At 70.9% G+C, this 55312-nt stretch carries 60 protein-coding genes and 1 pseudogene (2 of these 61 only partly in view); 29 read left to right on the top strand and 32 right to left on the bottom strand.

Features of this window, described 5'->3' with window-relative positions; all coding sequences use genetic code 11:
• The 3 genes in view from H6726_20610 to H6726_20600 are tightly spaced (each overlapping or abutting the next) and all read right to left on the bottom strand, a layout consistent with a single transcriptional unit that may run on beyond the window.
• Positions 1–290, bottom strand: partial view of a hypothetical protein gene (locus H6726_20610; protein MCB9660064.1) — the 5' portion only. Its footprint begins 1237 nt before the window's first position; 290 of the gene's 1527 nt are visible here — the first part of the coding sequence; it begins with the start codon at positions 288–290; the stop codon falls past the left edge of the window.
• The gene (locus H6726_20605) at positions 287–1495 is read right to left on the bottom strand and encodes a chloride channel protein (GenBank protein ID MCB9660063.1); all 1209 of its coding nucleotides are present in this window, start codon (positions 1493–1495) and stop codon (positions 287–289) included. Before H6726_20605 ends, H6726_20610 begins: the two co-directional genes overlap by 4 nt.
• Positions 1492–2394 (bottom strand): bile acid:sodium symporter family protein, encoded by a 903-nt coding sequence (locus H6726_20600; protein ID MCB9660062.1) that lies wholly within the window; start codon positions 2392–2394, stop codon positions 1492–1494. The genes H6726_20605 and H6726_20600 overlap by 4 nt, the downstream gene beginning before the upstream one ends.
• Positions 2395–2499: 105 nt before the next feature.
• On the opposite strand from H6726_20600, the gene H6726_20595 reads away from it, so the two are divergent.
• Positions 2500–3525: an FHA domain-containing protein gene (locus H6726_20595; GenBank protein MCB9660061.1), complete on the top strand. Its 1026-nt coding sequence runs from the start codon at positions 2500–2502 to the stop codon at positions 3523–3525.
• Between the two features lie 75 nt (positions 3526–3600).
• Here H6726_20595 and arsH read toward each other — a convergent pair whose 3' ends face one another.
• The 6 genes from arsH to H6726_20565 form a co-directional block, all read right to left on the bottom strand.
• On the bottom strand, positions 3601–4296 hold the full coding sequence (gene arsH / locus H6726_20590) for an arsenical resistance protein ArsH (protein ID MCB9660060.1): 696 nt from the start codon (positions 4294–4296) through the stop codon (positions 3601–3603).
• Entirely contained in the window at positions 4293–4847 is a 555-nt protein-coding gene (locus H6726_20585; GenBank protein MCB9660059.1) for an arsenate reductase ArsC, read from the bottom strand. The genes arsH and H6726_20585 overlap by 4 nt, the downstream gene beginning before the upstream one ends.
• On the bottom strand, positions 4844–5911 hold the full coding sequence (arsB, locus tag H6726_20580) for an ACR3 family arsenite efflux transporter (protein MCB9660058.1): 1068 nt from the start codon (positions 5909–5911) through the stop codon (positions 4844–4846). Before arsB ends, H6726_20585 begins: the two co-directional genes overlap by 4 nt.
• Before the next feature lie 38 nt (positions 5912–5949).
• A complete protein-coding gene (locus H6726_20575) occupies positions 5950–6309 on the bottom strand; it encodes a winged helix-turn-helix transcriptional regulator (protein MCB9660057.1) in 360 nt (119 codons plus the stop codon).
• A 147-nt stretch (positions 6310–6456) separates the two neighbouring features.
• The gene (locus H6726_20570; protein MCB9660056.1) at positions 6457–7542 is read right to left on the bottom strand and encodes an SDR family oxidoreductase; all 1086 of its coding nucleotides are present in this window, start codon (positions 7540–7542) and stop codon (positions 6457–6459) included.
• Positions 7543–7617: 75 nt separating this feature from the next.
• Positions 7618–8184, bottom strand: coding sequence for a TetR/AcrR family transcriptional regulator (locus tag H6726_20565; protein MCB9660055.1), 567 nt, complete (start codon positions 8182–8184; stop codon positions 7618–7620).
• A 161-nt stretch (positions 8185–8345) separates the two neighbouring features.
• Here H6726_20565 and H6726_20560 point away from each other — a divergent pair, with 161 nt between their 5' ends.
• From H6726_20560 to H6726_20540, 5 genes are read left to right on the top strand one after another with little or no spacing between them, the layout of a single operon-like run.
• Complete coding sequence (locus tag H6726_20560; protein MCB9660054.1) at positions 8346–9332, top strand: hypothetical protein; 987 nt, start codon at positions 8346–8348, stop codon at positions 9330–9332.
• Positions 9332–10588 carry a serine/threonine protein kinase gene (locus H6726_20555; GenBank protein MCB9660053.1) on the top strand — a complete coding sequence of 419 codons (1257 nt, stop codon included), beginning with the start codon at positions 9332–9334 and terminating at the stop codon, positions 10586–10588. Before H6726_20560 ends, H6726_20555 begins: the two co-directional genes overlap by 1 nt.
• Positions 10589–10628: 40 nt before the next feature.
• Positions 10629–11036, top strand: a complete 408-nt coding sequence (locus H6726_20550; protein ID MCB9660052.1) for a hypothetical protein — start codon at positions 10629–10631, stop codon at positions 11034–11036.
• Positions 11036–12064, top strand: a complete 1029-nt coding sequence (locus H6726_20545) for a hypothetical protein (GenBank protein ID MCB9660051.1) — start codon at positions 11036–11038, stop codon at positions 12062–12064. Before H6726_20550 ends, H6726_20545 begins: the two co-directional genes overlap by 1 nt.
• 35 nt (positions 12065–12099) lie before the next feature.
• Entirely contained in the window at positions 12100–12966 is an 867-nt protein-coding gene (locus tag H6726_20540; protein MCB9660050.1) for a tetratricopeptide repeat protein, read from the top strand.
• Positions 12967–13032: 66 nt separating this feature from the next.
• Here the strand turns inward: H6726_20540 and H6726_20535 are convergent, their stop codons facing one another.
• From H6726_20535 to H6726_20515, 5 genes are read right to left on the bottom strand one after another with little or no spacing between them, the layout of a single operon-like run.
• Complete coding sequence (locus H6726_20535; GenBank protein MCB9660049.1) at positions 13033–14451, bottom strand: PD40 domain-containing protein; 1419 nt, start codon at positions 14449–14451, stop codon at positions 13033–13035.
• A 47-nt stretch (positions 14452–14498) separates the two neighbouring features.
• Positions 14499–15380, bottom strand: a complete 882-nt coding sequence (locus H6726_20530) for a TonB family protein (GenBank protein ID MCB9660048.1) — start codon at positions 15378–15380, stop codon at positions 14499–14501.
• Positions 15377–15802 (bottom strand): biopolymer transporter ExbD, encoded by a 426-nt coding sequence (locus tag H6726_20525; GenBank protein MCB9660047.1) that lies wholly within the window; start codon positions 15800–15802, stop codon positions 15377–15379. Before H6726_20525 ends, H6726_20530 begins: the two co-directional genes overlap by 4 nt.
• A gap of 3 nt (positions 15803–15805) precedes the next feature.
• Positions 15806–16525 (bottom strand): protein TolQ, encoded by a 720-nt coding sequence (gene tolQ / locus H6726_20520; GenBank protein MCB9660046.1) that lies wholly within the window; start codon positions 16523–16525, stop codon positions 15806–15808.
• Positions 16526–16561: 36 nt separating this feature from the next.
• The gene (locus tag H6726_20515) at positions 16562–17011 is read right to left on the bottom strand and encodes an OmpA family protein (protein MCB9660045.1); all 450 of its coding nucleotides are present in this window, start codon (positions 17009–17011) and stop codon (positions 16562–16564) included.
• 277 nt (positions 17012–17288) lie between these two features.
• Here H6726_20515 and H6726_20510 point away from each other — a divergent pair, with 277 nt between their 5' ends.
• Both H6726_20510 and H6726_20505 read left to right on the top strand, forming a co-directional pair.
• Entirely contained in the window at positions 17289–19478 is a 2190-nt protein-coding gene (locus H6726_20510) for a beta-propeller domain-containing protein (protein ID MCB9660044.1), read from the top strand.
• Between the two features lie 122 nt (positions 19479–19600).
• Positions 19601–22783 carry a VWA domain-containing protein gene (locus H6726_20505; GenBank protein MCB9660043.1) on the top strand — a complete coding sequence of 1061 codons (3183 nt, stop codon included), beginning with the start codon at positions 19601–19603 and terminating at the stop codon, positions 22781–22783.
• Positions 22784–22913: 130 nt separating this feature from the next.
• Here the strand turns inward: H6726_20505 and H6726_20500 are convergent, their stop codons facing one another.
• Positions 22914–23771, bottom strand: coding sequence for a hypothetical protein (locus H6726_20500; GenBank protein ID MCB9660042.1), 858 nt, complete (start codon positions 23769–23771; stop codon positions 22914–22916).
• Between the two features lie 92 nt (positions 23772–23863).
• Complete coding sequence (locus tag H6726_20495) at positions 23864–24727, bottom strand: TIGR02147 family protein (protein ID MCB9660041.1); 864 nt, start codon at positions 24725–24727, stop codon at positions 23864–23866.
• Positions 24728–24866: 139 nt separating this feature from the next.
• Between H6726_20495 and H6726_20490 the strand changes: the two genes are divergently transcribed.
• Positions 24867–25343, top strand: coding sequence for a hypothetical protein (locus H6726_20490; GenBank protein MCB9660040.1), 477 nt, complete (start codon positions 24867–24869; stop codon positions 25341–25343).
• A 68-nt stretch (positions 25344–25411) separates the two neighbouring features.
• Here the strand turns inward: H6726_20490 and H6726_20485 are convergent, their stop codons facing one another.
• The 3 genes from H6726_20485 to H6726_20475 all read right to left on the bottom strand — a co-directional run bounded on the left by H6726_20485 (position 25412) and on the right by H6726_20475 (position 27659).
• Complete coding sequence (locus H6726_20485; GenBank protein ID MCB9660039.1) at positions 25412–25693, bottom strand: helix-turn-helix transcriptional regulator; 282 nt, start codon at positions 25691–25693, stop codon at positions 25412–25414.
• A 13-nt stretch (positions 25694–25706) separates the two neighbouring features.
• Positions 25707–26984 carry a HipA domain-containing protein gene (locus H6726_20480; GenBank protein ID MCB9660038.1) on the bottom strand — a complete coding sequence of 426 codons (1278 nt, stop codon included), beginning with the start codon at positions 26982–26984 and terminating at the stop codon, positions 25707–25709.
• A gap of 87 nt (positions 26985–27071) precedes the next feature.
• Positions 27072–27659: a hypothetical protein gene (locus tag H6726_20475; protein ID MCB9660037.1), complete on the bottom strand. Its 588-nt coding sequence runs from the start codon at positions 27657–27659 to the stop codon at positions 27072–27074.
• Between the two features lie 174 nt (positions 27660–27833).
• On the opposite strand from H6726_20475, the gene H6726_20470 reads away from it, so the two are divergent.
• Positions 27834–28658, top strand: coding sequence for a hypothetical protein (locus H6726_20470; protein ID MCB9660036.1), 825 nt, complete (start codon positions 27834–27836; stop codon positions 28656–28658).
• 181 nt (positions 28659–28839) lie between these two features.
• On the opposite strand, the gene H6726_20465 is transcribed toward H6726_20470, so the two are convergent.
• From H6726_20465 to H6726_20450, 4 genes are all read right to left on the bottom strand, one after another.
• The gene (locus H6726_20465) at positions 28840–30594 is read right to left on the bottom strand and encodes an asparagine synthase (protein MCB9660035.1); all 1755 of its coding nucleotides are present in this window, start codon (positions 30592–30594) and stop codon (positions 28840–28842) included.
• Positions 30595–30598: 4 nt separating this feature from the next.
• Complete coding sequence (locus H6726_20460; GenBank protein ID MCB9660034.1) at positions 30599–31576, bottom strand: hypothetical protein; 978 nt, start codon at positions 31574–31576, stop codon at positions 30599–30601.
• On the bottom strand, positions 31573–32235 hold the full coding sequence (locus H6726_20455; GenBank protein ID MCB9660033.1) for a cupin domain-containing protein: 663 nt from the start codon (positions 32233–32235) through the stop codon (positions 31573–31575). Before H6726_20455 ends, H6726_20460 begins: the two co-directional genes overlap by 4 nt.
• A gap of 64 nt (positions 32236–32299) precedes the next feature.
• Positions 32300–32584, bottom strand: coding sequence for a hypothetical protein (locus H6726_20450; protein MCB9660032.1), 285 nt, complete (start codon positions 32582–32584; stop codon positions 32300–32302).
• 116 nt (positions 32585–32700) lie between these two features.
• Between H6726_20450 and H6726_20445 the strand changes: the two genes are divergently transcribed.
• From H6726_20445 to H6726_20435, 3 genes are all read left to right on the top strand, one after another.
• A complete protein-coding gene (locus tag H6726_20445) occupies positions 32701–33186 on the top strand; it encodes an NUDIX hydrolase (GenBank protein MCB9660031.1) in 486 nt (161 codons plus the stop codon).
• Positions 33187–33372: 186 nt separating this feature from the next.
• Positions 33373–34161 (top strand): ATP-grasp domain-containing protein, encoded by a 789-nt coding sequence (locus tag H6726_20440; GenBank protein MCB9660030.1) that lies wholly within the window; start codon positions 33373–33375, stop codon positions 34159–34161.
• Positions 34158–34625: a hypothetical protein gene (locus H6726_20435; GenBank protein MCB9660029.1), complete on the top strand. Its 468-nt coding sequence runs from the start codon at positions 34158–34160 to the stop codon at positions 34623–34625. Before H6726_20440 ends, H6726_20435 begins: the two co-directional genes overlap by 4 nt.
• Positions 34626–34659: 34 nt before the next feature.
• Here the strand turns inward: H6726_20435 and H6726_20430 are convergent, their stop codons facing one another.
• Together H6726_20430 and H6726_20425 are read right to left on the bottom strand one after the other, a co-directional pair.
• Positions 34660–35136: an SRPBCC domain-containing protein gene (locus H6726_20430; GenBank protein MCB9660028.1), complete on the bottom strand. Its 477-nt coding sequence runs from the start codon at positions 35134–35136 to the stop codon at positions 34660–34662.
• Positions 35137–35138: 2 nt separating this feature from the next.
• Complete coding sequence (locus H6726_20425; GenBank protein MCB9660027.1) at positions 35139–35549, bottom strand: winged helix-turn-helix transcriptional regulator; 411 nt, start codon at positions 35547–35549, stop codon at positions 35139–35141.
• Between the two features lie 103 nt (positions 35550–35652).
• Between H6726_20425 and H6726_20420 the strand changes: the two genes are divergently transcribed.
• The 3 genes from H6726_20420 to H6726_20410 all read left to right on the top strand — a co-directional run bounded on the left by H6726_20420 (position 35653) and on the right by H6726_20410 (position 37442).
• The gene (locus tag H6726_20420; protein ID MCB9660026.1) at positions 35653–36048 is read left to right on the top strand and encodes a hypothetical protein; all 396 of its coding nucleotides are present in this window, start codon (positions 35653–35655) and stop codon (positions 36046–36048) included.
• A 72-nt stretch (positions 36049–36120) separates the two neighbouring features.
• Positions 36121–37050, top strand: coding sequence for a hypothetical protein (locus H6726_20415; protein MCB9660025.1), 930 nt, complete (start codon positions 36121–36123; stop codon positions 37048–37050).
• Positions 37047–37442, top strand: a complete 396-nt coding sequence (locus H6726_20410) for a TfoX/Sxy family protein (GenBank protein ID MCB9660024.1) — start codon at positions 37047–37049, stop codon at positions 37440–37442. The genes H6726_20415 and H6726_20410 overlap by 4 nt, the downstream gene beginning before the upstream one ends.
• A 36-nt stretch (positions 37443–37478) precedes the next feature.
• Here H6726_20410 and H6726_20405 read toward each other — a convergent pair whose 3' ends face one another.
• From H6726_20405 to H6726_20395, 3 genes are all read right to left on the bottom strand, one after another.
• A complete protein-coding gene (locus H6726_20405) occupies positions 37479–37673 on the bottom strand; it encodes a hypothetical protein (protein ID MCB9660023.1) in 195 nt (64 codons plus the stop codon).
• A 40-nt stretch (positions 37674–37713) separates the two neighbouring features.
• Positions 37714–38601 carry a pyridoxamine 5'-phosphate oxidase family protein gene (locus H6726_20400; protein ID MCB9660022.1) on the bottom strand — a complete coding sequence of 296 codons (888 nt, stop codon included), beginning with the start codon at positions 38599–38601 and terminating at the stop codon, positions 37714–37716.
• A 110-nt stretch (positions 38602–38711) separates the two neighbouring features.
• A complete protein-coding gene (locus H6726_20395) occupies positions 38712–39137 on the bottom strand; it encodes a VOC family protein (GenBank protein ID MCB9660021.1) in 426 nt (141 codons plus the stop codon).
• A gap of 80 nt (positions 39138–39217) precedes the next feature.
• Between H6726_20395 and H6726_20390 the strand changes: the two genes are divergently transcribed.
• The 6 genes from H6726_20390 (at position 39218) to H6726_20365 (ending at position 45416) form a co-directional block, all read left to right on the top strand.
• Positions 39218–40150: a LysR family transcriptional regulator gene (locus tag H6726_20390; GenBank protein MCB9660020.1), complete on the top strand. Its 933-nt coding sequence runs from the start codon at positions 39218–39220 to the stop codon at positions 40148–40150.
• A 199-nt stretch (positions 40151–40349) separates the two neighbouring features.
• Positions 40350–41087, top strand: coding sequence for a hypothetical protein (locus H6726_20385; GenBank protein MCB9660019.1), 738 nt, complete (start codon positions 40350–40352; stop codon positions 41085–41087).
• A gap of 235 nt (positions 41088–41322) precedes the next feature.
• On the top strand, positions 41323–42288 hold the full coding sequence (locus H6726_20380) for an aldo/keto reductase (protein MCB9660018.1): 966 nt from the start codon (positions 41323–41325) through the stop codon (positions 42286–42288).
• Positions 42289–42292: 4 nt separating this feature from the next.
• Positions 42293–43159, top strand: a complete 867-nt coding sequence (locus H6726_20375; GenBank protein MCB9660017.1) for an AraC family transcriptional regulator — start codon at positions 42293–42295, stop codon at positions 43157–43159.
• A gap of 91 nt (positions 43160–43250) precedes the next feature.
• Complete coding sequence (locus H6726_20370) at positions 43251–43973, top strand: glutathione S-transferase (protein MCB9660016.1); 723 nt, start codon at positions 43251–43253, stop codon at positions 43971–43973.
• Between the two features lie 111 nt (positions 43974–44084).
• Entirely contained in the window at positions 44085–45416 is a 1332-nt protein-coding gene (locus H6726_20365) for a PQQ-binding-like beta-propeller repeat protein (protein MCB9660015.1), read from the top strand.
• 3 nt (positions 45417–45419) lie between these two features.
• Here H6726_20365 and H6726_20360 read toward each other — a convergent pair whose 3' ends face one another.
• On the bottom strand, positions 45420–46016 hold the full coding sequence (locus H6726_20360) for a TetR/AcrR family transcriptional regulator (protein MCB9660014.1): 597 nt from the start codon (positions 46014–46016) through the stop codon (positions 45420–45422).
• A 133-nt stretch (positions 46017–46149) separates the two neighbouring features.
• Between H6726_20360 and H6726_20355 the strand changes: the two genes are divergently transcribed.
• The 5 genes and pseudogenes from H6726_20355 (at position 46150) to H6726_20335 (ending at position 51303) form a co-directional block, all read left to right on the top strand.
• A complete protein-coding gene (locus tag H6726_20355) occupies positions 46150–47763 on the top strand; it encodes an aldehyde dehydrogenase family protein (GenBank protein ID MCB9660013.1) in 1614 nt (537 codons plus the stop codon).
• Between the two features lie 39 nt (positions 47764–47802).
• Positions 47803–48843: an SDR family NAD(P)-dependent oxidoreductase gene (locus H6726_20350; GenBank protein MCB9660012.1), complete on the top strand. Its 1041-nt coding sequence runs from the start codon at positions 47803–47805 to the stop codon at positions 48841–48843.
• Between the two features lie 33 nt (positions 48844–48876).
• Complete coding sequence (locus H6726_20345; GenBank protein MCB9660011.1) at positions 48877–50103, top strand: ferredoxin--NADP reductase; 1227 nt, start codon at positions 48877–48879, stop codon at positions 50101–50103.
• Between the two features lie 16 nt (positions 50104–50119).
• Complete coding sequence (locus tag H6726_20340; GenBank protein MCB9660010.1) at positions 50120–50794, top strand: sterol desaturase family protein; 675 nt, start codon at positions 50120–50122, stop codon at positions 50792–50794.
• A 13-nt stretch (positions 50795–50807) separates the two neighbouring features.
• A pseudogene (locus H6726_20335) lies at positions 50808–51303 on the top strand (GNAT family N-acetyltransferase).
• 80 nt (positions 51304–51383) lie between these two features.
• On the opposite strand, the gene H6726_20330 reads toward H6726_20335, so the two are convergent.
• Together H6726_20330 and H6726_20325 are read right to left on the bottom strand one after the other, a co-directional pair.
• Positions 51384–51935: a hypothetical protein gene (locus H6726_20330; protein ID MCB9660009.1), complete on the bottom strand. Its 552-nt coding sequence runs from the start codon at positions 51933–51935 to the stop codon at positions 51384–51386.
• Between the two features lie 14 nt (positions 51936–51949).
• Positions 51950–52318, bottom strand: a complete 369-nt coding sequence (locus H6726_20325) for a hypothetical protein (GenBank protein MCB9660008.1) — start codon at positions 52316–52318, stop codon at positions 51950–51952.
• A 231-nt stretch (positions 52319–52549) separates the two neighbouring features.
• On the opposite strand from H6726_20325, the gene H6726_20320 reads away from it, so the two are divergent.
• A complete protein-coding gene (locus tag H6726_20320; GenBank protein MCB9660007.1) occupies positions 52550–53329 on the top strand; it encodes a hypothetical protein in 780 nt (259 codons plus the stop codon).
• Between the two features lie 136 nt (positions 53330–53465).
• Here the strand turns inward: H6726_20320 and H6726_20315 are convergent, their stop codons facing one another.
• The gene (locus H6726_20315; protein MCB9660006.1) at positions 53466–53765 is read right to left on the bottom strand and encodes a YggU family protein; all 300 of its coding nucleotides are present in this window, start codon (positions 53763–53765) and stop codon (positions 53466–53468) included.
• Positions 53766–54131: 366 nt separating this feature from the next.
• On the opposite strand from H6726_20315, the gene H6726_20310 reads away from it, so the two are divergent.
• Positions 54132–55312, top strand: the 5' portion of a protein-coding gene (locus tag H6726_20310) for a hypothetical protein (protein MCB9660005.1). Its footprint extends 16 nt past the window's final position; 1181 of the gene's 1197 nt are visible here — the first part of the coding sequence; it begins with the start codon at positions 54132–54134; its stop codon lies off the right edge, out of view.

Here is a 55312-nt window from a genome sequence, read left to right as displayed (position 1 = left end):
GGTGTGCCCAGCTCGTCCGCGCGGAAGCCTGTGGCCGGCCGCGTCAGGTCGTAGGCGTGCGCGCCGACGGGGTGCTCCTGCTGCGCCTTGAGACGCGACAGCCGCGCCACCTCGTCGGCCATGGAGCGCTTGGCGCCGGCCCCCGCCGCCACGGGGCGCGAGGCGAGCACCTGCGTCGTGCCGCAGTAGGCGCAGGTGACCTGCCCGCCACGCTCGCCCGTGGCGATGGGCGCGCCACAGCGGCTGCACTGCAGCGTACGGACGTGGACATCAAAGGCGGTGCTCTTCATGGGCGCTCCTCGGGCCAGCGTTGGTGAGCATAGATGCTGCGCCGGCCGGAGAGCAGAAAAGCCACGACGCACACCACGACCACGTGAGGCAGCACCGTGGCCCCCAGCAGCTCCACGGCCATGACCGAGAGCGCGAGCGGCGCGTTGGCGGACGCGGCGAACACGGCGGCGAGGCCCACGCCAGCGCCCAGCTCGATGGGCACGCCCAAGAAGCGCGCGAGCACGCTACCGAGCGCTGCGCCGACGAAGAACAGCGGCGTGACCTCACCGCCCAGGTACCCCGCCGCGAGGGTGACCGCCGTGAACACCAGCTTCAGGGCGAACACGTACACGGGCAGCTGCGGGTCCTCGAAGGCGCGCACGATGACCGGCACGCCGAGGCCCAGGTAGTCGCTGGTGCCCACCAGCTTCCACAGCAGCACCACCGCGACCCCGCCCACGAACATGCGCGCGGCGAGCGTCTTCACGTGCCGCTCCGTGTGCGTCTTCAAGAAGCGCATCAGCTCGATGAACGCCACCGTGGCACCCGCGGCAGCGACGCCGAACAGCACCCACTTCGCGAGCAGCAGCGGCGTGAGCACCACCTCGGGCGGCGACGGATAGTGCGTGTGCCCCACGCCCAGCGCGCGCGTGGTCATGTCGCCCACCAGCGACGCGAGCAGCGCTGGCACCAGGGCCGTGTAGCGCACGCGCCCGACCACCACGAACTCGAGCGCGAAGATGGCCCCCGCGATGGGTGTCCCGAAGACGGAGCCGAAGCCCCCCGCGGCGCCCGCGGCCAGCAGCTGCCCGCGCATGGCGGGGGATACGCGCGCGCGATGCGCTACCCAGTCCGCCAGGCTCGCGCCCATCTGCACGGCCGTGCCCTCGCGGCCGGCGCTGCCGCCGAAGAGGTGCGTGAGGACCGTGCCGATCAGCACCATGGGCGCCATGCGCACCGGGATCTCGGGGCCTCCGTCGCGCAGCCGATCGATCACCAGGTTGTTGCCGCCCTTGATGCTGCGACCCCAGCGCTCATAGACCCAGCCGATGGCGAAGCCCGCGACGGGGAGCGTGTAGACGATCAGCTCGTGACCCCCGCGGAAGTCCGTGACCAGCTCCAGCAGCCACAGGAACAACGCCGAGGCCGCACCCGCCAGCACGCCGATGATGGTGCCGAGCAGGACCCAGGAGCCGAAGACGGCCGCCCGCTCGCGCGGCGTCACGAGGCCGCCTCGTCGGGGGCGCTTGCATCTACGCCGGGGGCGGAGCGCTGCAGCGCGCGGCCCATGAGCACCACCACCGCGCCCGTGGGGTAGACCACCAGGGAATACAGGAACACCGGCGGCAAGAGCGCCAGGTCCCCGCCCATGAGCGACACCCCCAGCACGAACGCCAGCGTGCCGTTCTGGATGCCGACCTCGAGCGCGACGGTCAGCTGCTGCGGGACGGGCAGCGCGGCCGCCCGGGCAAGCCCCCAGCCGAGCGCCATGGACCCCAGGTTGAGCGTGAGCACCGCGGCCCCGGAGGAGACCATGGCCGCGCTCAGGCGTTCTCCGTGCCCACGCAGCGAGCCCACCACGATGAGCACCAGCAGCAGCGTGGCCAGCCCCTTGATGGGGCGCTCGAGGCGCCGCGCCCAGCGCTCACTGCGCGCACGCACCCCCATGCCCAGCGCCACCGGCAGGCCCATCACCAGGAAGATCTGCGCCATGGTCGCGCCGATGGGCATGGGTGGGATGGACCCATCCGCCGCGAACACGCGGATGCCGAGCGTCAGCAGCAGCGGGATGGTGACGATGGTGACGATGCCGCTGAGCGCGGTGAGCGTGACCGACAGCGCCGTGTCGGCCTTGGCGAAGCTGGCGTAGAGGTTGCTGTGGGCACCGCCAGGGCAGGCCGCGATCAGCACCAGCCCCAGCGCGAGCTGCGGCGGCAGCCCGAAGCCGAAGGCGCACGCAAACGCCAGCGCCGGCAGCAGCACGAGCTGGCCAACCAACCCGACCACGACAGCGCGTGGTCGCGAGCCGACGCGCAGGAAGTCGTCGGGGGTCAGGCCGAGGCCCATGGTGAGCATGATCGCTCCGACCGAGACCGTCAGAAACAGCTGCGCTTTCGCGTCCATCGCGGGGAGGGTGAGCCGTGGGTGGGACTCGGCGCAAGCCGCGCCTCCGTCGCGTGGCCCTTGCTGCCGGGTGGTGCGTTCCCCATCCTCTCAAATGGACGCGCCGTGAACGACGACCAACGCAACCGGGGGACACTGGTGGGCCCCGCCGACGAGCTGGTGATCCCACCGCGGCTCGCGGGTCGCCTCTACCCCGCCATCCGTTCGTTGGTGGAGGACACGCGGGCGCGAACGACGCCCCTGCAAGCAGGCTTCTGGGTCGTGGACGCCCAGGGGCGCGAGGTGCTCGGCTTCGTTTCGGTCGCGCCGCACGCGCACGCCGTCCTCGGTCGACACTCCGAGGTAGACCTGCGAGTGTCCGACGCGCGCACCACGGTGTCGCTGCGGCACGCGTTGCTGCGCGCGCATCGGACCGACGGAGACCTGGCGCTCACGCTGCTGGACCTGGAGTCCCCCACGGGCATCGTCCTGCACGACGGGCGCAGCGTGCGCGGCCTCTCGGCCAGCGGGCCCTTCGCGGCCCAGCTGGGTACCGCGTTGTTCTACTTCTTGCCCGACGAGCCAGGCCAGGCGCTGCCCGACGCGCTGCCCCCACCCGAGCTGGTCGGGGTCGAACCTCGAGCCGAAGCGCACAAGGCCCCACGCGGACACGGCCTGGTGCAGGCGCGACGTCCACGAGGGTCGCACCGCGGCGATGCGGTCAGCGTCATCTCCGAGCTCCCCGGTGTCCGCGCGCCTCGCGAGGGCTCCTTCTTGGGGAGCGCGCCGCCGGGGAGCAGCGTGTCGGTGGACCTGCCCGCAGCCGAGGGTGCGGGCGCGAGCGCCTTCGATGTGTCGCTCGACGGGGAGAGCCTCGGCGCGTTGGTGCTGACCCCCGCCCAGCTGCATGCTGGGGTGCTGCTGGGCCGCTACCCGCGCTGCTGGGACCTGGGCGACCGCCCCTTGCCGAACTCCGTGTCGCGGGTGCACACGCTGCTCGTCTACGACGGTGACGAGCTGCGGGCGCTGGACCTCGGGTCCACCAACGGCACGCTGGTCGACGGCGAGCGCGTGCGGTCGGTCGTCGTCCGCCCGAACCTCTCCATCAGCCTCGGAGACGACCTCTCGCTCTCGGCGCTGTTCGTCGGGTAGTCGACGACTGTCGCCGCTCACGAGCACGACGCTCGGAACGCTCGCGCCGCGTCGAGCGTTGTTCGCGCGGGCGGGCTACAGCGTCTCGGGCTTCAGCAGCTCGGCCTTGGCTGCGGCCTCCCGGCGCTCGCTGTAGCGGTCCACGAGGAACTCGCGGTGGTCGCGTGTGAGCAGCGTGAACTTGTAGAGCTCCTCCATCACGTCCACCACGCGGTCACGGTACGCGGAGTCCTTCATCCGGCCATCCTCGTGGAACTCGTCGTAGGCCTTGGCCACGGACGACTGGTTCGGGATGGTGATCATGCGCATCCAGCGCCCGAGCAGCCGCAGCGTGTTCACGGCGTTGAACGACTGCGAGCCGCCCGAGACCTGCATGACGGCGAGCGTGCGTCCCTGGGTGGGCCGGACCGCGCCGAGCGCGAGGGGGATCCAGTCGATCTGGTTCTTGAACACGCCGGTGATGGCGCCGTGCATCTCGGGCGAGCACCACACCTGGCCGTCGGACCACAGCGACAGCTCGCGCAGGCGCTGCACCTCGGGGTGCTCGTCCAGCCCGGGCGCCTTCACGGGCAGCTCGTGCGGGTGGAAGAAGCGCACGTCGCAGCCGAGGTCGGTGAGCACCCGCGCGGCCTCTTCGCTCAACAGCCTGCTGTAGGAGCGCTCCCGCAGGGAGCCGTACAGCATGAGGATGCGAGGGGGCTCGTGCCGTGGCTGCGCCTCGGGGAACACGGGGACCGCGAGGGGCGGCGGGGCGCCGTAGCGGACGCTCATGATGGCTCTTCTCCCACGGTAGACGCGGCCGGGTGCGACCGCTCGCTCGGGCTCGGTGCTCGTGGAGCGCTGGCGCTGTCCGCAGGGGGTGCGGCGCCCCGGTTCTCTCTCGGGGTGCGCTCATTGGCTCCGCGCGCATCACGCAGCGCGCGCAGTCGCTCCAGCAGCTCGTCCCGCGTGGTGCGAAAGTGCGCGAGGCGCTCGTCGTCGCTCAGGACCTCGTGCTTGCGGTCGGGATCGGTCAGCGGCCAGTGCAGGCGCGCTGCGCCGCCGAGGAACACGGGGCAGACCTCCTCTGCGCACAGCGTGATGACCAAGTCCACGCTGGCCGGGTCGATATCGTCCACGGACTTGGAGCGCTGCTGCGCGGTGTCGAGGCCGAGCTCCGCCAAGGCCTGCGTGGCGAAGGGGTTCACGCGCGTGGGCCGCGAGCCTGCCGACTGCACGCGCACGTCGGGGCCGAAGAGATCACGAGCCAGGGCCTCGGCCATCTGGGAGCGCGCCGAGTTGGCCACGCACAGGAAGAGCACGCTCTGGAACGCTGGGGTCATGGGGCCTCCGAGAGGGCGTGAGAGGACGCGCCGGCGCCCTGCGCGTCGACAGGGAACCAAGCGCGCGTACGGTTCGCGAAGGCCACCAGCGAGAGCATCACCGGGACCTCGATCAACACACCGACCACGGTGGCCAGCGCCGCGCCCGACGCGAGCCCGAACAGGCTGATGGCCACCGCCACCGCGAGCTCGAAGAAGTTGGACGTGCCGATCATGGCCGCGGGTGCCGCCACCGCGAACGGCAAACGCAAGAGCCGCGCGAGGCCGTAACCGATGGCGAAGATCCCGTAGCTCTGCACGACCAACGGCACGGCGATGAGCACGACGCGCGTGGGCTGCGCCACGATGGTCTCCGCCTGGAAGCCGAACAGCAGCACCACCGTCAGCAGCAGCCCGGCGATGGACGCCGGCTTGAGCCGCTCGGCCAGGCGCTCGACCGCTACGGCCCCGCCACGGGCGATGAGCCGTCGGGCCGTGAGCACCCCCGCCGCGAGGGGCACCACGACGAAGATCACGACCGACGCGATCAGCGTGTCCCACGGCACCACCACGTCGGTCACGCCCAAGAGGAAGCCCGCGAGGGGTGCGAAGGCGAAGACCATGATCAGGTCGTTCACCGACACCTGCACCAGCGTGTAGTTCGGATCCCCCGCCGTGAGGTGACTCCACACGAACACCATCGCCGTGCACGGCGCGACCCCCAACAGGATCATCCCTGCCACGTACTGTTGCGCGTCTTCCACGGGCACCAGGTCCGCGAACACGTGCTGGAAGAACAACACACCGAGGGCAGCCATGGTGAACGGCTTGATGAGCCAGTTGACCACCAGCGTCAGCAGCAGCCCACGCGGCCTGCGCCCCACGTCGCGCAGGCAGGACGGGTCCACCTTGAGCATCATGGGGAAGATCATCAGCCAGATGAGCGCGGCCACGACGAGGTTGACGCGGGCCCACGCGAGCGCCGCGACCGACGTGAACACGCCTGGCGCGATCAGGCCGAGGCCTACGCCGGCCGCGATGGCCAACGCGACCCAGAGGGAGAGGTAGCGTTCGAAGAGACCCATGGGTGTGTGCTCGATGCTCCGTGACGTCGGGCGCAGCGCTAGAGCGCACCCACCAAGGCCTTGAGGAGCGCGACCGCACCGGGCTCCACGCAGTAACAGACGCGGGGGCCCGACACCTCGCCCCGGATCAAGCCAGCCTCCTTGAGCTGCTTGAGGTGCTGGGAGACCGTCGACTGCGCGAGGGGCAGCGCATCCCCCAGCTCCCCCGCCACGCACGTGTCCCGACGCAGCAGCGTGCGCACGATGCTCACCCGCGCCGGGTGCCCGAGCGCCTTCGCGAGCCGTGCAAGCGCACGGTCGGCCTCACCGTCGTCCGCTGGCAGCGCGACGGGCGGCGCGGCCGGAGGACAACAGAGCTCGGGGTTCGGAGTGGGTGCCCGAGGGGCGCGCTGACGCATTTCGTCGAAATACGATACGACGTCGGGCGCGTCAAGGCCTCGGGTGTCGTGCACCGCGGGGCTGCCCACCGAGCCGTGCGCCGTCGTGCGTCCGGGACCCGACGTGAGCCGGGTGTCCCGCCGCCAAAGCGCGGCTGGCGCGCGGCTCTAGGCCGGCTGCGGCGACGCCCCAAAGTCGCTGCGCTGCAGGTAGGCCACCCAGCGCAGGTACGCGGCCTCGATGGCCGGGCGCGCGAGCCCCGTGCGTTGCTCGAACGCGGTGATGGGCTGAGCGTCGTAGCGATCGCTGCTCAGGAACGACAGCGCCTCACGATCCACCCCCGAGAGCCAACGTGGCAGCGCCCTCACCAAGCCCACGGGCACGTGGAAGCGAGGCGCGCGCACCCCGAGCGGTGCTGCCGCCAGGCCGATGAGCTGCGTCATCGAGGGCGACCCCTCGTCGAACACCAGGAGGTTCCGACCTTCGGACGGGGCGTCGCCAGGCACGCGCGCCAGACACGCGGCGAGGTGGTCGACCGGCACCAGCGGCAGCCACGTTTGCTCGTTGCCAGGCAGGGCGGGCAGGCGGCCGTCGCGCAGCTGCTTCAGCGTCTCCGCCAAGCCGATGAGCTGGGTGGTCTCACCGGTCGCGCTGTGTCCGATGACGACGGCGGGGCTGACGCGTGTGAGGGGCACACCGAGCTCGCGGGCGCGCTGCTCCACGCGTTGGTGGGCCTCCATCTTGGACGCCTCGTAGGCCCCGTGCGCCCGGTAGAACGCGCGGAGCGCGCGCTCGTCGGTGACGTCCAGGGCGCGCGCGGGCGTGCCCTCCGTGCGATAGCCGCTCAGGTGCACCATGCGACGCACGCGAGTCTCGGCGGGACGCGCGCCGAGCAGCTCGACCAAGCGCAGCGACGCCAGCACGTTGGCCTGCCGCGCCTCCTCCACGCTCAGCCCGAACTCGAAGCGCGCCGCCAGATGGTAGAGGGCGTGGACGCGCGCGAGCGCCGCCTCCCCCTCGTGGTCCAGACCAAGGTCTCGCGCGCCGAGGTCGAACTCGGCGCCGTGGATGAGCGCGCCACGTCCGCCGCGCGCGTCCACCCAGGCACGCAGCTCGGCGATGCGCTCCGTCGGGCGACGCACCAGGGCGCACACGGCGACGCCATGGCGGGTCAGCTCCACCAGCAGCCAGCGGCCGATGAAGCCCGTCGCCCCGGTCATAGCCACTTCTTGAATCTGTAGGTCGGTCGTCATATTTTTCTCCGTTGCCAAGGTTCCTCACGAGTCGAGACGCCATCAGCGCCCCTTCCGCTCCCACGGTGGGAGCACTCAGCGTCCGAGCAGGGCCGGCACGATGCTCGCCACGTCCCGCAGCGGGCCTGCGTCTCCGGCGGGGCGCGCGAGGACGAGGGCGCCCTCCACCGCACACAAGAGCGCCCGCGCGCGTCGGCGTGCTTCTTCCTCGGGCATGCCGTCCTCGACCAGCGCCTCCCAGAGCACCGCGGCCCAACGGGAGAACGCGCCCTGGGTGGCCTTCTGCAGCGTGGCAGAGCGCTCGGCCATCTCGAGCGCCACCACGCTCACGGGGCAGCCCACCCCTTCCCCGGACTCGACCAGCTGGGCCAAGTGCGCGAGGACCAGACCCACCGCGCTGACCACGTCCCCGGCGCCCTCGAGCGCGGCCTCCAGCTGGGTCGCGAACAGCTCGGCGTGGCGCTCCACCACGGCCGCGGCGAGCTCCTCCTTGCCGCCGGGGAAGTGGAAGTAGAGGGAGCCGCGGGGCGCGTCCCCCTCTTCGAGGATCTGCTTCAGCCCCGTCGCGGCGTAGCCCTGCGCCATGAACAGGTGGGTGGCGGACTCCACCATGCGCTCTCGGGTCGCGTCGCCTTTGCTCATGACCTGGATCATGTGCGCCGCACGGAATATGTCAACCAGCATATTTTGATCCCCGTGGCGAGTGGGGCGGGGCCAGGAACTCGGTCCGCACGGGGGGGCGTGGCAAGCTGTGTCCAAATGGCGCATGATGTGCGTCTGGTGCCGTCGGAGTTTTCTATCTAATGGGCAGTTTCAACGTGCGGGTCGCCGGCCCGCGGCGGTTTTTGGTCGGTCTCCTGTGCGGTTGCGGCCTCACGTTGATGGCCGGCACCGGGCTGGCCCAGGACGTGGCTGCGGCGGCGCAAGCGTACGAAGCGGGGCAGCGCGCCCAGCTCGCGGGCAATCATGGCGAGGCTGCGCGCCTGTTCGAGATGGCCTTCGACGCGGCGCCCAGCCCACAAGCGCTGCGCAGCGCCATCCGCAATCGCCGCTTGGCGGGCGACGACGCACGCGCCGCCACGCTCGCGCTCGAAGCCATCCTCACCTACCCGGGCGATCGCGACACGCGCAACCTCTCGCAGGAGGTGCTCGACGCGACGCAGCCACAGCTGACGCAGCTGGAGGTGGCCTGTGGTCAGCCGTGCGTCGTGCTCATCGATGGCGCGGTCGAGTCCCCGCGTGAGCGCGCCACGTGGCGCCTGTTCGTGCGGCCGGGCGCCCACGCCGTGAGCGCCCGCTACACCACCGGGCGGGCGCCAGAGCAGCAGATCAGCGCCGAGGCGGGGACCAGCCAGTCGCTGACGTTCGAGGCCCCCGCGCCCGCGCCCGAGCCGCCGCAGCCCGAGCCCCGCAGCGAGCCGCTCGACTCCCCGGTGGAGCCGCCGCCGGCCGAGCCGCAGGGGCGGGACGGTCTCGCGCCGGCCGTGTTCTGGTCGAGCGCCGCGGTCACCGCCGCGCTGGCGGGCGTCACCGCGTGGTCCGTGGCGGACACCTTCGCGGCCAACCGCGACTACGAGGACAACCCCACGCGCGAGGGTTACCTGGACGGGCAGGATCGCCGGCGCCGCATGTTCGCGCTGGTGGGCGTGACGGGCGCGTTGGCCGTCACCACCGTGGTGCTCGGCGCGCTGACCGACTTCGGCGGCGCGGACGACGACGACGACCGCGCGCGCGCGAGCGTGTGGGCCTCTCCGGACGGAGCCGGGGTCGTCGTGCAAGGAGGCTTCTGATGGCTGCTCCCCAACCGAACGGCATCTCCACGCGGCGCATGCTGGACCAGTACGAGGTCGTGGCGGAGATCGCGAGCGGCGGCATGGGCACGGTGTACCTGGCTCGCCTGGCGCGCGCGGGCGGCTTCCAGCGCATGGTCGCCATCAAGCTGCTGCACCGGCACCTGGCCGAAGAGAAGCACTTCGTCTCCATGCTGCTCGACGAGGCTCGCCTCGCCGCGCGCCTGCATCACCCCAACGCGGTCGGCATCCTCGACGTGCGGGAGTCCGAGCTCGGCTACTACTTGGTGATGGACTACGTCGATGGCTTCGCCATGGACGACGTGCTCGACCGCGCGCGCTCACACGAGGAGCGCATGCGCCTCGGCATCCGCATCCTGCTCGACGCCACCACCGGGCTCGACGCCGCCCACCGCTTGATGGACGACGACGGGCGCCCGCTCGAGATCGTGCACCGCGACGTCTCGCCCCAGAACGTGCTCGTCGGGCGCGACGGCGTCGGCCGCATCACGGACTTCGGCGTGGCCCGCGCGGCCGAGCGCATCACCTCGTCGCGTCCGGGCACCATCAAGGGCAAGCCCTGCTACATGGCGCCCGAGCAGGCCGAGTGCCGCGAGCTGGACGCGCGAGCGGACCTCTTCGCGCTCGGCATCGTGCTGTGGGAGACCCTCACCGGGCAGCTGCTCTTCGAGTCGGAGGAGGGCACGATGAGCATCCTCCTGGCGGTGCTGCAGCGGCCCATCCCCGTTCCGTCGCAGGTGTGCCCCGAGGTGCCCTTGGCGCTCGAGCGTGTGTGCATGAAGGCCCTCGAGCGGAACGTCGCGGCGCGCTACCAGAGCGGCCGCGAGTTCATCGACGCGCTGACGGAAGCCGCAGCGCAGTCCGGAATGCTGGTGGGTTCACACGCCGTCGCGGATGGCATCCGCGACATCTTCTCGGCCGACCTCGACGCGCGGCAGGCCGCCGTGCGTGCGCACGTGAGCGCCATCGAGAAGCTGCCCATCAGCGATGACCCTCGGCGACCTGCACAAGGTGCCACGCCTGGGGTCCATGCCCGAGGCCTCGGCGCTCTACTCGGGCGTGCGCAACTCACACGCGGGCTCCGACGAGTGGTTCGAGCAGGGCGGCAGCGTGCCCCCGCCGGGTCGCGTCGATCCCACCTCGAGGACCATCGCGCTCCAGTCCCACGTGGATCGGCCCACGGCGCCGTCAGCCCGTCCGTCCAGCGCGAACACAGCGCCCAGCGCCCGACCTAGCGCGAGCACCCGCTCGTGGGTCCTGGCCATCGTCGGTCTGGTGGTGGGGCTGCTCATCGCGGTGGGTGGGTTCTTGGCGTTCCGCGCCAGTCAGGCGGACGTGACCGCGCCTACCGTGACGCCAGGCGCACCGCCTGCGCCCCCAGCGGTGGCGGCCTCGCCCGAGCCGAGCCCTGCCCCGACAGCCGCGGAGGCAGCGCCTGCCCCCGAGGTCGCCGAGCCGGCCGCCGCACCCACCGACGCTGTGGCGGAGACCGGGACGGACACCGCGGCGCCCAGCGACGAACCGGCGGAAGCCAGCATGGCTCCGAGCGAGAGCTCCCACCGCTCGCGCAGCAGCTCGCGCCCCCGCACGGAAGCGACCATGGCCGCGCCGAGCGAGCCGGCGCCGATGGTCGACATGAGCCCGCCCACCCCGACGCTCGAGAGCAACCCCTACACCCGCTGATGCCTGCACTCCGCATCCTCCGCCCGTCCTCCCGGCTCACGCTGGCGCTCTGTGTCCTCGCGCTCGCGGGCTGCAACCTCTTCGACCAGGACCTGTACCTGAACGCCGACGCGGCCGTGGCCGGGCTCGCGTTGTCGGACACGTGCGGGGCCAGCGCGCCCATGGTCAGCGCCAACATGTCCTACGTGGTGGACACCACGCGCATGGAGGACGACCTCGACAGCGCGCTCGCGGGCTGCACGGGGCAGCCCCTGCCCGGCAACGACGGCTTCTTCGGAGTCGAGATGGTGGCGGGCGAGAAGTGGCACTTCCACGTGCGCAACGGCAGCGGCGCGGGCGTGAACCCCGCCATCTACATCCTGAACAACGTGTGCGACGACCGCGGGTGTCAGCCGGGCGACGCGATCGACGCGTGCATCGAGGACCGCGACGAGCACCTCAGCTTCGTGGCGGACCGCACGGGCACGTTCTACGTCGGCCTGGACGCGCGCACCGCGGGCGGCGGCGTGTTCTCCGTGGAGGTGTGGAAGCCCGAGTGTGGCAACGGCACGCTCGAGCACTCCGAGGGCTGTGACGACCCGCTGGACGCCACGTGTGACGCCGACTGTCGCCGCGTGCTGACCACCGGCGCGCAGGAGATCGAGCCCAACGACGACTTCACGGCCTCGAACGTCACGCAGCTCGGCGCGGGCTCGTTCGAGGTGCGCGGCACGGTCGTGGACCTGTGTGACCTCGACATGTTTCGTGTCGAGGTGCCCGCGGGGGGGACGCTCACGGCGACCCTCTTGGACCGCAACGGCGCCGTGTGCGTGGACCCGGTGGTCCCCCTCACGCTCGAGCTGCTGGACGACAGCGGCGTGCAAGCGGTGGGCACCGGCACCACGGGTGGACCAGGGGGCGCATGCCCCGCCATCTCGGGTCAGCCGTTCGCCACGGGCCTCGCGGCGGGCGTGTACTTCTTGCGCGTGACCACCTCGGCCACGAGCGCCCTGTTCAACTACCGCCTGCAGATCACCATCAGCGAGTAGCGCGCGCGCCCGTGGGGGGACACGATAGGCGCGTCATGTCCGTTCTCCTCTCAGAGTCCGCGCGGCGTGGGGCGCCCTTTCTGGTCGGCCCGCTCGCGCTGCTGTTCGTCTCCATGTCGCTGCAGGGCTGCCTGTGGACCAAGCGCAGCGAGACGCGCGCCATGCAAGACCGCCTGGGGGAGCTCGAGGCGCGCGTGCAAGCGCAGTCCGAGGAGCTCGCGCGCCTGCTCGAGGTGGCGAACGTGACGCTGCTGCGCAACAGCGCGGACCAGGGCCTGCTGCTGCAGCAGCTGCAAGATCAGCTGGGCGCGCTCGAGGGGCAGATCGCGGAGACGCGCCAGCTGGCCGAGACCATGCAGCGCGACGAGGTCGACCAGCGCCGAGAGATCGCGGAGCAGCGCGAGCAGATGGACGAACAGCACCGCCAGATCGAGCGGCGCCTGGACCAGATCGCGCGCGCCGCGGGCATGGACGTGGTGCTGCAGTCGAGCGAGATCCCGCGCGACCGCAACGCGCACTTCGAGGCGGGCGCCCAGGCGCTGCGCGTGGGGTCGCACTCGTACGCGCGCGCGCTCTTCCGTGAGTTCGTGGTGCGCTACCCAGAGGACCCGCGCGCCGACGACGCCCAGTACGGCATCGGCTCCAGCTACCTGCAGCAGCGGCAGCCCGCCGCGGCGCTGGGCGAGTTCCGCCGCATCCTCTCCACCTACCGCGACGGCGACGTGGTGGACAAGACGCTCATGGACATGGCCGAGGCCTTCGTCCAGGTGCGCGCCTGCGCCGACGCCCGCACCGCCCTCGAGACGTTGATCCAGGCCTACTCGAGCTCGCCGCTGGTGGCCCGCGCGCGCACTCGGTTGCGCGAGGTCACGCGTCTGCCAGCGCGGTCCTGCGAGCCGTAGAGCCTCCAGCGCCACGTTCGGCTGGTCGACAGCATGCGTGTGCCCACGCCTTGTGCCCCTGCCCGCTCAGGGGGCTGGCGGGGTCGCGTCCGTGGCGTCCGCAGTGGGCTCGCTTGGCTCGGTGGGCAGCACGTCGAGCACCGGGTCACTCACGCTCATGTTCTCGTAGGGACCATCCCACTGGCGCCAGCGGACGGTCTCGGCGTCGCCCTGCACCACCCGGTTCTGGTTGAAGCCCTGCGTGCTGGACAGGTAGATGCCCGGCGCGCCGCGGCGGTCGGACGCGAACGCCACCAAGCGGCAGTCGGGTGAGAACGCGGGGTCCTTGTTGTCCCCCTGCCCCTGGGTGAGGCGCACGTAGTCCTGGGTCACCGTGTTGACCATGAAGATGTCGTAGTTGCCGTCGCGGCCCGTGAAGGCGATCCACGGGCGCGCCGGGTCCTGGCACCAGGTGGGGGTCTGGTTGTGGTTGCCGCGGAAGGTCACGCGCCGCACGTCCGAGCCGTCCCGGTTCATGGTGAACACTTGCGGCGTGCGGTGGCGGCTCGACACGAACGCGAGCTTGCCGTTGGGGCCGCAGCTGGGGCTGAGGTCCATGGCCGGGTGGTTGGTGAGCCGCTGCAGATCGCCGCCGTCGAGGTCGGTGCTGTAGATCTCGGAGTTTCCGTCGCGCGACGACGTGAAGTAGATGCGCCCGTCGCAGATGGCCGGCGCCATGTTGATGCCGTCGCCGTCGACGATGCGCGCGTCCCGTGCCCGCCCGTGCGTGATGAACATGCCGCGCGTGGTCATACGCGTGAAGTAGATGCGCCGGTTGCCGAAGGTCGGGAGCAGGGAGATGCCCTCCACACTCGACACGCGGTGCTCGCCGTAGCCGTCCATCTGGGCGCGGAAAACGTCCTTGCGACCGGGGCCGATGCGCCGGGCGTACGCGATCTCCGTGCCGAAGGAGCCCGGCATGCCCGTCAGGACGCGCAGCACCTCGTTGGCGAAGTCGTGCGCCCAAGCGCGGCTGCGCGTGGCGAGCCCGCGGTAGGTGCGGGTGAAGGCCGGCTCGGCGGCGCGCGCCACGCGGTAGAAGCGCAGCTCCACCTCGAGGCCGCCTTCGACGGCGCGCACTTCGCCCTTGATGACACCGTGGGCGCCGAGACCGGCCCAGGCACCAGAGCGCACCGCGAGCCCCTCGGCGACGAGATCATGGTGCACGGAGCGCGGGTCGATCACGCGGTAGCCCGGCATGAGCTGGAAGTCGTTGCGCATGACCTCGCCCATCGTGCTGGACTCGCCCAACAGGTCCGGAATACCGATGCGGTAGACGTGGTCCTCGGCGGCGTCGACCTCGATGACCGCCACCGACGTGGGCAGCGCGGGACCGTCCCCGTCCGTTTGGGAGCGAGAAGGCTGTGGGGAAAGGCCCACGGCGAGCACCGTGAGCACCGCCGTGACGATGAGCCAGGAGTGAGCGCGGGAGGTGGATGGGGTCATGACGATCTCGCAGCGGAAGAGGCGCGCCGGTGACGGGGACCGGACGCTCAGCGGGGAGGGACGAAGCGGAACGGGATGTTGTGCCCGAGGTAGTCGTCCGCGACCTCCGGGGGAGGCGGCGGCAGCGCGGCGCCAACGGCCTGGTTCAGACGTTGACGGACGGAGCTGTCGAACACGTCGTTGCCGCTGCCGCGCGTGATGCTGAACCCACCGACGCGCCCGTCCGCGGTGATCTCGATGGACACGGAGCACGCCAGGCCCCGCAGCTCGGACGCCGGGATGCTGGTGGGCACCTGCCAGCCGCGCCGGAAGAACGAGTAGAGGCGCCCGCTGTAGATGTTCCCGGTCTCGCGCGTCTCGGTGCCCTCGGCGATTCCCTCCGCGTCACCCTCACGGAAGCGCGGCTGGGCCAGCTCGGCCGTGGCCTCCGCGCTGTCCCCCAGGCGGTCGAGCGCGGCCTGACGGGCGTCCACCGTCTGCTGATGCGCGGTGGACGTGTTGGCGTGGTGCGGAGCGCGCGTGCCCGTCGGGTCCGGGGGCAGCGGGTTCTCGGGGGTGGCCGTCGCATCCACAGGCGCCTCGCCCTCGCCTGGCAGCGGTGACACGACGGGCTGAACCGCGGTGGCGGCGCTGGGGATGTAGTGGCTGGGCAGGCGACGCGGGTCGCGCTCGGAGCCCAAGCGCACGAAGCGCGCCTCGACGATCTCGAGCGGCGGGAGCTCTTCTTCCTCCGGGGCGACGACCTCTTCGGCCCCGAGCGCGTCACGCGCGGCGTCGACCGCGGCCGAGGTGCCCCACACGGTCGCCGGCAGCACCACCAACGCACAGAACACCGCCACCAGACCGCCCACCACTTCTTCGCGGGACTGGCCGCGCGGCTCGAACATGGAGCGCGTGTACCAGTCCTGCTGCGTGGCGTCGGCGCTCACTCCGCGTCGCGCTCCAGCGGGTCGGTCACCAGGCCCATCTTGTTGATGCCCGCGCGGCGCACCACGGCCAACACGCGCACCACGGCGCCATAGGGCACCTCTTCGTCCGCCTGGATGTAGACCTCGTCACGCGCGCGCAGGGTCTCGTCCGTCGTGAGCCGCGCCTCGAGCTGCTCGAGGGTGATGGGCTCCCCCATGAACATCAGCGACCCGTCGCGCTGGACCGCGACGATGGGCTGCTCCTCGTCGATGTCCATGCGCGGGGCGTCCGCGTTGGGCAGGTCGACCGACACGCCCGTGGTCATCATGGGCGCGGCGACCATGAAGATGATCAACAGCACGAGCATGACGTCCACGAAGGGCGTCACGTTGATCTCGCTGAGCGGGCTCCCGCGACCCCCGGGTCCGGCAGAGAAACCCATGACCTAGTCCGCCAAGAGGTTGCGTCGGATGATGTTGAGGTAGTCGCTCGCGAACGCGTCGACCTCGCTCTCGATGACCCGGATGCGGCGCACGAAGTAGTTGTAGGCGAGCACGGCCGGGATGGCCGCCACCAGGCCGATGGCCGTCGCGATGAGGGCCTCGGCGATGCCTGGGGCGACCGCGTCCAGCGTGGCGCTGCGCTCTCCGTGCAGGTGGATGAAGGCGTTCATGATGCCCCACACCGTGCCGAACAGGCCGATGAAGGGGGCCGTGGAGCCCGTGCTGGCCAGGATGGAGAGCAGGTCCTCGAGGCGGGTGAGCTCCGCCGTCTGGGTGCGCCGCAGCGCGCGCTCGAGGTTGTCCACGTCACGCGCGTCGGGAGCGCCGGTACGGGCGATGCGCCCCAGCTCGGTGTAGCCGGCCCCGAAGACGGCCGCGATGGGTGACCCCGAGCAGGCCGAGGCCTGCACGCTGAGGTCGTTCATGGTGGCCTCGTCCCAGTGGCCGGTCTGCTCTTCCGTCCAGAAGCTGCGCAGGAAGCGCTGGCTCTGCGCGCGCACCTTGCGCAGCCGGACCAGCTTGGCTCCGATGATGTACCAGCAGACGAGCGCCATGAGCACCAGCACCATCAGCACGACCTTGACCACCGGGGTGGCGTCCAAGATGAGCTGCCAAGGGTCGAGCCCCGGGCGCGTGGCGGCTTGCAGGAGAACAGGGTTCATGCGCTTCGTCTGCCGGGAACGAGGGACGGGGAGGGATTACTCCGCGCTGACGGCGCGGTCCTGGGCCCAGCCGGCCTCGTCGGAGCCCTGCGCCATCTCCTCACCCACGGAGGAGACGCCGATGCGGCCGCCGTCGATGCCGAGCGACACCAGGTACGCGCGCACGGCCTGCGCGCGGCGGTCGCCGAGCGCGATGTTGTACTCCTCGGTGCCACGCGGGTCGGTCGCGCCGGTGAGGTGCAGGCGGGCGGGCAGGCCCTGGGTGCGGTAGCACTCGACGGCCTCCTGGATGGCGGCGCGCGAGGCGGCATCCAGCTCGTCGGCGTCGTAGCCGAAGTACACGCGCGCCAGCGAGCAGGCGCCCGAGCCGGGGTTCTCGGGGGTCAGGGTGACGTCACGACGCGCGTTGGGGTCACCCTCGTTCTCGGACCCGGACGTGGCCTCTTCTTCTTCGGGGGTCTGCGAACGGCAAGCGGGCGCACCCACGGCGAGGAGAAGGAGAAGGGCAACGAGAGAGGACAGGTGATGACGTGACATGGTGGATGAAACCTCCGTGAAGCCGCAGGTATTCGACTACGGCCAGGCGAAGTCAACGGCGCTCGAGATGATTCTATTTCACTGGCACGTGGCCCCCCCGAGGGCACTGACGCGCGCAACCGGGAGGAGCCTAGCGCGCCGAGGCCGTATACGCGAGGAATACGGTTTGGATGTCCCCTCGTACGGATGTACGAGCGCGCGCGTGTGCGCGAGCGACAATGACGACATGACACACATCGCGTACCCCTCTGCGCCCAGCTCGCGTCCCCGCAGGACGGGTCGGGCCGTGACCACCGTCGTGGCGCTGCTGTTGTCGGCGTGCGCCTCGGGCACCACCTCGGCACCCACGCCGGCCGAGTCCGGGCTGCAGCGCATGACGAGCTGCGCCGACCTCGAGCAGCAGCTGCGAGCGGACGCCGAGTCCAAAGTGCGCGCCGAGGCGGAGCGCATGCTGGCCGACTACGCCAACTATCGCGACGGGGTGTACGTCGCCTTTCCGACACGCGACGTGGACTTCAGCGGCGGGCCCTTGCCCGTTGCCGATGGCGGAAGCCCACCCACCGGTGGGCCCGAACACTACACCGAGACCAACACCCAGGTGGCAGGCGTGGACGAGCCCGACTTCGTGAAGACGGACGGTGGGCGCATCTTCCTGCTGCACGGGCAGTCCGTGTTCGCGCTGCGCTCTTGGCCCGCCGACGCCACCGCCGAGACGGGGCGGGCCAACGTGGAGGGCTCCCCGCTGTCCATGTTCTTGCGCGGTGACACCCTGGTGGTGTTCTCGAGCGTCCAGTTCGCGGACCCCGACGGGAGCACGCCGCCGATCGCGTTCCTGCCTTTCCCCGCCGACGCCTGGGGCCCCTACTACCCCTACGCCTACCGCGAGTTCACGAAGATCAGTCTGTATGACGTGAGCGGCGACCTGCCACGGCTGGAGGGCGAACGCTATGTGGAGGGCAGCTATCGCGCGGCGCGACGGCACGACGACGTCGTTCGGGTGGTGATGCGCTCCGACACCTGGCAACCCCAGTGGGGCGGAGCCCGCCCGCAATACTGGAACGACCGTGGCGACATGGTCGGCGAGGGCACGTTCCGGCGGCACGTGGCCGCGTGGCTCGACGAGCGCCTCGACGAGGTACGCACCCAGGACCTGGACGGATTCCTCCCAGAGGAGTGGGTGCGGGCAGGTGGCGAGCTGGTCGCGGTGCCCCCGCGCTGCACGGACTTCTACGCCGCGGCGCCCGGTCAGACCGACTACGGCATGACGCAGGTGCTGGCGCTGACCCTCGACGACGCGGGCACGAGCGGCGACGTGGACCTGACGCGCAGCGCGTTCGTACTCGGCGACAGCTCGGTGGTGTACGCCAACCACGAGGCGCTGGTGATCGCCCAGTCGGACTGGGCCTGGAACGGCTGGTCCCCCTGGGGCGGGGCGGTGTCCACGCGCCTGCACCGCTTCGACCTCGACGACGCCAGCACCACCTACCGCGCGTCCGGTCGCGTGGCGGGCCAGATCAACAACCAGTTCTCGCTGGACGAGCAAGACGGCGTGCTGCGCGTAGCGGTCACGGAAGACCGCTGGATCGACGCGAACGGCCAGCCCGTCGTCATCGAGGACGGCGACCCCTGGCGCGAAGGTCGGTCGGTGCAACCCGTCAGCCGCGTGCTCACACTCGACGACGTCGCGGGCAAGCTGACCGAGCTGGACCGCAGCGCGGACCTCGCCCCAGGTGAGCGGCTCTTCTCGACCCGCTTCGTGGGGGACACGGCCTACGTCGTGACCTTCCGCCAGGTGGACCCGCTGTTCGTGGTGGACCTGAGCGACCCGAGCGACATCGTCGTGCGCGGGGAGGTCGAGATCCCTGGCTTCAGCACGTACATGCATCCGCTCGACGAGACGCACCTGCTCACCATCGGCCGCAACATCGACCCGGCGACGCAGCAGGACCTGGGCATGCAGCTGCAGATCTTCGACGTCAGCGCGCCCGACGCGCCAGTGCGTACGCACGCCTACACGGTGATGGGCTACAGCCAGGCGCAGTACGATCACCTGGCCTTCAACTACGACGCGCGCCTCGGGCTGCTGGCCATCCCGCTCGAGACTTACGGCGAGACCTTCGAGTCCACCCTGTCGTTGTTCTCGGTGTCGCTCGTGGACGGCATCGCGCCAGCCGGGACCATCGCGCACACGGCCCTGTTCGACGGCTGTCTGGGGCCCGACGGCTACTACGGCTGCAGCTACACCGCGAGCGTGCGGCGCGGGCTGTTCATCGAGGACTTCGTGTACACCATCAGCCTCGGCGGCGTGACGGCGCACGCGCTGGACGACCTGAACACCTCGCTGGCCACGGTCCCGCTGCCCGAGCCCGAGTGGTACCAGGGCTACTACGGCCCAGCCGTCGACTTCGCGTTCTGACCCACCCCACCCACACGGAACGCGTCAGGCCCCGCGCTCGGTTCGTCCGAGGCGGGGCCTTCTCTTTTCGGATGGCGGTGTAAGTGCCGCGTGGGTTCCGGCGTTGACGTGGCGGAGGTCCCGTGAAGCGCCTGCGTCTACCCACTCTCTTCTTGTTGCTCGCCGCCTGTGGCACGAGCGCCCACCAGCAGTCCCACGTGGTCCGGACGTCCGAGGGTGCGCCACCCCAGGAGGCGGAGCTCGCCGGCATGGAAGCGGACGGCATGCCCTACCCCGAGTCAGCCTCTGGGGAGTACGCCACCGAGATGGACGCGGTCTATGAAGAGCGCGCAGCCCCGTCCGCCCCATCCCTGGCGGCGGGGTCGACTGGACGTGAGGGCGAGCGCGGCGGAGAAGTCGGTGGCCCCCAGACCTGGAGGCGCACCAGCAACGCCGCGCGGTTCGCGACGGTGGCGCTGGGCGGCGGGCAGACGTTGGAGCTGCGCGACGTGCGCGTGCGCGTCCACGTCGAGGGCTTCCGCGCACGGACGGTGGTGGACCACGTCTTCTACAACCCTCACGAGCGCACGCTGGAGGGCACGTTCCGCTACGCGCTGCCCCCCGAGGCGAGCGTCTCCAGCTACGCCATGTACCTCGGTCAGGGCACGCAGCAGCCGGAGTTCTTCGGGCCCGCCAACGGCGAGGAGGCCCTGCGGCGCCGCGAGGAGGCGATGCAAGGGGGCAGCGTGCAAGCCGTGATCGACGGCGTCGACCCCGGTGCGTGGGGCGAGCTGCGCGTCGGGCGTCTGGTGCGCGCCGAGCACGGTCGCGAGGTGTACGAGAACGTGACCCGCAGGCGCGTGGACCCGGCGCTCGTGGAGGAGGTGGCGCCGAACACCTTCGAGGCGCGCGTCTTCCCGATCCAGGCGCACGGCTACCACCGCGTCATCGTCAGCTACGAACAGACGCTGCCGCGCGTCGGGGAAGAGCTGGAGTACAGCTTCCCGGTGCCGGAGGGCGCGCTCTCCTCCTTGGACTTCGCGCTGTTCGCGAACGCCGCGACGGTCGGAGGCCTGCGCTACACGGGCGACTACCGCGGACAGGCGCTCACGCGCGCGGGCTTCCATGGCTACGGGCTGCGCGTGACGGGCAACACCCAGGCGGGACGCGCCTCGTTCCGTCTGCCGGTGCGGCCGGCCGCGGCCGGCGTCGAAGCCGTGGCGGGAGGCGACCCAGGGGCCAACGAGCGGCACGTCGCGCTGCGGCTGGTGGGCGACGAGACCCTCGCGGGACAGGGCGCGAGCGCGGGTGCTTCGAGCGCGGTGTTCCTACTGGACACCTCGCTCTCCGAGCACCCCGAGCGCTTCGCGATCGACGTCGCGCTGCTGCGCGAGATCCTCGAGCGCAGCAGCGCCATCGAGCGCTTCAACGTGGTGACGTTCGACGCCGGTGCGCGCTGGCTGTCACAGAGCTGGCTCACCAACGACGCAGCCGGACGCACACAGTTGCTGGGGCGCTTGGAGCAGGTGCTGCTCGAGGGCGCGACGGACCTCGGCGCGGCGCTGGACGCGCTGTACGCCCCGCCCATGGCGGACGTGGGCCAGCGCCAGGCGGACGTGTTCCTGCTGAGCGACGGGCAGATCACGTGGGGTGAGCGCGACATCCCGACGCTGCTCCGCGGACGCGGCGGGGCCTGGGCCAGCACGCGCGTGTTCGCGTACCGCACCGGCCTCGGTGCGGAGAACACGGACCTCCTGCGCCGCGTGGCGACGGCGGGCGTGTTCAACTGCCTGTCCGTGACGAGCGTCCCGGCCTGCGCCGTGGCGCACCAGCGGCCCAGCCTGCAGGTGGAGCAGGTGCTGGTGGAGGGCCGGGGAAATGGCGGCGCGCAGGTGAGCGACGTGCTGGTCGCGGGCGGCGCGTCGAGCTTCGCGGTGGGGACCGAGCTGCTGGTGGTGGGTCGCCTGCTGCGCGCGGGCCCCGCGCGGGTGCGCCTGGTGGGGCGCGTGGGGCAGCAGCCCGTGACCTGGACCCGCGACGTGGAGCTCGCGGCCACGGGCGAGCTGGCGTCGCGCGCTTGGGCCGAGGTAGCGGTGGCGCACCTGCTCGCGAACCCCGGCGACGAACACGAGCGCCTCGCGGTCGCGATCGGCCAGCGCTACAAGGTCCCGTCGCGCGTGGCCTCGTTCCTGGTGCTCGAGACCGACGCCGAGTACGAGCAGTACGCGCTGCGCGACGAGCCCCTCGCGCGCGCCCTCGGGCAGCTGGCGGCGGTGGTGCGCGAGGGGACCCGGCAGGCAGCGCCCCGCACCGCCTGGGCGCGTCTCGAGCGCGTGCTCGACGTGGCGCGCGCCCACCACCGCCTGCACGAGCTCGACGAGGGGCGCGTGCTGCAGCAGCTGAGCGCGATGGTGTCGCAGAGCCCGCGGGACTTCCTGGGCGGCCGCGTGAGCGTGCCCCTGCTGACGCGCGACGACGCGGGCCGCGCGTACCGCGACGGCATGTCGCACGACCCCGAGTCGGTGGAGCACTTCCGCGTCGAAGCCCAGCGCCGGTTCGAGCACGAGCAGCTGGGCGCGGCGCTCCGAGCGCTCTCGAGCGGCGTCGAGAACGCCCCCGCGTCGGCCGAGGTGGCGCGCTCGCTGGCCTACACACTGCTCAGCTGGGGAGCGGACGCCGAGGCGGCCGAGCTGCTGTTCGGAGTGCTCGAGCAGCGCCCCTACGAGCCGCAGAGCTACCGCGACCTGGCGGGTGCGCTGTGGTTGTCCCGCCCCAGCATCACGGCGCTGCTGTTCGAGGCCGCGCTGGCCGGGCAGTGGGACGGCCGCTTCCGGGGCGTGATGACCGTGGTGCAGGAGGAGTACGCCCTCTTCGCCCACGCGCTGATCCAAGCGCAGCCCGAGAGCCCGCTGGCCCGCTGGCTGCGCGACCGGCAGCAAGCGCTGTCGCTGCGTGTCCCCGAGGGCGACCTGCGCGTGACCATGACCTGGAACACCGACAACACGGACATCGACCTGTGGGTGACCGACCCGTCGGGCGAGCGCTGCTACTACGGCCACCGCGACACGGCGGCGGGCGGCCACCTGCTGGACGACGTGACGCAGGGCTTCGGTCCCGAGCGTTTCCAGCTGGAGCGCGCACCGCACGGCGAGTACCACGTGCAGGCGCACTACTACGGCAACAACGGGAACCGCCTGGTGGCGGACACGTACGTGACGCTGACCGTCGCCCAGCACGTAGGGACACGTCGGCAACGCATCACGCGGCACGTGGTGCGCCTCGAGCACGCCGGCGACCAAGTGAGCGTGGCGCGCATTCAGCTCTAACCAGCGCGCTCCTCGCCGGGCGTACTCCGCGCGTCAGCGAGGCGTGCGTCGCTTGGCCCGAACCGACCGCGTTTGCGCCCGAGTGCGCGCCGAGGGACGAGCGTCACGCCCGAGAGGCGCGAGGCGCGGTTCAGCGGGTACGGGCCAGCTCGTACGCGTCGTAGTCCACCCCGGTGTCCACGCCACCATCGGGTGGTTCGGTGCCGGCGTCCACGCCTCCGTCGGACGATGCGCCGACCCCCGCGTCCGCGCTCGGGGCGCCTGCGTCGCTGACGGCTGACCCCACGTCGTCGAGGAACAGACGCAGCAGGCCCGGCTCGGCCTCGAAGGCACGCAGGAACGTCCCCGCGTTGTTCTCCTCGAACAAGAAGCTACCGTCTGCCTGGCGGTTCGGGGTCTCCCAGAAGCGCAGGGCGATGAGCGCGGCGGCGGCGTCCACGGCGAGGTGCGCGGCTGCCCCACCGTCTGGGATCTCGAACACGGTGCCGGCGCTCCCGCCCGCAAAGAGGACGATGGGCGCAGTGCGCTGGCTGCGGACCCGGACGTAGGACGCGCCCTGCAGGTCGCGCAGCTCGAAGACCAGGCTGTGCCCGACGAGGAGCGGCGGCACGGTGGGGTCGTCGGCGGCCCCGATGGCCGGGAAGAGGCGCAGCCCGCAGAAGACGCCAGCGGGCAGCTGGAAGCCCATGCCCTCGCTCAGGTCCAGCACGATGGCCGACGGGACGGCGGCGGCGGGGTTGCTCTCGAGCGCCTCGCAGGTGCCCTCGGGCAGCAGCTCGACCCGCGCGAACGCCATGTGCGCGTTGCCCAGGCGCTCCGCGTCGGCGAACGCCTCGCTGTCGAAGTAGGGCGGGCCCTGCCACATCTCGGTGGGGAGCACCGTCACGTCGCGGGTGCCATCGGCCGCGGGAGGGTTGCCTGTCTCGGTACCGGCGCACGCCACAAGCCCAGCGAGCGCGAGGACCACCGCGAGTGTGCGACCGGGCAAGGCCGAGCATGGTGCGGAACGAAGCGAGGTGCGCGCGAGGACCGCCGCGAGAGAGCGCCCAATGCCCTCCCGTACTGCCTGGGGCGACTGCATCAGGGCTCCTCCGCTTCGCCACCGTGCAGGGGCACGGCATCGCTGAGAGGGAACAGCTGGAAGTTGACCTGCACCACCTGCCGCGGGCTCTCGTCCTCGACGCTCAGCTCGAGCAGCTCGCGCCGGAAGCGCACGATGCGCGCCTTGACCTCGGCCAGCTTGTCGTCGCCGAGGCACAGCGTGAGCGAGCTGATGTCGCGCTGCGCGGGCGGGAACTCGTCGATGGCGGCCGCAGCCTGCCGCATCATCGTGCGGTGATAGTTGCCGATGTGGACGCCGAAGGTCTCGGGCCCGGTGGACACCAGCGCCTCGGCCTGCACCCAGCGGCCCTCGTCGTTCTGGATGAGCATGGACAGCTCGCGCAGTATACGCAGGCCGCGCTCGGCTTGCGACTGTGTGATCCGCGGGCGCAGGCGGGCGGCCACCCACGCCGCCTCCGCCCGGAAGTCTGCACGGCAGGCCAGCTCGCGGATGGCGGGGATGTACCAGCTCGCGTGGTAGGCCGCGTGCGCGAGCTCGAGCCGCTGCACGGTGCGGTAGCGGCGGTGGCTCTTGAGCCGGTCGTAGGCCGCCGTGCGCTCCGGCCCGGTGCCGGCCTGGTTGAACGCCACGAGATCGATGAAATAGGCCTTGGACTCGCCCGTGAGCCCGCAGCCGTCGGCGAAGTTGCCGGCCATGGCCGCCGTCAGGTTGCGGTCCCCGTCCATCACCAGCTTCAGGTAGTTGGGCGACTTGAGGCCCGCGCGGCGTGAGAACGCGCGGTACGAGAACGAGCGCGGCCCCGCCTTCTTGTGCTCGTAGAAGTCACGCAGGTAGGCGCGGTAGTCGAGGTACCGGAAGACCTCCGGGGCGGTGTCGCTCACCACTCGAGGGTAGCCCATCGCCAGGGACGCCACCGCCCGCGCGGGGTTCCTTCCGTATACACCCGGTATACACGCCTGGTGCCGAGGGTCCCGCACCTGGGACCTTCTGCGCGGCGGGGAGGATTGGTACCGTCGTCCGATGCGCACATCACTCTCCAAGGTCGTCCTCACGCTCACCTTGGCCTGCATGCTCACCGCGTGCGGCGGCGGAGTCTCCGCCGAGCCCCTCCTGAGCGGCAACGTCATGGGTTCGTACGAGGGCTCGGCGTTCACCGCAGTGAACGGCTTCGCCACGGTGTCCAACGGTGCCTCGGTCATCTTGGTGGGCACGGGGAACCTCGGCTGCGGCTCCGAGGAATCCAACTCGCCGCCGAGCGGCCTGAACGCCGCCATCCGCGCGCCGCAGTTCGCCGTCGGCACGTACAGCAACGTCCAGGTGCAGCTCTACAGCAACGTCGGCGGGTTCGAGAGCACGGGGTCGAACCAGGGCACGCTGGTGATCACGTCCGTGACCGACGAGTCGATCGCGGGCCAGATCACGTACTCCTACACGAGCGCCGACGAGCAGACGTACACGCTGACGGGGACCTTCGAGGTCGTCCACTGCGCGTACTGACCGGCGCGGTCCAAGGTCGGGTGGCTGGGAGGAGCACGGACAGATCGAGCGAACCCCGGTCGAGTGCGTCAGGTGCGCGGGGTCCGCTTGGGCACGAAGCCCAGCGTCAGGCCGAACGCGGCCCCTATGCGGGTGAGGGTGTCCAGGGTGGGGTTCCCTTCGCCACGCTCGATCTGGGAGACCGTCAGGCGCGACACGCCGGCGATGCGCTCGCCGAACTCCGCCTGGGTCATGCCCGCTACCTCCCGCAAGCGTCGCACGGTCTCGGGCAGCTCCAGCTCTCCGGCCTCGAGTGCGTCGTAGAGGGCCCGGCGCGCGAGGCGCCGCTCCTCGGGGCTCAGCTGCTTCATGCGCCCCACGGGTCTACCCAGCCCTCAGTGCGCACAAGGCCGCGCTCGTCGCTCTGATGCGCGGCTCGACTCGAGTGACGAGGTCCCGGTCGACGCCGACGTCGCGCATGATCTCGCTCGCCGCGCCGAGGCGCTCGCCAAAGGAGCGCAGCGCCGGCACCAGCGCGTCGACCGGGAGCAAGCTCGGGAGTCGCTCGCTCACGGCGCGGACCACGTCGTCCCAGTCGACGTCGCCGGGCTCGGAACGCCAGCGTGTCTGTCGCACGATCAGGTCGGGGTCCAGGCACATCGGCGCGAAGTCATAGACGGGTGACAGCTCCACGCGGCCATCGGCGTGCTTCAGCAGCGATGTGTTGCGACCGTGGTTGTCGGGGTTGCCCAGCGCCAGCGCAGCGGCGTCACGCAGGATGAGCTCCAGGACGTCGCGCGCGGGATCGTCGACGTGTTGCGCCAACTGCTCCAAGAGCGCTTCGAACGACAGACGCGCACCCGCTTCCGAGACACCCATCAACGAGTACGCGCTCTCCATGCCGAGCCTCACCACGGCGCCGTCCACCCGCCGCCGGTCGAAGCGGGGCACCACGAGGGTTCCCGCCTGATGGACGAGGGGGGCGCCACAACGAAGCCCGAGCGCTCGGAGGACCTCGAGGTATGGGGCCTCGTTGGCAAGCACGGCGGCGTCTTGTTGCGTGCGCCCGCGGGGAAACTTGATCAGCAGGTGCCGGAAAGCGCGTTCGTCTGGCAGCGCACCGTCGGCGTGGAGGCACCCGGAGGCATCCTCGGTCATCAGCAGCTTCGGGGACGCCCCACCCGTGTCGCTGCTGCCGGTCATGGGGAGCTGCTGGCTCTCGGCCCACGCGCGGAAGGTGTCGCCGCGTTCGACGATCTCGGCGAGGGTCACGCCATCGCGACTCTCCTCGGCGGGCGTCACGGCCTCCGCGACCCGCAAGTTACCCACTGGGTTGCGCGCCCCCGCCAGCAGGACGTCCCAGTCGCTCGTCTCGCCCCCGTCGCGGCGCAGTCGTGCGAGCACGTGTCTGCGCGCCTCCCCCTGCGGCAGGAGGTCCGCCGCAAACGCAGGCAGTGAGCCGCAGCGTTCGAGACCGTAGCTCACGGGGTAGCGCACAGAGACGGCGCGAAGATCTCGCGCACCGAGCGCTTCATCGGTGTAGAGGGGCTCGTACTCGAGCCACCCCCAGAGGCCCGTCCGCTGGGCGTCGCGTCGTTCGAGGCGTGCTGCGACCTGCCAACGACCCGCGACGAAGGCTTCGATGTGGCAGATGCTCGACAAGCCTAATGCTTGCCATGACAATCAATACATTGCAATCCGCAGCTTCTTAGCTCGCAAAAGATCGCCTTGATGGACTTTATGCATGAGTCAGGCCGAGCGATAGGGGGTGTGCCCGTAGTACTTTGGTTGGTCGTCCAGGCGCACGTGCAGCCAGTAGACCCCCGCTCCCGCCGTGCTCAGCCAGACTGGCTTGCGCGCGATGCGGTCTCTCATCTGCTCGCCCACCACCCGGAAGAGCGCGTCCTGCTGCGCGACGGGCGCGCGACGCACGAAGCGCGCGAGGTGGTTGTACGCGCTGGCCTCGGCCATGGGCGCGGGCACGACGAGGCGCGCGTCACCGCCCAGATTCTCGAACGCCACGACCCCGCGAACGGCGCGCGGGAAGTGCTGTGCGAACACGTCGGGCTCGGGCCGCGCGGCGAGGCCCGGGCTGTCCAGCACCACGTACTCGAAGGGCCGTGAGGCCGTCGACGCGGACACGCACGGGGTCTCCCAGCGGAAGGCCTCGAAAGGCGCCGCGGCGAGGTGCTCGCGCAGCATGCGACGCAGCCCGGGATCCTCGCACAGACCGGTGATGAACGCGCGGTACGACAGCGGCTGCGAATCGCGGAACAGCTGCGCGCGCAGGCCGCGGCCGGCCGGGAGCTCGCTCGTGTCGAAGAGGTAGCCGGACATGGCACGCAGCATGGCACACGGCGCGCATCCAGGACTCGCTCCGCCGAGCAACGAGGTGCGCCGGGCGAATGGTCTGCGAGGGGTGTCAGACGCGTGGCGGGCGGGTACCCTGACCGCATGGGTCACCCACACAGACGCGGAGCCGCGTGGTCGGCGCGTGTCGCGCGTGCTTCGATGCGCACGGGACGAACGCTCTCGGTGCTGGTAGCGCTGCTCGCGCTCGTCGCCTTCGTGCTGGCGGTCACCCCCTCCGAGCGGACGCGAGCGAGCGCCTGCCCGCGGGTCCGCAGGCCCGCGCCTCGGGTGCTCACGCCGCTGGACCAGCCGCTCCCGCGCGATGGTGCGCTGCTGGTCGTGGAGGCGCCACGGCCACTCGTGCTCGGATCGGGTCTCGACGAACCCGACGTGGACGACTACGAGCCGCCGCCCACCTTGCGGCTCACATCCGAGGGCCGCGTGGTCTCCCTGCGCCGTGAGACCGTGCTGCTGGGGACGCTCGTCCACTACGTGCCGGAGCCAGCGCTCACACCAGGGACGTGGCAACTCGAGGGCACGTGGGGTCCGGGGTGGGCCACGAACGCCGAGCGCCCGCCTGCCTTGCCCCTCACCGTGACGGTCGAGGACAGCACCATGCCCGCGCCCCCGCCAGCCCCGACGCTCCAACGGGCCTACACCCGCACCTTCCCGCGTCACCCCGGGGGCCGCGATGGTCGCCGCTGGACGCAGCGCCAGCAGCAGCTCGCGCAGCTGCGCACGGCGGTCCCACCCCACGTCGCCGCGGTCGTCGGGTGGGCTGGCGAGGCCGTCACCCTCTACAGCACGCTCCCTCCGGAAGGCCGGCGGGTGACGTTGCGCGACATGCTCCTCGGAGGCGGCGCATGTCCATCGTGGTCCGCCGTGCAGAACGGGGAGTTCGAGCGTGGGGACCGCGTGCGCCTGGCGTTCGTGGACCAGTGGGGCCGCGCCTCGGCGCCGAGCCGCGCGGTGCGCTTCCGCTGACGCTCGCTCGTCGCTCCGTGCCGTACGGAGCGCACGTCGGATGGTCGCCCCGTTCCGAGCTGGTGCTGGCGTGCGTGACGAACGCACGCACGCACGCGGGGACGACGCATCGCGTGCGTGCGCGTTGCCACCGTGATCGAGAGCCGATGGTGCGCGTCCGCCCGTTGTCTCGCCGGACGCGCTACCAGTCCTGCTCGCCCTCCAGCACCAGACCCCGCCACATCTCGAAGGTGAGCAGCATCCACAGCCAGAGGCCGTAGCGCGCGCCGCTCTGCTCGGTGTCGTAGCGCAGGATCTCCTGCACGCGTTCGGCGTCGAAGATGCCCGCGCGCCGGACGCGCTTGGGCGCGAGCAGCTTCTTCGCCAGACCGCGCAGCTCGCCGCGGAACCAGTAGTTCACCGGCACGCGCATCCCGCTCTTGGGCCGCGCGAGGATCTCCGGGGGGAGCAGCGGGGCCGCTACCTCGCGCAGCACGCGCTTGTCGCTCCCGCGCGCCACGATCAAGCGCGCCGGCAGGGTCATGCTGGCGTCGATCATGGCGCGGTCGAAGAGGGGGCTCATGGGCCAGAGGCCAGCGCTGCGCTGCAGACGCTCGACCTTGGGCAGGATCAGGTGCGCGCCCTTCAGCCGTTGGTTGATCTCGAGCAGCATCCGCAGCAACACGCTGTGCGGGCGCGCGAAGTAGGGCGAGAGCAGCTCCGGGAGGTGCGCGCCATGCCCGCGATACGGCTCGCACAACAGCTGCGGGAGCTCGTGGTAGGCGCGGCGATAGCTCATGAGGTACGCGCGCTCGCGATGGAGGGGGTCTGGCGAAGTGTCCGCACCCGGTCCGTACCAGTGGTGCATCATCATCGGGATGGTCTTGGGCCCCCCGAAGCACGGGTCGCCCCCCTCGCCGTTGAACACCACGGGGTGCGCGGGGTCGATCTGGCGCGCCATGGCGTAGTTCCCGAGGGTCACGGGGTCGCCGATGGGGTCGTCGAGCAGCGCGGCCAGTTCGGTGAGGTCACGCGCAAAGCGCCGTGGTTCGAGGGCGACCTCGTGATGCTCCGTGCCAAGGTGCCGGGCAACGAGCCGCGCGAACACGAGCTCGTTGGGGAGCTTCTCGCCGAAGTGCAGCGTGTACGTAGGCAACGGTGTCGCGCGGTCGCGCACGAGCAGCGCCGCGACCAAGCTGCTGTCGAGACCGCCAGACAACGTCGCAGCGACCCCGTGGCGCCCTGCGGCCTGAACGCGAGCCCGCACGGCGGCGGCGAGCGTGCCCGCGAAGCCTTGGACACGCCCTGCGTCGTCCGAGACAGGCTCGGGTACGTGCGGGGCAGCGGCGCGCTCGGCGTGTGCGTAGCTGAAGGACTCGAGGGGCTCGTCGGCGGTGGCCCCGTCCGGCCCGAAGCGCCACACACCAGCGGCGGGCACCTGGTGGATGCCCCGCAGCATGGTCTCGCGGCCGGGCTGGAAGCTGAACGTGAAGTAGCGCGGCACCGCGCTGGGCTCGATCTCGCGGCTGAAGCCCGGCAGCCCCCAGAGCGCCTTGGGCTCGATGGCAAAGCAGCGGCGCGATGCATGCCGTGTCACGTAGAGGCTGCGCTCCCCGGCCGTGTCGCGCGCCAGCACCAGCTGGCGTCCATCGAGCACCGCGAGCACGAACGCGCCGGTCAGCGCGTCGAACGCAGACACGCCTTCCGTCAGGTATGAGGCGAGCAGCTCGGCGGGCGTCGGGATGCGCTCACCGGCGATGCCCAGCGCGACGGCGCCACACCGCGCGAGCCCGCGGGCGGCCTCGTCGGGCGTGAACGCGTCGGCCGCCCAGAAGAGGCGTCCGTGCGCATTGTCGACGTGATGCACGGCGCCCTGGTGACGAAGCCGCAGCGCGCTCACCAATGCGGCGTCCACGCGCGGGTCGGGCGCGCCCATGTACCCAGCCAGCAGAGACACGCGGCTACCCGAAGTCGGAGTCGCTGTCGCCAGCTTTGTTAGAGGCGCGGTTCGCAGCCAGCAGCGGCCCGAACGTTGCCCCCGCCGCGAGGCATGCCCCCAGCGCGCCGAGCAACACGGGAGGCGGCAGCATGTCCGCGGTGAACGTGCGCAGGTCCAAACCCGGGAAGTGGCGCGCGATGAAGCGCGTCTCGCTCAGCTGCGCTGCGAAGAGGCCCAGATCCCGCACGGGGTGCCCATCCAGCGGCCAGCCGGCTTCGCGCAGCTCGACCTCGAACGCGTGACGAGTGGGTCCGTGGTACAGCCACACGGGGAGGTCGGGTTGCTCACCCAGGAAGCGGTGCGCGAGCGGCACGGCGTGCGTGGGGTAGCCCGTGTGGGACACGACGAGACAGTGGTGCTGCGCAGCCCATCCGTTGAGCACCAGGAAGTCGACCAACAGGTCGCTGTCCACCACGAGCAGGTGCGCGACGCCGTAGTCGAAGAGGTCCTTGGCGTCCCGGTAGGGTGTCGGCGCGCTCAGGCTCGGCTCGCGCAGGAGCCCTTTGATGGGGCCACGGTTCTGCGTCCAGCGGGTGATCCACGACTCGACCTCGTGCCGGCTCGGGATGACGCGGCGGGCGCTCCGACGGTGCGCGACGAGCATCGGCGGCGTCAGCACGGGGCCTAGGGCGAAGCCCCACCACGTGTGGAACACCCCCACGCCCAGCACTCCAATGATGCCCGCCATGAAGACCGCGAAAAGGACTGCGCCACCCAGCGACCCGAGCGCCCGCTGCTGATACTCGAGGACGAACGCGGTGCGCAGCTGCCCTTTCGTGAAGCTCCGCGTGTAGCCCGCGCTGACGCGCCGCAGCACCTTCGCGAAGCGTGTGTCCGTGAAGTTGTATTTGTCCTTGGGGTCGAACACGAAGGCGGCGCCACACGCGCAGGTCAGCCCGTCGCGGCGCTTGTGGGTGCGCTGACACGAGGGGCACTTCATGTGCGGATGCTCGTGAGGTGCCGCGCAGAGACGCCGTCCACCATCGTGCGGTTGACCATGGGGTGGTCGTCGTGGGTCGGGCCGAAGTCGCTGTCGGGGTGGAACGCGATGACGTCCATCGATGAGTCGGTGGTGACGAAGCGGTGCCTGGCGTCCGCCGGGATGTGAAACGCATCGCCCGCCAGGAGCGGCACGCGACCACCGTCTCCGTCGCAGTGCCCGTGCCCACGCAGCACGAGCCCTGCGCGAAACGACGGGTGCGTGTGGAACGTCTGCTCGACGCCCGGCGGAAAGTGCAGGTGGTTCAAGCACGGCTCACCGCGCACCTGTGGCGCGATCAGCAGCGAGTCGGTGCAGCCGTCGATGTAGCGCAGCCGTCCACGCTCCTCGGCGGGCCCGGCCAGCTGGAAGAACCCGCGGCCGCCGTCGTGGTGGGTGACGCCGAGCACCTGGCCCTCGCCGCGCACGGACAAGTCACCCGCCGTGCAGAACACCATGCCGGGCTGCAGCGGAAAGGTCCCCGTGGACACCGCGAGCACCACCGAGCCGGCGTGCACCACGCCGAAGTGAGTCCCCACCAGCCCCGCCGGCACGGCGTCGCACCAGAGCGTGAACCGCGCCTCGCCGTGCGTCAGCGCACGCGTCGTCCCTGTGACCATGGAGAAGCGCTCGAACATGGGGCGGACGGTAGCACTGGCGCGGATGAACGCGATTCGAGGGCGATCACCAGTCGCGGCGCGAAGGAGCGCCGGGGGTGGTCACGGCGGCGATGTCACGCTCGGACACGTTGGTCTCGAGCAGGGCGTTGCTGGCGACGTACCCGCAGGCGTTGCAACGCATGCCGTCGGCCTGCCGCGTGACGTCGACGCCATCGCAGTTCAAGCACTGGTTGCCGGCCGCGATGCGGGCCATCCGCTGCTTGGCAGCCCGAATGCGGAGCGCGTGGACCACCGCCCAGACGACGACGCCGAGCCCGAACAGGATGAGCTTGAACGATTTGATTCCCATGTGGCTCTCCCTCTGCCCGGCGGGGCATCCAAGGTTCAAGACGGCTAGCACGGCGACGAGGCCGACGTCCACAGGACGCGCGAGCCGTCACGCGGGTGAACACGCTACCATGGGGCATGCCACGCCCTCCCCTCGACCTGCACGCGTTCGCCCTCGTCGTGGTGCGCCTGGGACGGCGCGTGCTCCTGGTGCGGGAGCGCGAGCACGGCGGGGGCTGGTACATGCCTGCTGGCCGCGTGGAACCCGGCGAGAGCCTTACCGACGCGGCCGTGCGCGAGACGCTCGAGGAGGCGGGTGTCTCGGTCACGTTGGATGGCGTGGTGCGGGTGGAGTACACGCCCCTCACCGGGGCGGCGCGGCTGCGGGTGATCTTCACGGCCCACCCCAGCGACGACACGCCGCCCAAGAGCGTGCCGGACGAGCACACGGAGGAGGCGCGCTACTTCGCGCTGGAAGAAATTGGCGGGCTCTCGCTGCGTGGCGGCGAGGTGGAGACCATCGCGCGCTACGTGCTGGAGGGCGGCGCGGTGTACCCGCTGAGCATCCTGGGCAGCGAGCGCGAGCGCTGGCGCGAGCCGGCACGTTCGGGGAGTCCGAACTGAATGTGCCACCTACGGACCAACCCGGCCGTTGGCTGCGCACGTGCGCGCGTGAGATGTGCGTCGCCCAGCGCGCGGGGGGCGGTACGACGTTGACGCGCAAGCCGGCCCGCCCCAGGTGAGGGCGCATCTCCCACCCGCACCGAGGCCACCGTGACCACTCCCTCGACATCCCACCCCAACGACCCGCTGCACTGGGTGCTCGAGCCGGACGTGTTCGGCAGCGGCTTCTCGCTGGCGGACGCGGCGCGCGCGGCGGGGCACGAGGTCTCGCTGTGGGACGACGCGTTCTGGGACACGGGGCGCTGGCCGCGTCCGGCAGGCCACGCCGTGTTCCACGGCAGCCTCGGGAACGCGGCACGCATCGCGCGCGAGCTGCCCTATCGGCCCGGTAGCTTCTGCGCCGTCGACGCCTTCCACTGCAGCGCGTGGTACCCCCACGCGGAGCCTTGGTTGCTCCAGAAGGGCTCGCGGCTGCTGACCGTCGCGCAGGCGGTCGCGGAAGCCGCGTCGCTCCCAGACGTGTTCGTCCGACCGGACAGCCCGCTCAAGCCCTTTGCAGGACGGGTCGTCCCCGCCGGGCAGATGTCGCTGAGCGCGCTCGACTTCGGCTTCTACTACGACGACCCTGCGCTGCCCGTGGTGCTCGCCCCGGTGCGCAGCATTGCGCGCGAGTGGCGCTACGTGGTGGTGGACCGCGAGGTCGTCGCAGGGAGCGCCTACGAGAGCGATGGTCGCCGAGCCCTACCGGACGATCCCGATGGCCGACCGTTCCAGTTCGCGTCAGAGGTCGCGCGAGCGCTCACGCCGCCCGAGCCCGTCTACGTGCTCGACATGTGCGAGTCCGACGGTGAGCTCTACGTGCTCGAGCTCAACCCGTTCAGCGGGGCCGACCTGTACGCCTGTGACCCCGCGGCCATCGTCGCCGCCGTCGCCGCGCACCTCGCCACGCGCGTCCCCCCTCGGAGCGCGCCATGAGCTCCTGCTACTCCTTGGGCGCGGAGCGCATGTGGGTCAGCAACGGCACCGCCGAGGTCTTCGCGCGTGCGTTCCTCGAATGCTTGTCGCCCACACGCACAGCGGACGGCGAGGCGGCGTTGGGCGCGGCGCTGGAGGAGCTGGTGGAGATCGACGCGCCGGGGATGCTGGGCTTCTTCCTCGACAGCGAGCCGTACGCGCACCCACCCGTGCTGGCGGTGCTGGAGCGCGCCATCGAGGACACGCTGACGCGGAGCGCCGACATCTTGGAGCGGCGTCAGCCACCGGATGGACTCCTGGAATTTCTCCAGAGGCTCTCACCCGCGTATCAGGCGCACTGGCTCGCCAACCTGCTGCGCCTCCACGCGATGGTGCGCCGTGCGCGAGGCGAGCCGCTCGAGCGCCCCACGTTCGTGGTGAGCGAGTCGCTGGTGGCGCTGATCGAGGGCGAGCTGGGAGCGTGAGTGCGACCGCGGGGAGGCCGTGACCCGGCGGTGCTCACGCGCAAAAGCCCTGGCTCTGCTCGAGGCGCACGTAGGACGCTTCCATGCCGTGCTCCATGCCGGACTCGAGCATGGCCTTGCGCGTCGCCTCGTCGGGCAGCGTCATGCGCATGGTCATGAGCGTGCCGTCACCGTCGGCCTCGAACACGGTCTCGACGTGGTTGTCCGGGGTGGGGTCGGGCAAGAACATGCGCTCCACGTGGACGATGCGGCGCGGGGGGTCCAGCTCCAGGAGCTCGCCCGTCAGGTGAAAGCCGTGGCCGCTCCCGTCGGCCCACTCGTAGCGGATGGTGCCGCCCACCTTCGCCTCGTTGATGCACACCGGCATGCTCCATCCGTCGGGCCCCAGCATCCACTGCTGGATCAGCTCGGGCTCGAGGTGCGCGCGGTACACGGCCGACGGCGGCGCGGCGAAGCGGCGCGTGACGACCACGTGGAGGTCTCCTTCGGTCTTCAGCTGCAACTTGCTCATGGTCACTTCCTCTTTTTGACGGCGGTGCTCGCGGTCTTGGGTTTCGTGGTCTTGGGGTTCACGGACACTGGGGTCCCGGAGGTGTGCGCGTCGGTCTGCTCCGCGAGCAGGGCGTCGAGCCGGGAGTAGTTCGCCTCGAGCGCGCGGCGCAGCATGTTCAGGTACTCGTCCAGCTCGGTCAGCGCGGTGGGCGCGAGCCGGCACGGTCGCTTGGTGCCCTCGACGCGCTGCGTGATGAGCCCCGCCTCGCTGAGCACCTTGATGTGCCGCGAGATGGCGGGTTGAGACACCGCGAAGGGCGCGGCGAGCTCGTTGACGGTGGCCTCCCCCTGAGCCAGACGCGCGAGGATGGCGCGGCGCGTCGGGTCGGACAGCGCGGCGAAGGTCATGTCGAGCGACTGCAGGGCGGGCATGTCGATAACATGCAGAATTCGTTATATAACTGCAAGCACATATTTAGAACGGACCCTGCCGGGGCGCACCACCCCCCGCGGCGCACGGCTGATAGAGTGCGGCATGGCCGGTTCCTCCCTGCGCGCCGTCGTGATGGCCTTCAACGCCACGTGGTCCCTCAAGGGCGGGCTCTCGTACCTGGCGGACACCATCCGCGGAGACGAGCCCTGCGAGCTCTGCAAGATCACCTACGGCGGGCTCACGAAGAAGGGCGAGTGGGCCAAGTGTGAGAAGCAGCTGCTCACGCCGGTGGAGGAGGTCTACAGGAACCAGCTGAGCGACGCGCTGGCCGCCGCCATCGACGGTCGCTTCCCCATGGTGCTGGCGCGCACGGACGAGGGGTTCGTCCCGCTGCTGGGGCCGGACGAGCTGAAGGGGCTGAACGAAGACCCGCTCGCGCTGCACGCCGCACTGCTGGACGCCATCGCCGCAGCGGGCTTGCGCGTGGGCGATGCCTGAGGCGCCCCCTGCCACACGAATGGCACGGCCCGAGATTGACGTCCACGACCTCCAGCCGCTAGAACGAGGGTCATGAAGGACTTCTGGGAGGACTCCATTGAGGCACGTGCGCTTGCGCGCGTCGGTCGCGCCCCGCTTTCGACAGGGGTGAGCCTGGCTGCAGGGCTGCTGTCCCTCGCGTGCTGTGCGGTGGCGACCCCCGCGCGAGCGTGCAGTCTCGCTGCGCCCTTCTCGCACGCCACCCCCGACGACGGAGAGTCGTTGCCGTCAGGGGAGGTGCTCGTGGCGCTCCACTACCACGTCGGGGTGCCGGGCGGCGTGGACGCGTTCCACGTGGAGGACGCCGAGGGTGAGCCCATCTCGGTCAGCGTGACCATCTTGCCGGGCGCAGCCCTCCTGCGCTTCGACACGTCGTCGACCACCGAGGTCACGGTCTACGGCCCCGACGCGTTCGCCTCGGACGAGCCGCTCGGCACGTACGCCGTCCACGCGGACATGCCCGACACGACGCCGCCGAGCGCTCCGACCGTCGCGCTCGGACAGGCCGCTTGCACCGCCTGCACCGAGCCGCGGGACTCGTGCTGCGAGCGCCCGGACACCTCGGGGCGGCTCGATACGACCGTGCGCTTCACGCTGACGCAGCCTGGGACCATCATCGGCTGGGTGAACGGCGCGGGCGAGCTGCTCGGCATCCTCGACCCCCGCGCGGCCTACCACAGCGCGCCCACGTTCACGGGCGATGCGCGCACGCCCCCCGCGAGCGCGCCCGTCGTGGCGATGAACGTCGCCGGGGTGATGTCCACGCCGGTCACGTGGGCGCTCGTGGAGCAAGGCGCCTGTGACGCGAACCCAGATCCCGACCCGCCCAACGGGGACCCCATGGCGAACGGAGAAGGCTGCCGCGCCGCTCCGCCTGGGCCATCGCGCGCAGCCCTCCTTGCGCTGAGCGCCGCGCTGGTGGTTCTGTTCGGTCGCCGCCGGCGCTACCCTGCACAGCGATGAGCACCTCCAAGAACGAGCTCGTGGCGCACTGGGTGGACCTGCTCCAGCCCCTGGGCCCCGTCGTGGCCCGCGCCATGTTCGGCGGGCACGGCTTCTACCTGGACGGCACGATGTTCGCGCTGGTGGCCGACGACGAGCTCTACCTCAAGGTGGACGACGAGACCGAGGGGCGCTTCGAGGCCGAGGGGCTGCCGCGCTTCGTGTACGAGAAGAAGGGCGGGGGCTCGATGAGCATGAGCTACCGCAAGGCCCCGGTCGCCGCGCTGGATGACGGCGACCTGCTGGTGACCTGGGCGCGCCTGGGTGTGGGCGCGGCCCAGCGCGCTGCGAAAGCCAAGGCCGCCCCGCGACCACGGAAGGGTCCGGCGAAGCGTCGCAGCGCCAAGCGCTGAGGCGTCATCCGCCGCGCGCGGGACCGCGACCCTCGGTCAGTCGGACGAGGAGCTCTCGCGCTCGGCCTCGGGACCGCGCGCCAAGTCCGACGTGGGGACTGGGCAGTTCATGACCGTCTCCCCGTCGCAGCACTCGGCCTGGTTCACGCCGTGCAGCGGGCAACCCTGTGTCACGCACGCAGCGTGCCCGTGGATGTAGGCCATGGGGTGGTGGCAGAAGCGGCAGCGCATGGGGGGAACGATAGCACCCGCGCGCGCCCGCCCGGGCCGCTCACGAGAAGCGCAGCGGCCCACGTCTGGAGCGCCAGACGCACGCGTCGACCTCGAAGCTCACGAGCCGCCGCGCCCCAGGGAAGGCGGCCGTGCGTGGGGAGTCCCACAGGACCTCCGCGCGCCCCGTGAGGTGCAGCCACGCCCCCGCCGCGAAGTCCACGAAGAGCAGCCCCGCCCGCGCGTCGGACGCCAAGTTGCCCAGCGTGTTGTAGAGGTTGTTCCCCGCGTAGTCCGGGAACACGAGATGGCGCGCGTCGTCCACGCGAACGAACCCGGGCGGGCCGCCGCGATGCGACACGTCGAGACCACCGGCGCCGTGCGCCGCGTCGTCGTAGGCGCCGGACCCATCGTATGCGCCCGACCCGATGAAGAAGGTGTCTGCGCGCTCGATCAGCGCAACGTGCTGGGGCGAGAGCTGCCCGGCCCGAGACGGGGGTGTGCGGTCCTCCGCCCTCGCGGCGCGACTCGTCCCGCCGGCCCGCGCGCAGGGTGCACCCATGGGTCCCACGTACTCGACCGCGCGAGGCGTGATGTACTGCGGGCAGTTCCCGAAGCTCTGCTGCACCTGCACCGAGAAGCCACGCGCGTCGCGCCCGCGCACATACCCGTTGAGGCGATTGCGGCGTCGCGTGGGAAGCTCGATGCCCAGCAGTCCCAGCGGCGCACCCGTGTGCACAGCCTCGCCGAGCGGGTCGTCCTGGCTGGGCAGCGCATCGACGCGCAGCTCGCCCGGCGACGGTGCCCGCGCGAAACCCGGCGTGCCCGCGACGAGGCTCACCCAAGGACGCCCCTCGCCGTCGCGCCCACACGCCACCACGAACGGCAGCTGCGCGAAGAACGCCCGGTGCTGCTCCACGAGGTGGTCACGGATCATGCGCGGGCCCATGGCCTGCACCGCGGCCGGCGCGCCCGCGCGCGCTTGGGTCGCGAGCTCGCCCGGGTGGAACACGGAGACGTGAGCTCCGCCGCGCGCACCGCGGTGCTGTGGGGCGCGGCTCACGGGGCAGCGTCCGGAGACGGAGCCGCGAGGAGCTCCACCCGTACGCCCCCGGGCACGATGCACATGAAGTGCCGCACGGGGCCGCCGCCAAGCGGCTCCGGGCCGAACTCGACGGTGACGCCCGGCGCCTCCCGCACCTTCTGGAACGCCGCCTCGAGCGTCAGGCCCGGGGCCAGCGTCAGCGCCACGTGATGAAGTCCGACGACTCGCTCGCGGTCGAAGGGCGCCGCCTTGTCGGGCTCCCGGACCTGCCAGAGCGTCATCATGACCTGCCCGTCGCTGACGAAGACCGCCGGGTAGTCCGGCTTCTCGCCGACCACGCGGAAGCCCAACGCGTCGACGAAGAAGGCCTTGGCGTGCTGCAGATGGGAGACCGTGAGGCCGAGGTGATGGATGCCGTGAGTGAGTGCCGTGTGTGTCATGGACCCAGCATGGCGCGCACGCCGTCGCTGATAAATGGCCCGAGACGGACATGATTCATCCACTATACTGACGAATCTCGATGGACAAGCTCACCCTCATGCAGGTCTTCGTCACCATCGTGGACGAGGGCAGCCTCACGGCGGCGGCCCGAACGCTGGGCAAGTCACCACCGGCCGTCGTGCGCTCGCTAGCGCTGCTGGAGGAGCACCTCGGCGTGCGCCTCTTGAACCGCACCACCCGCAGCATGGCGCTCACGCACGAAGGCACGGCATACCTCGAGCGCTGCCGCCAGGTGTTGAGCGACATCGCGGAGACCGAGGCGGGGCTCCGTGGGGAGGACGCGTCGCCACGCGGGCTCGTGCGCGTCACCGCCTCGGTACGCTATGGGCAGCTGCGTGTGGCCCCCTCCGTGGGTCGCTTCCTCGAGCGCTTCCCGGACGTGCAGGTCGAGCTGGTGCTGCTCGACCGCGTCGTGCACCTCGTCGAGGAGGGGTTCGACGTGGGGGTGCGCATCGCCCCGCTCGGGAGCTCGTCGCTGGTGGCCACCAAGGTCGGCGTCGTCCGGCGCATGGTGGTGGGCAGCCCCGCGCTGCTGGCGCGCCAGGGACGTCCGCGGCGTCCCGAGGCGCTGGCCGAGCTGCCCACCGTGCCCTTCCGGCGCGACGACGCGCGCGTCGACCAGTTCCACTTCGTGCGCGACGGGAAGCCCTTCGGCGTGCCCGTGCATGGCGCCTTCGCCACCAACGACACGCAGGCCTGCATCGGCGCGATGGTGGCGGGCCTCGGGTTCGGTCAGGTCTTGTCGTATCAGGTCGAGGACCTGGTGTCGGCGGGCGCGCTGGTCCCGGTGCTCGAGCGCTACGCGCCACCGCCCATCCCCGTGAGCCTCGTGTTCCCCCACCGGCGGCTGCTGTCCCCGCGCACCCGCGCCCTGGTCGACTGGCTCCAGCGCGACCTGGCGCCAACGCGCACGGCGAGGCGGGGGCGGTCGCCGCGCACAGACCTCCCCTGAGCGCCTGGACATCGTGGTCGTGCGCACCTTCCGCGCCTCGTCGGTGCGGCTGGGCGAGGATGGCTTCCTCGCGTGTGGCGCGTGGACGTCGCTGGCATGGACGTTGCTCTCCTTCGCTGCGGCGCGCTGAGAGCGGGCTAGGAGGTGCGCGATGCGAGCAGGCCGGGACAGACGGTGGGAGAGGCGGGTGCAGAGCGGCATGGTCGTAGCGCTTGGGCTGACGCTGCTCACCCCCTCCCTCGCGGGCGCCCAGTGGCTCGGGCTCCCCGACCCGCCGGATCCACCCGAGCCCGAGCTCGCGGAAGGCGAGCAGGACGAGCGGTCGAGCGAGGCGAGGCCGTCGCGTCCGAGGCCGGTTCGCGCCCGACACGAGCTGACCTTGGGTGCGCTGCCGACGTTCAACGCGAACCTGGTCCGACGAGCCACCGCGCCGGACGCCGACTACCGCATCCAGCTCGCGGTGCGCGAGCTCTCCGTCCAGGCGGCGTGGGCAGTGTTCGGTCGCGGCGCGTTCGGCGTCCGGTGGTCGGTCGGGGTGGGGGTCGGGAGGTCGGCTCTGTTGCTGACCGAACCGCTGAGCGGCTTTGCGACGTGGCGGCCTGGTCCCTTTCGTCTGCGAGGACCGACGCTGAGCGTGGACGCGGCCGTGGGGATGCTGGCGCGCATTGGTCTTGTGCGCTTCGGGCCGCAGCTGAGCTTCACAGAGACGCGTCTCGGACGCGCGTCGGGTCAGACCATCGACGAGGACGTCCCGTACACCACCCCCGCGCGCCTGCGCCGAGCCGGCGTGGGGTTCTTGGTGCATGTCCTGCCGCACGCGAACGTCGGCCTCGTCATGGAGACACGCTTGCTCGTCGCCCCGCAACGCGTGGGTGGGCAGCTGCGCATCGGGGTCTTCGGCGCCTGGTCGGGCGGCACGACGGGGGCTCACCGATGACGCAGAGACGCCACGCGGCGTGTGAGGCCAGCACCACACTGTGGCCCGCACGGCACGCCCAGAGGGCCACGCTCGCGCGGAGGATCGTGCAAACAGTCCGGAGGATCGTGGCTTCGCACGCGCGACGCTGAGGCTACGTTGCCGACGTTCCCGGCACTTCTCGGCGCATGCCCACGAAGCACGCCGACGAAGCGTGAATCCAACCACCAGGATGATGCATCCTCCAAGGAGCCCCATGACCACCCCACCTCGCCGCCCCCTCGGTTCCACCAACATCCAGATCTCGCCCATCGGGCTCGGCTGCATGGGCATGTCCGAGTTCTATGGCAGCGCCGACGACGCCGCGAGCACCGCGCTGCTGCACCACGCCCTCGACACGGGCGTGAACTTCTTCGACACCGCGGACATGTACGGCCCGTGGACCAACGAGCGGCTGGTGGGCGCGGCCCTGCGCGGGCGTCGTGACGAGGCCGTCATCGCCACCAAGTTCGGCGTGCTGCGCAGCGAGGAGCGTGGCTTCCGCGGCGTCGACGGGCGCCCCGAGTACGTGCGCGCGAGCTGTGACGCGTCCCTCGAGCGCCTCGGCATCGACACCATCGACCTCTACTACCAACACCGCGTGGACCCGAACACGCCCATCGAGGAGACGGTGGGCGCGATGGCCGAGTTGGTCACCGCGGGCAAGGTCCGCTTCCTGGGGCTGTCCGAGGCCACGCCCGAGCAGGTGCGGCGCGCGCACGCCGTGCACCCCATCACCGCGCTGCAGACCGAGTACTCCTTGTGGTCGCGTGAGCCGGAGGCGGAGCTGCTGGGCACCTGCCGCGAGCTGGGCATCACCTTCGTGGCGTACTCGCCACTCGGGCGTGGCTTCCTCACGGGGACCATCACGTCCCCCGACGACTTCGCCGAGGACGACTTCCGCCGCAACAACCCGCGCTTCCAGGGCGAGAACTTCGCGCGCAACCTGGCGCTGGTCGAGAGCGTGCGTGCCATCGCGGCCGCCAAGGGCGTGACCCCCGCGCAGCTCGCGCTGGCGTGGCTGCTGCAGCGCGACGATCGCCTGGTCACCATCCCCGGCACCACGAAGCGCTCGCGCTTCGACGAGAACCAGGCCGCCAACGCCATCACCCTCAGCGCGGAGGAGCTGGCCGCGCTGGACGAGAACCTCCCCGTGGGTGCCGCCGCGGGCGGGCGCTACTGAGCCGATGCGGGAGCTCGCGGCGCGCTGTCTGGCCCTCGGGCCACGGGACGGGGTGAACCCAACGGCCATCCCGTTCCTCTCGGTGTACCGCCGCGAGGCGACCGCGCCGCCTGCCAGCGCCGTGTACGAGCCCAGCCTCTTCCTCGTCGCGCAGGGCAGCAAAGAGGCGCGCGTGGGAGACGATGCGTTCCTGTACGACCCGGACAACTACCTGGTCACGTCGGTACCGCTGCCCGTGCGGTCGCGCATCCTCACCGCGAGCCGTGCGCACCCCTTCGTCTCGCTGGCGGTCAGCTTCGAGCTGGAGGCCGTGCGCGAGGTCCTGACGCAAGCCGGCGACGCGCTCCCGCCGAGCGCCGCAGGCCCACCCGAGCGAGGCCTGGCGGCGTGCCCCGTCACGGCCCCCATCCGCGACGTGGCCGCGCGCCTTGTCGGCCTGCTCGATCACCCGGATGACATCGCGTTCCTCGCGCCCCTCTATCGCCGTGAGCTGCTCTACCGCGTGCTCGAGGGACCACGCGGCGGTTTCCTGCGCGCGGCGGCGATGGGTCACGGTCAGCAGAGCGCCATCGCGCGCGTGCTCGAGACCATCCACGCCGACTGCGCGCGCCCCTTGACCGTCCCGGAGCTGGCACACCTGGCGGGGATGAGCGAGTCCGTGTTCTACGAGGCGTTCAAGTCCGTGACCGGCGCCACGCCCATCCAGTACATCAAGCGGCTGCGCCTGCAGGAGGCGCACCGTCAACTCACGGCCGGGCTCAGCAACGTGTCCGGCGCGGCGTACGGCGTGGGCTACACCAGCCTCTCGCAGTTCTCACGGGAGTTCACGCGGGTCTTCGGCGCCAACCCCAGCGAGTACGTCGCCCGCTGAGGGCGCGCGCTCGCGCTCGTCGTCTGGGATCGAACCGCCGCGCCCTGCTCCCCCCTAGCGGTCCGGCGCGCGTTGCCTTAGGAGCACCGGCATGGAACTCGAACTCCTCGTCATCACGCTCCGCTATTCGTCCTGGTCCATGCGGCCCTTCCTCGCACTCGCGCACGCGGGCGCCGACTTCCGCACCACCACCGTGGACCTGAACCTCGCGAAGCAGACCGTGGTGGGGGGCGCGATGGTCGCGCAGCAGGTGGACCTGGGCGCGCGCCGCGCGCTGGGGAGCGTGACCGGGCTGTTCCCAGTGCTACGCGTCGACGGCGAGCCGATCCACGAGGCCCTGGCCATCTGCGAGCTCGTCGCGGAGCGCTTCCCCGAGGCGGGGCTGTGGCCCGACGACTCGCTCGTCCGGGCGCGCGCCCGCGCGGTCAGCGCCGAGATGGCGTCTGGCTTCCCACACCTGCGCAATCACCTCAGCTGCCATCCGTTCGCGCGGGTGCCGGGCTTCGTGCCGCCCCCCGAGGCTCAGCGCGACATCGCGCGGGTGTGCGAGATCTGGGAGGAGTCCCTCGCGCGCTCGGGGGGTCCGTTCCTCTTCGGTCGCTTCACCGTCGCGGACTGCATGTACTTCCCAGTCATCACCCGCTTCCGCACCTACGGCGTCGCGCTACCGCCGTCGCTGGAGGCGTATGCACAGCGGGTGGAAGCACTCCCCGCGGTGGCGGCCTGGCGGGAGCTGGCCGTGCATGCGCCGCGCATGCCGGTCTACGACGAAGCCATCCGCGCGCTGGGCGGAGATCCCGACGCAGCCGTCTGAGGCGTGGCAAGCCCGACGCGCCAGCGCTCGCCCCGTGCCGGTGAACATTCGGGGCGGGCATGACGCGGGCCGCATCGCTCGCGCCGCGGACCCGCGGTATCCTGCGCCGCGATGGCACGCCTCATCACCACCACCTGCCCCAAGTGTGGCGCCAACGTCCCCGTCGAGCCGGGCGCGGAACGGGCCACGTGCATGTACTGCCAGACCGTGTCGGTGCTGAAGCCGGCGGCAGCGTCCTCGGAGCCCTCACGCGGCTCGAGCGGCGGGTTGCTGGCGCTGCTGGCCCTCGGGGCGCTGCTGATCGTGTGCGGCGCCGGAGGCGCGTTCTACTTGCTGTGGGGTCAATCGGCTCCGGCGTACCCCGAGCCGCCGAGCGTCGCCGTCTCGACCGAGCCCGAAGCCCCCGAGCCCGAAGACCCCGAGCCCGCCGTGGAGGCCCCCGTCGAGCCGCCCCCCGCGCCTGCGCTGCGAATGCGCGCCGAAGCGCCCATTTTCGCGCAGGACCTCGACGGAGACGGGCACAGCGAGCTGATCGTGCCCGTCACGCTCCAGCAGGCCCAGCTCTACGCCGTGTTCGACGCGCGCACTGGCGCCGAGCGCACCCGCACGCCCGAGCTGCCGCGCGCCGAGCTGGTGGCGGTGGCGGGCACCACCGTCAAGCGCCTGGTGCTCACCACGCGCCTCGGACAGCTGCACGCCTACGACCTCCTGAGCGGCGCCGAGCAGTGGACCAGCGCGCTCGCAGACAGCGCGCTCTCGTTGTGCACCACCCGCGACGGGGAGCTGCACGTGACCACCGCGGACCAGCGCCAGCTGCTGCTGGACCTGACCACGGGTCGCCAGTCCGAGACGCGCGCCAGCTGCTCGCCAGCCATCGCGCGCTCCATGAGCGGCGAAGACCCGCGCGACCGACACGACTACGGCGCGCCCATCGGCACGGAGGCCTACCGCTGTGGCTCGGGACGTGTGATCGGCAGCTCGAGCTACACCATCGCCGACGCCTGCCGCGGCAAGGTCCCGAGCTCCCTCGACGGCATGGTGGCGCACCGCATCTGGAAGCACGGCGCGGGCTGGCTGGTGTTCGGCGTGCGCGCCCCCGGCCGCTACGTGCCGCGCATGGCCTACCTGGAGCGCGGGCGCGTCACGTGGGCGCAGGACGTTCCCGCCGCCAACCCTCTGGACGCCGAGCAGGGCGGCCCGCGCGAGGTGGCGCTGGTGGGCAACACGCTGGCCATCGTCTACGCGACCGAGTCCGACCGCTCGAAGTGGCTGACCGCGTTCGACGTGACGGACGGTCACCGCGTGTTCACGCAGCAGCTGAGCGCGTGCGACGGGGGCACCGACCTCGGCGCAACGGAAGACGCGTACGTGCTCCGCTGCGGCGAGACCGTGCAGGTGCTGGAGCCGGCCGACGGGTCCATCCGCGCCACGCTGGGCGGCTGAGCCTCAGCCTGGCGCGGGCACACCCACCAAGCGGCGCACCACCGCGAGGAAGTGCTCGCGCATGGCATCGCTGGTGGCCTCCTCGCCGTAGAGGATCTGGCGGATGACGGGGGCGCCGTGCGCCACCACGCCGTACGCCGCGATGGTCAAGACCAGCGCCTCGGGCTCGATGTCCGGCAGGTTCCCCGCGTCGCGTGAAGCGCGCAGCCCGTTCATGAGCTGTCGCACGAACGCGCTCGCCACGTCGCGCTTGGCGGCGTTGCGGTCGGTCACCGTCTCGAACGCTTCGCGCAGCAGGAGCGACGCCATGTCGGGCTTCTCGGCCAGCGCGTCCCAGAACACGGCCGCGAACACCGTGAGCGTCTCCGCGGCGCCCAGACCGAGGCCCGCGACGCTGAGCAGCCGCGACTGGGCCAGCTCGACCAGCTCGGCCGTGATGGTGTCGTAGAGCTCCTGCTTGCCGCCGGGGAAGTGATGAAAGATGGAGGCCGCGCGGATGCCGGCCTCGTCGCCGATGGCACGCAGCGGGGCACCCTCATAGCCGTAGAGGGCAAATTGGCGGGCCGCCGCGCTCAGGATTCGTTCTTTGGTGGTCTGCATCAGGGGCGTTGGGCACAAGGAGCGCCCGGGGGCTGCGTCTCTAGCGCAATTCGTCCACGGAGGGCTTGCGGTCCAGCCTAACACACGTTAGGCTACGTCTACCAACCAATAGAGTACCGCAGTGACGTCGCGTATGCAGCCCACCACCCGCACCTCTCCCGTGTCCACCAACACCTCCCCCGCGAACGACGTGGTGCCGAGCCCCACCGTGATCGAGTGCAAGAGCCCCATCACGGGCGAGCGCTTCGCCGACATGCCGGTGGACGACGCGGCCTCCGTCCGGGCCGCCATCGCACGCGCCCGTGAGGCGCAGGCAAGCTACGCCGCGCAGGGCTTCGCGGTCCGTCGCCGCGTGCTGCGCAGCATCCTCGACGCCGTGGTGGCGAACGCGGACAGCATCTGCGACGCGGTCGTGCGCGACTCGGGCAAGACGCGCGAGAACGCCATGCTGGGCGAGGTCATGCCCATCTGCGAGAAGCTGCGCTGGAACATCAAGCGCGGCGAAGCCGTGCTCCGGCCGCAGCGCGTGTCGAGCGGCATGCTCGTGCACAAGCGCGCGCAGATCGAGTACCACCCGGCCGGCGTCGCGGGGGCCATCCTGCCCTGGAACTACCCCTTCCAGAACCTGCTCAACCCCATCATCACCGCGCTCATGGCGGGCGACGCCATCGTCATCAAGCCCAGCGAGTGGGTCAGCTGGAGCAGCGCGCGCTTCCACACACTGGTGCGCGACGCCATCGAGAAGGCCGGGCAGTCGCCCGAGCTGGTGCAGGTGGTGCACGGCTTCGCGGAGACGGCGCAGGCGCTCATCGCGGAGCGCGTGGACGTGCTCTTGTTCATCGGCAGCGTGCCCAACGGACGGCGCGTGCTGCGCGCCGCGGCCGAGACGCTCACGCCCGTGGTGCTCGAGCTGGGCGGCAAGGACCCGCTCATCGTGTGCGACGACGCGGACATGGAGCGCGCCGTGCACGCTGCGCTGGGGGGCACGTTCATCAACTGTGGGCAGAACTGCGTCGCGTCCGAGCGCATCCTGGTGCACCGCAGCAAGCTGGCCTGGTTCGAGGGGCGCATCGCCAGCCACGTGGACGCCATGCGGCAGGGCGCTTCGGAGGACGGCCTGGTGGACGTGGGCGCCATGATCACCCCGCTGCAGCTGGCGCACGTCGAGGGCCTGGTGGCGCGAGCGGTGGCGGACGGCGCGCGCGTGGTCACGGGCGGCAAGCGCATGCCCGGCAACGACGGCTGGTACTACGAGCCCACGGTGCTCTCGGATCTGCGCCCCGACATGGAGATCATGCGCGAGGAGATGTTCGGGCCGGTCATGCTCATCTGCCCGTTCGACAGCGACGAGGAGGCCGTGCGCATCGCCAACGGCACGGACTTCGGGCTGTCGTCGTCCGTGTTCTCGCGCGACGGCGCGCGCGCCAAGCGCATCGCGGACCAGGTCAAGGCCGGCATGGCCGCCATCAACGACTTCGGCGGCATGACCTACATGGCGCAGGAGCTGCCCTTCGGTGGCGTGAAGGACTCGGGCTTCGGGCGCATGAACGGCGCCGAGGGCCTGCGCGCCTTCTGCACCAGCAAGGGCGTGCTGGTGGATCGCTTCCCCTTCGGCTTCCCCGCCAAGGTCTTCCCCGCAGGGGCGGACGACTACGACACCACCCGCAACGCGGTGCGCCTGCTGTACGGCGCGTCGCTCGGGGACCGCGCCAAGGCGCTGCGCGACCTCATCAAGAAACCGCGCTGACCCAGCGCTCTCACGTTCCGAGACTCAGGAGATTCATTCATGGCTACACGCTCTCTCGTCACCGGCGCCTGCGGCTTCGTCGGACGCCACCTCACCCGTCGCTTGGTGGAGCGCGGCGACACCGTCATCGCCACCGACATCGGCAGCCCCGACCCGCTCAGCGACGTGGCCACGCGCATCACCTTCGTGAAGGCGGACCTGCGCGACGCCGCGGCCATCCAGAAGCTGTGCGCCGACGTGGACGTGGTCTTCCACTGCGCGAGCGTGGTGCACACCAACGCCACGATGGAGTCGCTGGTGTGGGACATCAACTACGGCGGCGCCATGAACATCAACAAGGCGTGCATGCGCGAGGGGGGCCCGCGCATCATCTACGTGAGCTCGGCCAGCGCCGTGTACGAGGGCAAGGACGTCGAGAACGGCGACGAGAGCATGCCCTACTCGAGCATCTCGCAGGCCAGCTACGCGGACAGCAAGATCGCGGCGGAGAAGGCCACGCTCGAGGCCGCCAAGCGCGGCGAGATCCGCGCGCTCTCGCTGCGGCCGCACGTCATCTTCGGACCCGAGGACCAGCGCCTGATGCCCAACATCGTCAACCGCGCGCGCGCGGGCTGGCTGGTGTTCCGTATCGGGCGCGAGCGCAAGCTCTCGGACTTCACGTACATCGACAACCTGGTGGACGCGCTGGTGCTGGCCGACGAGGCGCTCGACAAGAAGCCCGACGAGGTGAATGGCGAGGCCTTCTTCATCACCAACGGCGAGCCCATGGGCTTCTGGGACTTCGTCAGCGAGGTGCTGGCCGAGATGAAGCTGCCGCCGCTGCGCGTGTCCATGCCCTACCCCGTGGCCTACACGGCGGCGGCCATCGCCGAGGGGCTCGACGCGCTGCAGGGCGGCAAGCTGGGCACCGCCAACGGCTTCAGCCGCTTCGCCGTGAAGTACATGTGCACGCACCACTACTTCTCCATCGAGAAGGCGCGTCGCGTGCTGGGCTACGAGCCCAAGGTGAGCGTGCGCGAGGGCATCACCCGCACCATCGCCAGCTGGCCACCCGCCACCCCCATGCGCAAGAGCGCCTGAGCCCTGTTGAACCGCGAGACGCGAGCACCAACGATGCCGACCGAGAACACCCAGGACATCACCGAGAGCCCCACGCGCGCGCCGCTGCGCGTCACGGTGGCGCGCGTGGTGGAAGAGACCGCCGACGCGCGCTCCTTCGTGCTGGACGTGAGCGACCCCGCGCTGCGCGCCGAGCTGGACTACCGCGCCGGGCAGTACGTCACGGTGGAGATCCCCTGGGAGACCTTCCACATCCACCGCTGCTACTCGTTCAGCAGCGCGCCCGGTGTGGACGCGCGGCCGCAGTTCACGGTCAAGCGCGTGGCGGAGGGGCGCATGTCCAACGCGCTCATCGACGGCATCAAGGCGGGCGACACGCTCGCGCTGCACCCGCCGGCCGGGCGCTTCGTGCTGGACCGCACCGCGGGGGCGCGACCGCTCTCGCTGTTCGCAGGGGGCAGCGGCGTCACGCCCATCTTCGCGCTGCTGAAGAGCACCCTCCGCGAGACACAGCGCCCGGTGCGCATGCTGTACGCCAACCGCGACGCGGCCAGCACCATCTTTGCGGCGCAGCTGGACGCGCTGGCGCGGGAGCACGCGGGCCGCTTCGAGCTGCAGCACCACCACGACGACGCGAACGGCTTTCTGACGCCCGAGGCGCTCGGCGCGTGGCTGGACGGTGCGCCCGACGGGGGCACCGGGAGCGACCACTACGTGTGCGGGCCCACGCCCTTCATGGACGCGGTCGAGGCCGCGCTGAACAAGGCGGGCGTGCCCAGCGGGCACGTGCGCGTGGAGCGCTTCGTCTCGCCGGCCGACCCGGATCGGCGCGACACCGAGCCCGTCATGTCGCTGGGCATCCCTCCGAACGCGGAGTCCCCCGACGACTTCCTGGTCACGCTGGGCTCGTCCATCCGGCGCGTGCCCTACACCTCACCGCTGACGCTGCTGCAGGCATGCAAGGCCGCAGGCGTGAAAGCTCCGTCCTCGTGCGAAGACGGCTTCTGCGGCAGCTGCATGTGCCAGCTGGTCGAGGGCGACGTGGCCATGGCCAACCCGCTGGCGCTGACGGACAACGACGTCGCGCGGGGCCGCGTGCTGGCCTGCCAGGCGCGCCCCACCAGCGCGAAGTTCCTGCACGTGGACTTCGACGCGGTGTCGTTCAAGGCGGGCGCCGGTGAAGGCATGGCCCCACCCCTCTCACCCGCGCGTGCGGCCGCGGTGCTGGCCCTGTGCGTCGGCGCGGCCTTCTTGGTGCGCTGGCTACACGCTATCGTTTGAACTCGGAGTGCCCCCCATGACCATGTTCGCCATCCTGATGATCAGCTACGTGTGCGCCGGCATCGCGCTGGGCGTGCTGCACTTCCTGTATCGCTCCGAGTACGGCAAGCGCCACATGATCAGCGACGACCCGCACCGCAGCGTGGACGACCGGCGCCTGTACCGCGACGCCGCGCTGAACACGGGCGTGTCGGTGGCGCTCATCTTCAGCGTGACCTTCGGCCTGGGCGACTACCTGTTCTACAGCACCCCCACGCCCATCTGGGTCATGGTGGTGGAGGCGCTGGCCGTGGTGCTCATCTACGACTTCGCCTACTACTTCTTCCACCGCTACCCGCTGCACGAGTGGAAGCTGCTGCGCTGGGTGCACGCCGTACATCACGCCGCCCGCAACCCCCGCACCATCGACAGCCTGCTGCTGCACCCCATCGAGACCGTCGGCGGGCTCAGCCTGCTGTTCGGGTCCATCGCAGTGGTGGGCGGCATCCACCTCTACACGTTCGCGGTCATCTTTTCGACCTACGCCACGTTCAACATCCTGAACCACGCGGGCGTGAACATCCCCCACTTCCCGTTCAAGACCCTGGGCGAGCTGGCCGTGAAGCACGACCGGCACCACCACAGCATGCTGAGCGGCAACTACGCGTCCATCACGCCGCTGCCGGACATCGTGTTCGGCACGGTCGCCTGAGGGCATGAACCCGATGAGCGGAGGGGTGCGCGTCCGAGAGTTCACGCTGGCCGAGGTCGGGCTGTATCGCGAGCTGCGCTTGGCCGCGCTGCAGGACGCGCCCGACGCGTTCTGCGCCACCTACGCCGAGGAGGCCGCCCGCCAGGACTGGCCGGCGCGTCTGGCGGAGAACGTGAACGACGAGCGGGGGCGTCCAGTGATCGCCCGGGTCGACGGCACAGCGGCGGGGCTCGCCGTGGGCAAGATCTGGCCGGCCGAGCCCGACGTCGCGCAGGTGTACCAGATGTGGGTGGCACCGGCGTTTCGTGGGAGGGGTGCGGCGCGCGCGCTGTTGGAGGACATCATCGCGGGAGCGCGGGGCGAGTGCGGTGGCGCTCGGCGTGACCTGCGGGGACAGCCCCGCGCGCCGGCTGTACGAGCGGGCTGGGTTCAGGTCCGTCGGGGAGCCCAGCCCAATGCGCCCAGGAAGCGCCCTACAGTGCCAGGACATGGTGCTGCGGCTCGGCTGAGGTCACACGGGGACGTTCCGGAGCGGACGTCTGTGGAGCGGGCGTTCTCACAGCCCGCGAGCCGCGTAGCAGCGCGCTCCTCAGAGTACCGGCGGACCATCCACTTCGATGCTCAGCCGTCCAGCGTTCATGGCGGTGAGCAGCTCGCCCAGCCGACGCTCACGTGTCTCCGCGGAAGCCACACGGAGCAGCTCGCTGAAGCGCTCGCGGTCCCCCGCAGTCCAGCGTCCGACGCGACGGCTGGACTCCAGCACGGCCTCGAGCTCGCTGTCCACCCGGAGGTCCGCAGCGCGGCGCTCCGCGTCGAGATCGCTGGCGTCCGCATCCGGGGCTTCGGGTTCGACGCCCCCTGGCTCCGTCGGATCCGTCGGCGGGCCCAGCGTGGCGCCTCGTAGTTGGTCGTCAACGAACGTTCGTGTCAGCGCGTGTTCGTCTCGGGTCACCGCGGCCAGTGAGCGCCGTTGGGCGTCGAGCAGGTGTTCGATGTCCCCGATCGAGGCGCACTCGGCGGACGGCACCTGAGCAGCACCACCGTGGTGCGCCCCTCTAGCTTGGATGGCGCGGTCCGCCGCGAGTCCAGCAGCGAACCCCAGCACAGCACACACCACCCCCATCAAGGGACTCGAGCGCACGTCGGCGACCCGCGTCAGGGGAGGTGATAGGACAGGTGAACAACCGAAATCGCGGTACAGGTGCTGCCAGAATGCGTCACGCTGATGTAACTCGATGATGTGATTGAACGCACGTTGGCGATGAGTCCTGGGTCCGAACTCATACAGGAGCGTGAGTCAGTCGTGGTCCGGGCATGACACAGGAGGAAGTCGCCAGTCGTACTGGAGACGACGCCGCAGCCGAGGTAGGACACGTTGTCGGCGGTGTTGCGCGTAGCGTGGAGCGTCCCAGCAAACGAGGTCGCGTTGATGACCACCGGCGAGGAGTAGTGATAGCCCGCGCTCGCCAGCGAGGGGACGGCAACGATGGCCGAGATGATCACGGCCCAGAGCGACTTCTTCATGACGTCATCCTTGTGAAAAGATCCAGCACAATGGTAACTTCGACCCGCTGAATCTGCGCATCTCATCGACTGTCATGCCCACCCGACACGCATGTCATTCGCGGCAATCTGTACCGGATCCGGCGCACCGAATCAAGCACTCGACGAGCCTCGCCGCGGCCCACGCCGCGATTCGCAGATCTGCGCACCCGAAGTGCGCCCTCTCCGTCCAATGGAGCCCCATCACCCGGGTTGGCGGGACGCGCCAAATCGCCCTTCGAGACGCGCCTCGAGCTCCGCGTCCGTGACCACGCGCGAGGCATCGGCGTCGGCAAAGCCATGCTGTACCGCGTCCATGAAACGCGCTTGGTGGGTCAGCCGATCGAACTCCTCCTGGGACATCACGACGGCTATGCTCCCGAGGTGAGCCTGGCCGAGATCCAAGCGCGCATCACGGCCGCTGGCTGGACCGTGCGTTTCGTGGTGCATCCCGCGCTGACGGTGCAGGGTCGCACCTTGCCCGTCGCCAACTTCGGCGTCGCCAAGGACGAGCTCGTGGGGCTCGTCGTCGCGGCGTTCGGCGCGGACGACGACGGCATGATGGACCGCTACACGGGCCTCGGCTGGTCGGCTGCGACGAGCGCGCGACGCGTCGTCGAACCGCACGGGTGGCGACTGAAGGCACAGGTCTTCAGCGTGAAGAGAGCGCGCGAGGAGCTCGCCGTCGCGCTCGCCGAGCCAGCGCTGCCCTCGGCGGACTACGCCGCATGGAGAGCACTCGTCGTGCGGCGTGGTTGGGACATCGACGAGGCGCACAGCCGCGAGACGGACATCGACGCGCCGCAGTGGCAGCTGCGCGCATCGCGCCCGGGCGAGCACCTGTCACTCGACTTCACGGCGCGGGCTCGTCGCAGTGCGCGCACGCTGGACCCCGATGGGAATGGCGGCATGGTGCTGCGCGGTGAGCCCGGCCCAGTCACCGCGCGGGTCGTGGTGCTCGACCCGGCGGTTGCGCTGGTCGACGCGATCTAGCGACAACGCATCACGGAGCAGCCATCCCCACTTTCGTCACGGTTAGCACGCACGACTGAGATGCGTGCGCTCATTCCCGTCACACGGCACCGACGCTGGGGGCGACAGGACGCGCAAGACCCCGTGGTCCGATGTCTCATGGTGCTTCAGCGACGAGGGCGTGCAGCGCATCGACCGAAACCCCACGCACGCGCAAGCGCTTGGTCCGGCTGGTCTGACCCTGCTCCAGCGTGACGTCGCGCTTGGCCACCCCCAGGGCCTTGGCCAGGAACGCCGTGAGCTCCGCGTTCGCGGCCCCATCTACCGGCGGCGCCGTGAGCGCGACCTTGAGCGCGCCGTCGTGCACACCGAGCACGGCGTTGCGGCTGGCCCTGGGCGCGACCCGCACGCTGAACACCACCGATTCCCCGTCGGAGCGTGCGTCGAGGTGTGTCATGGTGATGCCGCCCCGCCCGCGGGCACGCTCGCGTTGCGACCCACCGCGGTCCCTGGGAGAGCGCGTTTCCGGCGCGACGCGTCGGCGGTGAGGAAGTGTTGCGTGTTCGACATTCTCGACTTCGGGTGAGGACGCGTCGCACCGCGAATGCGGACGCGAGAGCGGGCTCGGATGCTCTGTCGGAGGGGTAGCACGTCAGTCGTCCTTACCGGAGCAAACCGCGATGCTATCGAGGAATGGCGCCTCGGAGGTGGTGTGGAGGCGCGCTCCCCTCACCCCAGCCCCAGGTCCGACGAGATGATGAACCAGTTACTCTCTCCGTCGCCGCGCCGTGCGTTTCGTACGTTGCACGGTGCCCATTCGTTCGTGCTCGCCATGCTCGCGTGCGCCATGCTGCCGTCGCTCGCTCGGGCCCAAGACCCGTGCCTGCTGCAGCTGTGTCGCGACGAGTGCGCCACACAGTTCGACAGCTTCCTCGACAGCTGCATGGCGTGTGCGTTCGGCCTCGACCCAGACGACGCGAACTGCCAGTCCGACGCGTGCCAGCAGCAGTTCGAGGGCTGCCTCCCCGCCGAGATCTGTCCCCTCCTGCACGAAGAGATGATCCAGGGGCTCTGCTACCAGAGCAACAGCCACGCGGGATGCATCCAGCAGAAGCGCGACGACCCCGCGACCTGCACCGTGTGTTCGGTGGCGTGCGTGGACGAGTGCGCCGACAGCGGGCTCAACGACTGTGACGCGAACGCGACCTGCATGGATGCCCAGGTGGGCTTCGTGTGCGCGTGCAACGAGGGCTACGTGGGGAACGGAAGCACGTGCGAAGAAGACGCGGACGGGGACGGCTCCCCCGCCTCGCTGGACTGTGACGATGCGGACCCGAACCGCTACCCCGGCGCCACGGAGGTTTGCGACGGCATCGACAACGACTGCAACACGAGCGTGGACGACGGCGCCCCGGACATGGACAACGACTCGGTGTGCGACAGCCTGGACCGCTGCGAGGGACACGACGACGCGGTGGACACCGACTCGGACGGCACACCCGATGGCTGCGACACGTGCCCTCTGGACGCTGCTGGCGACAGCGACGCGGACGGTTCGTGCGACAGCGCCGATCTGTGCATCGGCGACGACGCCACCGGCGACGCCGACACGGACGGCTACTGCCTTCGAGCAGGGGACGGGTCCACGGTGGACTGCGACGACGCCACGAACGGGGTGAACCCCGCTGCCGCAGAGACGTGCAACGGCGTGGACGACGACTGCGACGGCACGGTGGACAGCGCGGCGTGCGTCGTGGACGCAGGCATGATGGTGGACCCGGACGCGGGCACGGGCGACCCCGACGCAGGGATGACGGTGGACCCCGACGCAGGCGTGCCTCCCGTTGGAGACATGGGCACACCACCTGTCGATGCAGGCGCCGGCGTGGACACGGGCATGGGCTCGACGTCGGGTGGGGCCGGCTGCTCCCTGGTCCCCACGCGTGAGGCCCCGAGCGCCGCGCTGCTGTGCATGGGCCTCGCGTTGTGCGTGGGAGTCGCGCG

The sequence above is a fragment of the Sandaracinaceae bacterium genome, assembly GCA_020633055.1.
Taxonomy (GTDB): domain Bacteria; phylum Myxococcota_A; class Polyangia; order Polyangiales; family Houyiibacteriaceae; genus JADJJE01.
Note: the sequence above shows the minus strand (reverse complement) of the source record. Positions and strands in the feature narration are given on the sequence as shown.

Bases quoted from the DNA above. Each gene is read 5' to 3' on its own strand.
- H6726_20600 (MCB9660062.1), bottom strand. From the start codon at position 2,394: ATGGACGCGAAAGCGCAGCTGTTTCTGACGGTCTCGGTCGGAGCGATC.
- arsH (MCB9660060.1), bottom strand. From the start codon at position 4,296: ATGAGCGTCCGCTACGGCGCCCCGCCGCCCCTCGCGGTCCCCGTGTTC.
- H6726_20585 (MCB9660059.1), bottom strand. From the start codon at position 4,847: ATGACCCCAGCGTTCCAGAGCGTGCTCTTCCTGTGCGTGGCCAACTCG.
- arsB (MCB9660058.1), bottom strand. From the start codon at position 5,911: ATGGGTCTCTTCGAACGCTACCTCTCCCTCTGGGTCGCGTTGGCCATC.
- H6726_20575 (MCB9660057.1), bottom strand. From the start codon at position 6,309: ATGCGTCAGCGCGCCCCTCGGGCACCCACTCCGAACCCCGAGCTCTGT.
- H6726_20570 (MCB9660056.1), bottom strand. From the start codon at position 7,542: ATGACGACCGACCTACAGATTCAAGAAGTGGCTATGACCGGGGCGACG.
- H6726_20565 (MCB9660055.1), bottom strand. From the start codon at position 8,184: ATGAGCAAAGGCGACGCGACCCGAGAGCGCATGGTGGAGTCCGCCACC.
- H6726_20560 (MCB9660054.1), top strand. From the start codon at position 8,346: ATGGGCAGTTTCAACGTGCGGGTCGCCGGCCCGCGGCGGTTTTTGGTC.
- H6726_20555 (MCB9660053.1), top strand. From the start codon at position 9,332: ATGGCTGCTCCCCAACCGAACGGCATCTCCACGCGGCGCATGCTGGAC.
- H6726_20545 (MCB9660051.1), top strand. From the start codon at position 11,036: ATGCCTGCACTCCGCATCCTCCGCCCGTCCTCCCGGCTCACGCTGGCG.
- H6726_20540 (MCB9660050.1), top strand. From the start codon at position 12,100: ATGTCCGTTCTCCTCTCAGAGTCCGCGCGGCGTGGGGCGCCCTTTCTG.
- H6726_20535 (MCB9660049.1), bottom strand. From the start codon at position 14,451: ATGACCCCATCCACCTCCCGCGCTCACTCCTGGCTCATCGTCACGGCG.
- H6726_20525 (MCB9660047.1), bottom strand. From the start codon at position 15,802: ATGGGTTTCTCTGCCGGACCCGGGGGTCGCGGGAGCCCGCTCAGCGAG.
- tolQ (MCB9660046.1), bottom strand. From the start codon at position 16,525: ATGAACCCTGTTCTCCTGCAAGCCGCCACGCGCCCGGGGCTCGACCCT.
- H6726_20510 (MCB9660044.1), top strand. From the start codon at position 17,289: ATGACACACATCGCGTACCCCTCTGCGCCCAGCTCGCGTCCCCGCAGG.
- H6726_20490 (MCB9660040.1), top strand. From the start codon at position 24,867: ATGCGCACATCACTCTCCAAGGTCGTCCTCACGCTCACCTTGGCCTGC.
- H6726_20485 (MCB9660039.1), bottom strand. From the start codon at position 25,693: ATGAAGCAGCTGAGCCCCGAGGAGCGGCGCCTCGCGCGCCGGGCCCTC.
- H6726_20475 (MCB9660037.1), bottom strand. From the start codon at position 27,659: ATGTCCGGCTACCTCTTCGACACGAGCGAGCTCCCGGCCGGCCGCGGC.
- H6726_20470 (MCB9660036.1), top strand. From the start codon at position 27,834: ATGCGCACGGGACGAACGCTCTCGGTGCTGGTAGCGCTGCTCGCGCTC.
- H6726_20460 (MCB9660034.1), bottom strand. From the start codon at position 31,576: ATGAAGTGCCCCTCGTGTCAGCGCACCCACAAGCGCCGCGACGGGCTG.
- H6726_20455 (MCB9660033.1), bottom strand. From the start codon at position 32,235: ATGGTCACAGGGACGACGCGTGCGCTGACGCACGGCGAGGCGCGGTTC.
- H6726_20450 (MCB9660032.1), bottom strand. From the start codon at position 32,584: ATGGGAATCAAATCGTTCAAGCTCATCCTGTTCGGGCTCGGCGTCGTC.
- H6726_20445 (MCB9660031.1), top strand. From the start codon at position 32,701: ATGCCACGCCCTCCCCTCGACCTGCACGCGTTCGCCCTCGTCGTGGTG.
- H6726_20435 (MCB9660029.1), top strand. From the start codon at position 34,158: ATGAGCTCCTGCTACTCCTTGGGCGCGGAGCGCATGTGGGTCAGCAAC.
- H6726_20430 (MCB9660028.1), bottom strand. From the start codon at position 35,136: ATGAGCAAGTTGCAGCTGAAGACCGAAGGAGACCTCCACGTGGTCGTC.
- H6726_20425 (MCB9660027.1), bottom strand. From the start codon at position 35,549: ATGCCCGCCCTGCAGTCGCTCGACATGACCTTCGCCGCGCTGTCCGAC.
- H6726_20420 (MCB9660026.1), top strand. From the start codon at position 35,653: ATGGCCGGTTCCTCCCTGCGCGCCGTCGTGATGGCCTTCAACGCCACG.
- H6726_20415 (MCB9660025.1), top strand. From the start codon at position 36,121: ATGAAGGACTTCTGGGAGGACTCCATTGAGGCACGTGCGCTTGCGCGC.
- H6726_20410 (MCB9660024.1), top strand. From the start codon at position 37,047: ATGAGCACCTCCAAGAACGAGCTCGTGGCGCACTGGGTGGACCTGCTC.
- H6726_20405 (MCB9660023.1), bottom strand. From the start codon at position 37,673: ATGCGCTGCCGCTTCTGCCACCACCCCATGGCCTACATCCACGGGCAC.
- H6726_20400 (MCB9660022.1), bottom strand. From the start codon at position 38,601: ATGGGCCCGCGCATGATCCGTGACCACCTCGTGGAGCAGCACCGGGCG.
- H6726_20395 (MCB9660021.1), bottom strand. From the start codon at position 39,137: ATGACACACACGGCACTCACTCACGGCATCCATCACCTCGGCCTCACG.
- H6726_20390 (MCB9660020.1), top strand. From the start codon at position 39,218: ATGGACAAGCTCACCCTCATGCAGGTCTTCGTCACCATCGTGGACGAG.
- H6726_20385 (MCB9660019.1), top strand. From the start codon at position 40,350: ATGGTCGTAGCGCTTGGGCTGACGCTGCTCACCCCCTCCCTCGCGGGC.
- H6726_20380 (MCB9660018.1), top strand. From the start codon at position 41,323: ATGACCACCCCACCTCGCCGCCCCCTCGGTTCCACCAACATCCAGATC.
- H6726_20375 (MCB9660017.1), top strand. From the start codon at position 42,293: ATGCGGGAGCTCGCGGCGCGCTGTCTGGCCCTCGGGCCACGGGACGGG.
- H6726_20370 (MCB9660016.1), top strand. From the start codon at position 43,251: ATGGAACTCGAACTCCTCGTCATCACGCTCCGCTATTCGTCCTGGTCC.
- H6726_20365 (MCB9660015.1), top strand. From the start codon at position 44,085: ATGGCACGCCTCATCACCACCACCTGCCCCAAGTGTGGCGCCAACGTC.
- H6726_20360 (MCB9660014.1), bottom strand. From the start codon at position 46,016: ATGCAGACCACCAAAGAACGAATCCTGAGCGCGGCGGCCCGCCAATTT.
- H6726_20355 (MCB9660013.1), top strand. From the start codon at position 46,150: ATGCAGCCCACCACCCGCACCTCTCCCGTGTCCACCAACACCTCCCCC.
- H6726_20350 (MCB9660012.1), top strand. From the start codon at position 47,803: ATGGCTACACGCTCTCTCGTCACCGGCGCCTGCGGCTTCGTCGGACGC.
- H6726_20345 (MCB9660011.1), top strand. From the start codon at position 48,877: ATGCCGACCGAGAACACCCAGGACATCACCGAGAGCCCCACGCGCGCG.
- H6726_20340 (MCB9660010.1), top strand. From the start codon at position 50,120: ATGACCATGTTCGCCATCCTGATGATCAGCTACGTGTGCGCCGGCATC.
- H6726_20325 (MCB9660008.1), bottom strand. From the start codon at position 52,318: ATGAAGAAGTCGCTCTGGGCCGTGATCATCTCGGCCATCGTTGCCGTC.
- H6726_20315 (MCB9660006.1), bottom strand. From the start codon at position 53,765: ATGACACACCTCGACGCACGCTCCGACGGGGAATCGGTGGTGTTCAGC.